Origin of the sequence: Pseudomonas sp. Irchel 3E19 (assembly GCF_900187585.1) — a bacterium.
Lineage (GTDB): Bacteria > Pseudomonadota > Gammaproteobacteria > Pseudomonadales > Pseudomonadaceae > Aquipseudomonas > Aquipseudomonas baetica.
Window position 1 is genome coordinate 1 of sequence record NZ_FYDT01000040.1, and the last position, 56,705, is coordinate 56,705.

At 63.7% G+C, this 56,705-nt stretch carries 33 protein-coding genes and 6 pseudogenes; 24 read left to right on the plus strand and 15 right to left on the minus strand.

What is annotated here, in order from left to right:
* Window positions 1-125: 125 nt before the first annotated feature.
* The 3 genes and pseudogenes from CKW18_RS21835 to CKW18_RS21845 form a co-directional block, all read right to left on the minus strand.
* A pseudogene (locus tag CKW18_RS21835) lies at window positions 126-251 on the minus strand (DUF2165 family protein); the annotation flags it as partial.
* 1 nt (window position 252) lies between these two features.
* Window positions 253-663, minus strand: a pseudogene (locus CKW18_RS21840) (DNA adenine methylase); the annotation flags it as partial.
* Between the two features lie 309 nt (window positions 664-972).
* Entirely contained in the window at window positions 973-1,962 is a 990-nt protein-coding gene (locus CKW18_RS21845) for an AraC family transcriptional regulator (RefSeq protein WP_238156176.1), read from the minus strand.
* Between the two features lie 232 nt (window positions 1,963-2,194).
* Here CKW18_RS21845 and CKW18_RS21850 point away from each other — a divergent pair, with 232 nt between their 5' ends.
* Window positions 2,195-4,249, plus strand: a complete 2,055-nt coding sequence (locus tag CKW18_RS21850; RefSeq protein WP_095190704.1) for a TonB-dependent receptor — start codon at window positions 2,195-2,197, stop codon at window positions 4,247-4,249.
* A 65-nt stretch (window positions 4,250-4,314) separates the two neighbouring features.
* On the opposite strand, the gene CKW18_RS21855 is transcribed toward CKW18_RS21850, so the two are convergent.
* From CKW18_RS21855 to CKW18_RS21865, 3 genes are read right to left on the minus strand one after another with little or no spacing between them, the layout of a single operon-like run.
* A complete protein-coding gene (locus CKW18_RS21855) occupies window positions 4,315-6,462 on the minus strand; it encodes a TonB-dependent receptor (RefSeq protein WP_095190705.1) in 2,148 nt (715 codons plus the stop codon).
* Window positions 6,463-6,495: 33 nt separating this feature from the next.
* A complete protein-coding gene (locus CKW18_RS21860) occupies window positions 6,496-9,549 on the minus strand; it encodes a hypothetical protein (RefSeq protein ID WP_095190706.1) in 3,054 nt (1,017 codons plus the stop codon).
* Window positions 9,546-10,430, minus strand: a complete 885-nt coding sequence (locus CKW18_RS21865) for an ABC transporter ATP-binding protein (protein WP_095190707.1) — start codon at window positions 10,428-10,430, stop codon at window positions 9,546-9,548. The genes CKW18_RS21860 and CKW18_RS21865 overlap by 4 nt, the downstream gene beginning before the upstream one ends.
* Window positions 10,431-10,724: 294 nt before the next feature.
* Here CKW18_RS21865 and CKW18_RS21870 point away from each other — a divergent pair, with 294 nt between their 5' ends.
* The 16 genes and pseudogenes from CKW18_RS21870 to CKW18_RS21945 all read left to right on the plus strand — a co-directional run.
* Entirely contained in the window at window positions 10,725-17,144 is a 6,420-nt protein-coding gene (locus CKW18_RS21870; RefSeq protein ID WP_095190708.1) for a non-ribosomal peptide synthetase, read from the plus strand.
* A gap of 38 nt (window positions 17,145-17,182) precedes the next feature.
* The gene (locus CKW18_RS21875; RefSeq protein ID WP_095190709.1) at window positions 17,183-22,639 is read left to right on the plus strand and encodes a non-ribosomal peptide synthetase; all 5,457 of its coding nucleotides are present in this window, start codon (window positions 17,183-17,185) and stop codon (window positions 22,637-22,639) included.
* On the plus strand, window positions 22,636-24,369 hold the full coding sequence (locus CKW18_RS21880) for an ABC transporter ATP-binding protein (RefSeq protein ID WP_095190710.1): 1,734 nt from the start codon (window positions 22,636-22,638) through the stop codon (window positions 24,367-24,369). The genes CKW18_RS21875 and CKW18_RS21880 overlap by 4 nt, the downstream gene beginning before the upstream one ends.
* The gene (locus tag CKW18_RS21885) at window positions 24,366-26,111 is read left to right on the plus strand and encodes an ABC transporter ATP-binding protein (RefSeq protein ID WP_095190711.1); all 1,746 of its coding nucleotides are present in this window, start codon (window positions 24,366-24,368) and stop codon (window positions 26,109-26,111) included. Before CKW18_RS21880 ends, CKW18_RS21885 begins: the two co-directional genes overlap by 4 nt.
* On the plus strand, window positions 26,105-27,208 hold the full coding sequence (locus CKW18_RS21890) for a saccharopine dehydrogenase NADP-binding domain-containing protein (RefSeq protein WP_095190712.1): 1,104 nt from the start codon (window positions 26,105-26,107) through the stop codon (window positions 27,206-27,208). The genes CKW18_RS21885 and CKW18_RS21890 overlap by 7 nt, the downstream gene beginning before the upstream one ends.
* Window positions 27,205-28,239, plus strand: a complete 1,035-nt coding sequence (locus CKW18_RS21895; protein ID WP_095190713.1) for a class I SAM-dependent methyltransferase — start codon at window positions 27,205-27,207, stop codon at window positions 28,237-28,239. Before CKW18_RS21890 ends, CKW18_RS21895 begins: the two co-directional genes overlap by 4 nt.
* Window positions 28,236-29,906 (plus strand): class I SAM-dependent methyltransferase, encoded by a 1,671-nt coding sequence (locus CKW18_RS21900; protein WP_095190714.1) that lies wholly within the window; start codon window positions 28,236-28,238, stop codon window positions 29,904-29,906. Before CKW18_RS21895 ends, CKW18_RS21900 begins: the two co-directional genes overlap by 4 nt.
* Window positions 29,903-31,081 carry a cytochrome P450 gene (locus tag CKW18_RS21905; RefSeq protein WP_095190715.1) on the plus strand — a complete coding sequence of 393 codons (1,179 nt, stop codon included), beginning with the start codon at window positions 29,903-29,905 and terminating at the stop codon, window positions 31,079-31,081. Before CKW18_RS21900 ends, CKW18_RS21905 begins: the two co-directional genes overlap by 4 nt.
* Entirely contained in the window at window positions 31,078-32,223 is a 1,146-nt protein-coding gene (locus CKW18_RS21910; RefSeq protein WP_095190716.1) for a Gfo/Idh/MocA family oxidoreductase, read from the plus strand. Before CKW18_RS21905 ends, CKW18_RS21910 begins: the two co-directional genes overlap by 4 nt.
* Window positions 32,220-32,939 (plus strand): VOC family protein, encoded by a 720-nt coding sequence (locus CKW18_RS21915; RefSeq protein WP_095190717.1) that lies wholly within the window; start codon window positions 32,220-32,222, stop codon window positions 32,937-32,939. Before CKW18_RS21910 ends, CKW18_RS21915 begins: the two co-directional genes overlap by 4 nt.
* Window positions 32,932-34,530 carry a (2,3-dihydroxybenzoyl)adenylate synthase gene (locus CKW18_RS21920; RefSeq protein WP_095190718.1) on the plus strand — a complete coding sequence of 533 codons (1,599 nt, stop codon included), beginning with the start codon at window positions 32,932-32,934 and terminating at the stop codon, window positions 34,528-34,530. Before CKW18_RS21915 ends, CKW18_RS21920 begins: the two co-directional genes overlap by 8 nt.
* The gene (locus CKW18_RS21925; protein WP_095190719.1) at window positions 34,527-35,285 is read left to right on the plus strand and encodes a thioesterase II family protein; all 759 of its coding nucleotides are present in this window, start codon (window positions 34,527-34,529) and stop codon (window positions 35,283-35,285) included. Before CKW18_RS21920 ends, CKW18_RS21925 begins: the two co-directional genes overlap by 4 nt.
* Window positions 35,282-35,590 (plus strand): isochorismate lyase, encoded by a 309-nt coding sequence (locus CKW18_RS21930; protein ID WP_095190720.1) that lies wholly within the window; start codon window positions 35,282-35,284, stop codon window positions 35,588-35,590. Before CKW18_RS21925 ends, CKW18_RS21930 begins: the two co-directional genes overlap by 4 nt.
* Complete coding sequence (locus CKW18_RS21935; protein WP_095190721.1) at window positions 35,587-36,960, plus strand: isochorismate synthase; 1,374 nt, start codon at window positions 35,587-35,589, stop codon at window positions 36,958-36,960. Before CKW18_RS21930 ends, CKW18_RS21935 begins: the two co-directional genes overlap by 4 nt.
* A 186-nt stretch (window positions 36,961-37,146) precedes the next feature.
* Window positions 37,147-37,479: an RAQPRD family integrative conjugative element protein gene (locus tag CKW18_RS21940; RefSeq protein WP_095190722.1), complete on the plus strand. Its 333-nt coding sequence runs from the start codon at window positions 37,147-37,149 to the stop codon at window positions 37,477-37,479.
* A pseudogene (locus tag CKW18_RS21945) lies at window positions 37,476-37,712 on the plus strand (TIGR03758 family integrating conjugative element protein); the annotation flags it as partial. The gene CKW18_RS21940 and the pseudogene CKW18_RS21945, both read left to right, overlap by 4 nt.
* On the opposite strand, the gene CKW18_RS21950 reads toward CKW18_RS21945, so the two are convergent.
* Complete coding sequence (locus tag CKW18_RS21950; protein ID WP_095190736.1) at window positions 37,702-38,664, minus strand: DMT family transporter; 963 nt, start codon at window positions 38,662-38,664, stop codon at window positions 37,702-37,704. The pseudogene CKW18_RS21945 and the gene CKW18_RS21950 overlap by 11 nt on opposite strands.
* 170 nt (window positions 38,665-38,834) lie before the next feature.
* On the opposite strand from CKW18_RS21950, the gene CKW18_RS21955 reads away from it, so the two are divergent.
* The 4 genes from CKW18_RS21955 (at window position 38,835) to CKW18_RS21970 (ending at window position 42,700) form a co-directional block, all read left to right on the plus strand.
* Window positions 38,835-39,761, plus strand: a complete 927-nt coding sequence (locus tag CKW18_RS21955; RefSeq protein WP_095190723.1) for a hypothetical protein — start codon at window positions 38,835-38,837, stop codon at window positions 39,759-39,761.
* Between the two features lie 194 nt (window positions 39,762-39,955).
* On the plus strand, window positions 39,956-40,324 hold the full coding sequence (locus CKW18_RS21960) for a DUF6124 family protein (RefSeq protein ID WP_095190724.1): 369 nt from the start codon (window positions 39,956-39,958) through the stop codon (window positions 40,322-40,324).
* 279 nt (window positions 40,325-40,603) lie between these two features.
* Entirely contained in the window at window positions 40,604-41,191 is a 588-nt protein-coding gene (locus CKW18_RS21965; RefSeq protein WP_095190725.1) for a GNAT family N-acetyltransferase, read from the plus strand.
* Between the two features lie 69 nt (window positions 41,192-41,260).
* Window positions 41,261-42,700 (plus strand): glycosyltransferase family 39 protein, encoded by a 1,440-nt coding sequence (locus CKW18_RS21970; protein WP_170947300.1) that lies wholly within the window; start codon window positions 41,261-41,263, stop codon window positions 42,698-42,700.
* Window positions 42,701-42,732: 32 nt separating this feature from the next.
* Here the strand turns inward: CKW18_RS21970 and CKW18_RS31135 are convergent.
* Window positions 42,733-42,831: pseudogene (locus tag CKW18_RS31135) on the minus strand (histidine phosphatase family protein); the annotation flags it as partial.
* A gap of 222 nt (window positions 42,832-43,053) precedes the next feature.
* Here CKW18_RS31135 and CKW18_RS31545 point away from each other — a divergent pair.
* Window positions 43,054-44,082, plus strand: a pseudogene (locus tag CKW18_RS31545) (methyl-accepting chemotaxis protein); the annotation flags it as partial.
* Between the two features lie 261 nt (window positions 44,083-44,343).
* A pseudogene (locus tag CKW18_RS31550) lies at window positions 44,344-44,940 on the plus strand (methyl-accepting chemotaxis protein); the annotation flags it as partial.
* 173 nt (window positions 44,941-45,113) lie between these two features.
* Here CKW18_RS31550 and CKW18_RS31140 read toward each other — a convergent pair.
* The 7 genes from CKW18_RS31140 to CKW18_RS22015 all read right to left on the minus strand — a co-directional run bounded on the left by CKW18_RS31140 (window position 45,114) and on the right by CKW18_RS22015 (window position 55,326).
* A complete protein-coding gene (locus tag CKW18_RS31140) occupies window positions 45,114-45,326 on the minus strand; it encodes a plasmid stabilization protein (RefSeq protein ID WP_095190728.1) in 213 nt (70 codons plus the stop codon).
* Between the two features lie 181 nt (window positions 45,327-45,507).
* Window positions 45,508-46,881: a DUF1329 domain-containing protein gene (locus CKW18_RS21990; protein WP_095190729.1), complete on the minus strand. Its 1,374-nt coding sequence runs from the start codon at window positions 46,879-46,881 to the stop codon at window positions 45,508-45,510.
* 149 nt (window positions 46,882-47,030) lie between these two features.
* Window positions 47,031-48,989, minus strand: coding sequence for a DUF1302 domain-containing protein (locus CKW18_RS21995; protein WP_095190730.1), 1,959 nt, complete (start codon window positions 48,987-48,989; stop codon window positions 47,031-47,033).
* 47 nt (window positions 48,990-49,036) lie between these two features.
* Window positions 49,037-50,326 (minus strand): phospholipase, encoded by a 1,290-nt coding sequence (locus CKW18_RS22000; protein ID WP_095190731.1) that lies wholly within the window; start codon window positions 50,324-50,326, stop codon window positions 49,037-49,039.
* A gap of 217 nt (window positions 50,327-50,543) precedes the next feature.
* Entirely contained in the window at window positions 50,544-52,112 is a 1,569-nt protein-coding gene (locus CKW18_RS22005) for an FGGY-family carbohydrate kinase (protein ID WP_095190732.1), read from the minus strand.
* Window positions 52,113-52,132: 20 nt separating this feature from the next.
* The gene (locus CKW18_RS22010) at window positions 52,133-53,725 is read right to left on the minus strand and encodes a glycerol-3-phosphate dehydrogenase/oxidase (RefSeq protein WP_095190733.1); all 1,593 of its coding nucleotides are present in this window, start codon (window positions 53,723-53,725) and stop codon (window positions 52,133-52,135) included.
* A 5-nt stretch (window positions 53,726-53,730) separates the two neighbouring features.
* Window positions 53,731-55,326: an FAD-binding oxidoreductase gene (locus tag CKW18_RS22015; protein WP_095190734.1), complete on the minus strand. Its 1,596-nt coding sequence runs from the start codon at window positions 55,324-55,326 to the stop codon at window positions 53,731-53,733.
* Between the two features lie 209 nt (window positions 55,327-55,535).
* Between CKW18_RS22015 and CKW18_RS22020 the strand changes: the two genes are divergently transcribed.
* Entirely contained in the window at window positions 55,536-56,552 is a 1,017-nt protein-coding gene (locus CKW18_RS22020) for an AraC family transcriptional regulator (RefSeq protein WP_095190735.1), read from the plus strand.
* The last annotated feature ends 153 nt before the right edge of the window (window positions 56,553-56,705 follow it).

The following is a 56,705-nucleotide window of genomic DNA, read 5'->3' on the forward strand; positions in this document are numbered from 1 at the left end:
GGAATTTAGTCGACCGTGATGGAATATATCGAGGGCAGGCAGCTACTTACCGCCAATGGAAAAACGTCTGATCCATGTATCAGGGCTCTCGCTTCGAGGATCGAGTCGAACAGAAATCAAGGCGCTGCCCCCCAAATTAACAAGACGCCAGTCAGCCCTTCGCCGGCAATGATCAACGCATATGCGGCATGCCACAACCATGGTGTCGTAATTGCCCGATACAGCGCTGCATTACCCGGAAAGGTTGTATTGGTCGTTGATGCTGACCATCACTTTGCCTTTGCAGCGGCGCATGAAGTCGGCCATCCGCTCGTAGTTCTCGAACGGAAAGTCCACTCCGTAGCCGGCGGTCTGCCAGTAAGGCGGATCCATGTAGTGGAAGGTATGGGCGCGGTCGTAGCGTTCAGCGCATTCAAGCCAGGGAAGGTTTTCGACGTAGGTGCCGGACAGGCGCTGCCAAGCGGCCGAGAGGTTTTCCTCGATCCGCAGCAGGTTGATGGCCGGGGTAGTCGTCGCCGTGCCGAACGTCTGACCGGAGACCTTGCCGGCGAAGGCATGGTGCTGCAGGTAGAAGAATCGGGCGGCGCGCTGGATGTCGGTGAGGGTTTCGGGGCGGGTCATTTTCTGCCATTCGAACACTTGCCGCGAACTGAGCCTCTTTTTTTGCCTAGCGCGATCATGCTGGGTTTAGCCATGACAATCACCGCAGCAACCTTCAAAAAGCACCTCTGAAAGATCAGATTTATCCTCCATGGTCTATGGAAAGCAGCACCGGCTGCGCATAATTGCCAGTTACACTCTTTCGTTGCAGACTCATATTGGACAGCTGCGAGCATGTGAAAGTACCAGCCTTCCCAACCTCCATGTTCAAGTGGCTTTGGCAATCATGGCCTATTTCACTGTGGCATCCGTCAGATTTTCTGCGCACCTGCCTGCGTCAAACGTATCTGGATCTCTTAGGCTCAACTTCGTTTACAACGCACTAACACCAAATGATTTGCCTCTCCCACCGTTCTTGAGAGCCGAGGGGTTGATTCCGAACTGCTTACGAAACGCCGTGGCGAAATGGCTAGCGTTGGCATAGCCCAGGTCCGAGGCGATGCGCATCACGGATTCATCGCCGCTCATCAAGCGGCTGCGCGCCTGGATCATCCGTGCTTGCTGGAATACGCCGTAGACGCTGTTGAAGAACAGTTGGCGGAACCCGCGTGTCAGCTTGGGCTGGCTCAACCCGGACTCACGCGCCAGCTCCGACAGGCTCGGCGCCTTGCCCAGGTCCTCGAGCAGACGATCACGAGCACGCACAAGCCGTTGGCGGTCGGTGTTACTGACGCGACAGGTACATTCGGCGTCCTGGCGTGCTTCCAAGAACAGACTCACCAGGGTGACGCTTTGCCCGTAAAGCCACAGACTGCTGCGCGGCTGGGACGGGGGCAATCCGGCACCCTGGTCCATGGCGGTGCCGAGCAGGTGCGCAGTCGCGCTCATTTCGCCACTGCGATGGCCATCGAGAAAGCAATGGTCACAGGCCAACGCTTTGTTCAGCAGCGGGTCGAGTTTCAGCTCCCACTGCTCAAGCACTTCAGGACGAATCATCACAGTGATGTTATCGATCTCGCCGTGCTGGTGATAAAGACCATGGCGGCAACGACCAAAGCTGATGCTGCCGGCGCCCTCGTCAATCGCATAGCGCCGTTGCCGACGCCCCTCTTGAAAGCTGCACGAGGCCTTGCCCTTGAGCAGGTTGGTGAAACTGAAATGGATGCAATCGCTGTCGTCCTGCAAGGGTAATTCGATCGGCTGTTCGAACGTGCTTTGCCACCGCACGATGTCCAGCCCGTCCTGCAGCGACACGCGGGTGACGCGACAGTGCGCACCTGGCCCGAGGTCGCTTCCATATCCTCCCGTAATGATTCGCGAGACCCGCATCGGCTCCCCTGCGCCTCCTTGAACGGCTGACATCGTAAATCTCCTGGCTGACCGGATAAGGCTCGAATCAGATCACATCGGGGTAGAGGCGTGCAATTGATAACTATTAGCATCTGGCGCACTGCACAGGCTCCGCCAAATCGCCGCTGCCACCCCGCAACGCGCGCCGATCAGAATCTTCAGTCAAGGTCCCATCATGTCTGCACGATGCAACACGACGGCTACCCGCCAATCTTGCTATAAACGTAACACTATAACAATAGCCATGAGTTTGACACTGGCCAATTCGGCGCTCGCCGCCGCCACCAGCGAGCCCGTGCAACTGCCGGCCTCGACGGTGACTGCGCGCATGGAGCAGGAAGACCCGAAGGAAGTGCCCATCAGCCTCAGCGTGATCAGCGGCGAGCAACTGCGCACCCAGCGCCTCGACACGCTGGAAAGCGCGCTGCGCAACACGTCCGGCGTGAGCGTCAACTCCTCCGGAGGCCCGAATGACTTCAACGTGCTGATCCGTGGCGTTGGCTCGCTGTACCAGATGTCGATGGATGACAGCTCCGTGGCGTTCAATATCGATGGCGTGCCAGTGTCGTCGCGCAGCCTCGGCTTCGGCACCCTCGACGTCGAGCGCATTGAAGTGCTCAAGGGGCCTCAGGGCACGTTGTCCGGTGCGATTGGCCAAGCGGGCGCGGTGAATATCACCACGCGCCAACCGACCCGCGACCTTGAGGGTTATGTGCGTGGCGAAGTCGGCCAAGAAGGCCAGTTCCTCACCGAAGGCGCCATCGGCGGGCCGATCAGCGAGAGCCTCAGCGGTCGCCTGGCTGTGCGTCGTGCCGGCTATGACAGCTGGATCGACAACGACCAGACTAACCACCCCATCACCAAGCCACGTAACGGAGCTTACCGAGGCAGCCTGCTCTGGGACCTTAACGATGACACCCATGTGTTGGTCAGCGCCGAACGCCAGAAAACCGAGCGCGCCACCAACTCGCTGGTGTTGCGCCCTTACGGCAGCGACCCCAGCCTGGACCTGACGCCAGGCCTGTTCGACGACAACTACAAGACCACCGAGCGCTATACGCTCAAGGTCGATCACGACTTCGCCAACAGTCGCCTGACCTCCACCACCGCCACGTCCACCGCCGACTTCGAAGGCCTGATCGCCTACGACAGCAAACTCATGGGCGCCCTGTACGGAACCCCTAGCGAATTCTGGGTGGTGGACAAATCCTTCGAGCGCAGCTTGAGCCAGGACCTGCACCTGAGCTCGCTGCCCGACTCCGAGGTGTTCTGGGTAGCGGGCCTCGCCGCCAGCCGCAACGAGCGCAGCTACGACACGCCACGCAACACCTACGGCACCTCCGGCGCCAAATACCGTGACTTTACCACCACCACCTACGCCGGCTACGGCGAAGTCACCGTCCCCCTCACCGAGCGCCTGAAACTCACCACCGGCTATCGCCACTCCTGGGACCGCAAGACCTACGACGGTCAGTACTTCTCTGGCAGCAGTGCGGTGCAAGACGCCCGCAAGCTGACCGACGACTATGGCACCGGCCGCGTTGCCCTGAGCTACGCGCTCACGCCGCAAACCAACGTCTACGTGCAACTCGCGCGGGGCTATAAATCCGGTGGTTTCAATGACTATGCCTCGCAGGTCACCGACAGCGAACCCTACAAGGCCGCTGTCAGTAAAGCCGCAGAACTGGGCTTCAAGAGTGAAACCGAAGACCGTCGCGGCAGCGTCAACGGTACACTGTTCTTCGCCCGGGTACACGACGATCACCTCCTCGGCTACGACGCAGCAACCTTCGCCACCAATGCCTTCAACGCCGACACCCGCACCCGTGGTGCCGAACTGGAAGGCAGTTGGCGCTTCGATTACGGCCTGACCCTGGCCGCCAGCGCCACCTACCTCGATGCCAAGATCACCAGCGGCGTGCAAGGCATCCAGGCCGGTGACGTCGCCGCCGGCAACCGCACCCCAGATGTCCCGCGCTGGAGCGGCAACTTCAACGCCAGCTGGAAACACCCACTGGGCACCATCGCCAGCCTCGGTGAAACCACCCTCAACACCAGCCTGAACTACCACTTGGTGGGCGAGCGCGCGGCCGACCCGCAAAACCACTTCAACCTGGACAACTACGAGAAACTCGACCTGCGCGCGGGCCTGGAAAGCAAGTTCGGCGAAGTCTATGCCTTCGCCGACAACCTGCTGAACCAGACCTACGACACCTACGGTTTCTACAGTGACCCGGTGGCCTACGGTGCACCGGCACGCCGCCGTACCTTGGGCGTGGGCTACACCTATCAGTTCTGACCGCCCCCGTCGCCGGCAAGCCGGCTTGTAGGAGCCAGCTTGCAGGAGATGGCCACAACTGGAGTTCAGAACTGGTAGCTATACCCCACGCCCGCCGAACGCCCCCGCCCCGGCATGCCAGTCAGTACCTGGTCGGTGGAGTACGAGCCGTACAGGTCGTAGCGCGCATCCAGCAGGTTGTCGCCCCACAGGTAGACCTCCGAGCCGCCACTCTCCAGCCCCAGGTGCAGGTCCAGCTTGGCGTAGCCCTTGAGGTCGTAGTGGTTCTGCGGGTCGGCCGGGCGGTTTTTCTGTACGCGGTAATTGAGCAAGGTGTTCAGGCGTGGCGCCGGCAACCCGAGCAAGGCCCCCAGGTTCTTTTGCCAGGCGACGCTGAAGTTGCCGCTCCACAGCGGCACATCCGGCACGCGACTGCCCGCTGCCACGTCACCGCCGGACACACCCGGCGCATCCGACGTCACTACCGCATTGGTGTAGCTCACGGCACTGCCCAAGGTCAGTTCATCGGTGACGTGCCAAGTGGTCGACAGCTCGGCGCCCTTGCTGCGGGTGTCGGCATTCACCGCGCTGACCGCCAGGGTGTTGAAGTCGTAGCCCAGCAGGTGGTCGTCCTGCACGCGGGTGATAAACAGCGCCCCCTCCAGGCTCAGGTCGCCCCCGGCGCTTTCATGTTTGAAGCCCAACTCGGCGGAATTCACCTTGGCGGCCTTGTAGGGCTCGCTGTCCTTGATCGACGTGGCGTAGTCGTTGAACCCCGCTGACTTATAGCCCCGTGACAGCACCGCATACACATTGGTCTGCGGCGTCAGCGCATAGCTCAGCGCGACGCGCCCGGTGCTGTAGTTGTCCTGCAAACGCCGGCTGTCACTGACCTGCGCACCGCCACTGGAATAATCGGCACCATAGGTCTTGCGGTCCCAAGTGTGGCGCAGGCCGGTGGTGAGTTTCCAGTCTTCGGCAATCGGGTACGTCACTTCACCATAGACCGCGTAGCTGTTGGTGCTGAAGTCGCGCATCTGCTGTGCGCCATTGGTGAAGTTGTTGGAATCGAAACTGCGCTCGGAACGCGACAGGTTGAGTCCTGTCACCCAAAACATATCGGCATCCGCCAGTGATCCCAGGCGCAGATCCTGGCTCCACACGCGCTCATGGGCCGAGTCTTCGATCAGGTATTCGAACGGGGAACCGTACAACGCCCGCGTGATGTTGCGATCGTAGCCCTTGACCGCATTGAAGTCGGTGCTGGTGTAGGCGCTGATCGAGGTGATGCGTGATTGCGCCAGGTCGTGATTGAGTTCGAAGGAGTAACGCTCGTTGGTCTTCTGGTTGCCATCAAAGGTACCTGGCGTGTAGTCCAGGCTCGGGCGATTGCCAAACGGACGTAACAGTTCCAGGCCCGCATAGTGCTCGGCGCGCTGGCGCTCGGCAGTCAATAGGCCGGTGGTACCCTGGTCGTTGTCCCATAGCAGGCTGCCGCGCAGGGCCAGGTCCCGGGGTTTGGTCAGCGGGTCGCCGTCCTGTTGGTCATCGACCCAGTTATCAAAGCCGCTGCGACGCACCGCGATACGCCCGGCCAGCGAGTCGGTCAACGGCCCACCCACGGCGCCCTCGGTCATGAACTGGCCCTGGTTGCCGACTTCGCCACGCACATACCCCTCCAGCTCGCGCGTCGGTTTGCGGGTGGTGACGTTGATTGCGCCCGCCTCGCTGTTGCGCCCCAGCAATGTACCCTGAGGGCCCTTGAGCACCTCCACTTGCTGCACGTCGAGCGTGGCCAACGCCGCATTGCGCACGGACATCGGCACGCCGTCCACATTCAACACCACCGAGCCGTCATCCATGCTCATCTGGTTCAGCGACCCGACCCCACGAATACGCACATTGGCGTCATTGGCGCCGCCCCACGAGTTCACATCCACCCCCGGCGTGGTGCGCAGCGCGTCTTCCAGGGTGCGCAGGCGCCGGGTCTCCAGGGTTTTCCCATCAATCACCGAGAGACCAAAGGGAATGTCCTTGGCACTCTCCTGGCTCAACCGCGCGCTGACCGTCAGCGGTGCCAGTTCGATGGCCTCCGCAGGGGCCTGCGGCTGATAGTCAGCGGCATAGGCCGTGCACATCTGGCTGGACAAGCCCAGCGCCATGGTCTGGGTCAAGACGTTGGCCCGCCAGCCGAGGGGACGGCGCAGCGGTTGGATTAACAGTGCAGATGACATGACAACGCTCCAAAAGGCAGGGATGGTTCAAATTCATTGCGCAGGGCCCCAGCGCTCAAGCGCAGCGGCAATCGCGTCAGGATCAGGCGCGCCCAACAAGGGCTGGATCGCAGCCGGCCATCCCTGGCCGTTTCGGATGGCGGCGGTCATTGCCGTCAGTTGTTCGGGGCTTTGTTCGGCGGTCCATGCCAGGCTCGCCAGCGCTGCATAGGTGGCGGCCCAGCCATGCTCGCGGGCATCAGCCAGGGTGCCGACGGGTTCGCCGTCATTGCCCAGCGCGCGGGTCAGGTCATCGGCCATGAGTTTCACCAGTACCGCGCGCGCCTCAGGACCGTCTACATCCGCCACACACAGCAAGCCGATCGCGCCCGCCACGCCCTGGCTCAACCACAGGTAACCCGGCACCTGCCGCAGGTCGCTGGCGTCAATCAACACCCGGCGGGCAAGCAACTCGGCAATATGCGCACGGCGTGCCGAACGCCCGACGCCGGTCGCGGCCACGTCCCAATCCGGCGATTGGGCGAGCAACAGCTGACCGTGGCTCAAGCGGCTCTCGCCCATGCCGGTCGGCCAATGGCTCACGCCCTCCACCACCGGGCCACTGCCCAGGCGTCGCGCCACACAGGCGCTCATCAGGACCAGGTCTTCGCGCACTTCAACAGCCGTTTGCTGGCGGCTGGCATCCGCCTTTGCCTGCAAGCTGTAGGCAAAATCCAAAGGCGCCGTGCTGTGACCGTTGAAGTCCTGTCCATCAATCTCAACGTGCCATTGCCAGTCGCCCGCCGGCGCGATGGCCTCCACGGCGACGGCGGAACCTGCCGCCAAGGTGGGCACGTCGGCTGCCAAACCGACCTCGCTGCGTTGCACCGGCGCACGCAGCAGCCGCTCGCTGTCCAGCCCCAGGCGCGGCATAACACGGCGCGCTTCCAGCCACACGCCGTGCGGCCCCAACCAGAACGCTTCGCCTTCCGACGACCAGCCGTTGGCGCTGACAGTCCAGTTCAATTCCACATTACAGGCGTTCGTCGCACAAGGTGCCAGGGGCACGCGCAGGTGCTCGGTCGCCTGTTCGAACGTGACCGGTTGCCCCATCACGCTCACCGCCGTCACCTGCATGCCTGGCGGCAACTCGGCATCCAGTTGACTGGCGACCACGGCGTCCAGCGTCCACTGGCCCTCAACCTGACGCGCAGCGGAATCCACGCGCATCTGCACGCGCCCACCCGCCACCTGCCAGGCAGCCGCGTTGGCCACCCAGCGCTGTTCCCAGGCGGCGCGCTCGGCACGCCCTTCGGCCACCGATTGGTAGTCGCCCTGCTCCACCCAATAATGCTGCAAAGCCACGCCACAGCCCAGCAAACCCAAGGCGCCAAGGGCTAACACGGCAAGCGGCAACGGCTGGCCCACGTCAGCGAAACGGCGGCGCTCGGGACCGCGTGGCAGCGCCAGTGCCGCCACGCCGACCATCACCGCGCAACCTGCGAGTTTCCAGCCTGCCAGAGTGCCCAGATACGGTAACCAAGGCGCCCAGCCGGCGAGTTGCGACAACGCCACATGCGCCGGTATCCCCATCGCATAGGCGGGGTAGCTGACCAGCCCCAATTCGTGGTTGAGCACCAGGAAAAACGTCAGCAGCATCGACGTGGCGTAGGCGAGTCCCGAGCGGCGAATCAACGCGTGCACCAGCACCGTCAGCGCGGCCAGTTCCAGCAGCGGCGGCGCGAACACCAGCGCTTGGTAGACCAGTACAAAGCCCGGCGCCAGGCTGTCGGACGCAGCGATGGCGCTGATCAGCAGGCTGGCAATGCCTGGCACCAGCGCCAAGGTCAGGGTCGCCAACAACACACAGGCCGTACGGCCGAACAATCGCAGCCAGGTCGGTGCGGGGGTCGCCTGCAACATCGCGCCGAGGCCTTCGACGTCATCACGCCGACACACCAAGCCCACCAGCGCCGCGATAATAAAGGCGATCACCAGAAACAACGCGCTCGACAAGAGCGGCAGGGTCAGATCCGCCCGTGGCACCATCGGTCCGCGCGCATGCCACACGCCGTGGACAAAACCACTGAGCACGCCCATCACCAGCAGCAAGCCGAGCGCCACCCACCAGATCCGCCGTGCAAACAACTGGCGTACCTGCCAGCGCGCTTCATGCCACAAGGCGTGCGTCCAACGACTGGCCGTCAACGGACCCGGCAATTGCACGTCACGGCTGCGCAGCATAGGCGGTTCCGCCAGCACCGCACCGCTGCGCCGGCCCATCAGGCCCTGGCGCGTGGTGCGCGCCAACACCACGGCCAGTACCAGCAGCGGCAACACACACCACAACGCGCGGTTGAGCCAGAACCCTGGCGTCAGCGCCAGCAGCGACTGCGACTTCTGCGCAGTGCTCCAGGTTTCGACCTGGGCCTGGGCAAAGGTAAATAGCGACGGGTCCAGGCTGGCCGCCAACAGCGGGTTGATATGCCCGCCCTTGAGTACGACCACCGCAAACATCCACAGCAGCATCAATACCGTCGCCAGGGCAAAGGGCGCAGCCAGGCCACGGCTGCGCAACGCCAGCAGGTAATACAACGCACCGATTCCAGTACTCACCGGCAACAGCAAGGCGACCCAGGCAAAGGCCAACGCCGACCAGACCGGCGCACCGATACTGGCCGCTGGTACCCAGCCGAGCCAGCCCAATACCGGGCTGACCAGGAAGCCGATAATCAACGCACTGGCGAGTAACCCGCCCACCAGCGCCGCGCCGATAAAACGCCCCCACAGCAGCGCCGGCAGCGACAGCGGCAAGGCCAGCAGCACCTCTTCCAACTGCGCCTTGCGGTCGCGCAGGGCCGGCTGCGCAAACACCCAGGCCCAGGCAAAAAACAGGAAGAACATGCAACCGCACGACATCAGGTAAATCAGGCTGGGTGCATTGCGGGCGATGTCGCTGGCACCCATTTTCTGCACGTAGTCGGCATTCGTCAGGGACATCAGCAGGTAGCCGGTGAGGCCAAGAAACACCAACAAGGGAATGCCACTGCGCAGCCCCGCGCGGACTTCCACCCAGGCTTCACGCAACAGCAAGGCGAAGGTATTCATGCCTCCACCGCCTCGCCGGCCTGGGCCAGCGCCAGGTAATAGATATCCTCCAGGCGCGGCGCGTGGGGGCTGAAACGCGGGTCTGCTGGACGCTCGCCGTGCACGATCACGCGACTGCCTTGCGGGCTGGCGGCCACATGCAACGCTTCGGGCAACGATTCACCACGGCTGAACGGCGCTTCCCACAAGCGGCCCTGTTCGGCAGCGAGCAAGTCGGCCGGGCGACCTTCGACAATAATCTGCCCGCCGGCCAACACCGCCAGGCGGCTGCACAGGTTCTCGACGTCTTCGACGATATGGGTCGAGAGCAGCACGATGGATTCGGCGGCGACATCCGCCAGCACCCGATGAAAACGGTTGCGTTCGGCCGGGTCGAGGCCCGCCGTGGGCTCATCGACGATCACTAAGCGCGGCGACCCCACCAGTGCCATGGCGATACCGAACCGGCGCAACATGCCGCCCGAATAGGTCGCCAACGCACGGTGGGCCGCCTGCTGCAAGTTGACCTTATCCATCAGGGCCTCGATTTCCTCGCGGCGCTGGCGGTTGTCGGTACGGCCCTTGAGCCAGGCGAACCGGTCGAGCAAATCCCGCGCACTCACGCCGGGGTACGCGCCCAGTTGCTGCGGCAGGTAACCCAGGCGGCGACGCAGATGATCGGGGCCGCGCAGAACGTCCACGCCGTCCAGGTGGATGCTGCCGGCGTCCGGCAGTTGCAGGGTCGCCAGGGTGCGCATCAGGCTGCTCTTGCCGGCGCCGTTGGGACCGAGCAAGCCATACATACCGGGGCCAACACTCAGGTCCACGCCGCGCAGCGCTTCGACGCCATTGTTGTAGCGCTTGCGCAGGCCGCGCACTTGTAAACCCGAATCGACAGACATCCGCAACTCCATGAAGAGGCCCTGCAAGAGGGCGGCGAGCGACGGTAGTCAAGGCCGTGGGCCGGGCTCTACCCGATTCAAGTCATTTTCCAACCGCATCGCGCGGCGTATCGGCGTCATGTCCCGCAACTGCGCCCGTGCAATCGGCACTGGGCAAACGGATACGGGGCAAAAACGATTCGATCCGGGTAGTCGCCAAAATGAGAATGACTAGCATCTCCCCCATGCATTTGCCTGCCCCCAGCGCCTGGGCCAACCCCGGCCCGGGCCCTAGCGATGAGAAGACGTTGAGCCATGGCCACTCCCAGCACCTCAACCGCAACACTGCTGCGCCAATCCCTGTCCGACGCACTTGGACTGCCCGCCGACCAGGTGCCACTGGAGGCCAACCTGATCGAATGGGGCCTGGACTCCGTCACCCTGATCCGTCTTGCCGGCCAATGGCGGCGCCAGGGCCTGGCCGCGCGTTTCGCCGACTTGGTGGCGGACCCGCGCCTATGTAGCTGGCTGGCCCTGCTTGACACCGCCCCCACGGCCCCCGCGCCGGTCAGCACCGCCACCGATGACGGGCTGCCGTTCGAACTGGCGCCGATGCAGCACGCTTACTGGATCGGTCGCGCCCCTGGCCAAGCGCTGGGTGGCGTGGCAGCACACTTCTATAACGAGTTCGATGGCCACGACGTTGACCCGATACGGTTGGAAGCCGCCGTGCGTGCCCTGCTCGCGCGGCACCCGATGTTACGGGCGCAGTTTCTCGATGACGGCCGCCAGCAGGTCCTCGCGCACAGCCCGTGGCCGGGGCTCACGGTGCATGACCTGCGCCAGGCCGGCGCCGAACAGGTGCAACAACGGCTGGCAGCCTTGCGAGCCGAGCTGTCCCATCGCAAGTTGGCCGTGGAACAAGGCCAGGTGCTGGATATCCAGCTGTCGTTGTTGCCCGACGGCACCCGCCTGCACCTGAACCTCGACATGCTCGCCGCCGATGCCTTGAGCCTGCGCACCCTGCTCGGCGACCTGGTGCTGTTGTACCGCCAACATCCCCTGCCCGCGCTGGACTACACCTTTGCCCGCTACCTGGCTGACCTGCGCCAGGAACAGGCCAGCGCCGAGCAGCGGGATCGTCACCAACAGGCGCGCGACTACTGGTTGCAGCGCCTCGATCAATTGCCAGGTGCGCCGAGCCTGCCGATCAAGGCCCAGGGCGATGACCGCCAGGTCTGCCGCCGTCACCATTGGCTGCCGCCGTCAGAACGCCAGGCATTCGAACGCCAGGCGCGGGAGCACGGGCTCACGCCGGCCATGGCGTTGGCGGCGGTGTTCAGTGAAGCTCTTGGTGCTTGGTGCGATACACCCGAGTTGCTGCTCAACCTACCGCTATTCAACCGCACGCCGCTGCATGCCGACGTCGATCGCCTGGTCGGGGATTTCACTTCGTCGATCCTGCTGGCCTGGGACGGCCGGGTCGCCGGCACGTTTGCCGCACGCGCCACCACCCTGCAACGCCGCTTCCACAGCGATGTCGCACACAGTGCGTTTTCCGGCCTGGAGGTGTTGCGTGAACTGTCCCGCCAACGCGGTGAACAAGTGCTGGCTCCCGTTGTATACACCAGCGCACTGGGCCTGGGTGAGCTGATCGCCGAGGGCGTGCAGGCGAGTTTCGGCCAACCGGCGTGGATCATTTCCCAGGGCCCGCAGGTGTGGCTCGATGCGCAAGTCACCGAGCTGGACGGCGGCATCCTGGTCAACCTCGATGCACGTGAAGGGCTGTTCGCCGACGGTGTGCTGGATGGTATGTTCAAGGCCTATACCGACCTGTTGCAACGCCTGTGTTTTGACCCGGACGCCTGGCATCAGGCGCCGTCTGCGCTGATCCCCGCCGAGCAACTGGCCCTGCGCCAAACCGTGCAAGGCCAGCCTGCTGCCCTGCCCGTCAAGCGCCTGCATGAGGCATTTTTTGCCCAGGCACGCCTGACGCCCAGCTTGCCCGCGCTGCTGCAGGGCAACCATTCTGTCATCGGTTATGGCGAGCTGGCCGAGCGGGCCCTGCAAGTTGCAGCGTACCTGGAAGACCAAGGTATCCAGCGCGGCGATGTCGTGGCGCTGCAACTGCCCAAGGGCCCCGAGCAAGTTATCGCGGTACTGGGGATCCTCGCCTGCAGCGCCACGTACCTGCCCATCGGCATAGACCAGCCCGACGCACGCTGCCAGAAAATCTGCGAAAGCTCAGGTGCGCGGTTGCTGCTCAAGGCCCTGCCACCTGCGGGCCCCGCGCTGGACGCGCCCCGGCCCGGTGCGGTCAGCGACCTGGCCTACATCCTCTACACCTCCGGTTCCACTGGCGAACCCAAGGGCGTGGAAATCAGCCACCTGGCCGCCGCCAACACCGTGGACGACCTGCAACGACGCCTCCAACTGACCGCCGATGACCGCATCCTCGCGCTCTCTGCGCTGGAGTTCGACCTGTCGGTGTTCGACCTGTTTGCTGCGCTGTCCACCGGCGCGGCGGTGATTGGCATCGAGCCCGAAGCGCAGCGCGATGCCCCGCGCTGGCGTGAACTGGCCTTGCAGCACCGCGCCAGCGTGCTCAACTGCGTGCCGGCGTTGCTGGACATGTTGCTCGGTTGCGCCCCGGCCGACGCTCGCCTGCCGCTGCGTGCGGTGTTGCTCGGCGGTGACAAAGTCGCCCCGGACCTGGCGCCACGGTTGTGGGCCCAGGCGCCGGGCTGTCGCTTCATGGCCTTGGGCGGCGCTACCGAAGCGGCGATCCACTCGACGCTGTTCGAAGCCCTCCCCGGCCAGCCATTGGCTTGGCACTGCCTGCCCTACGGCAAACCGCTGGACAACGTCAGCCTGCGCATCGTCGACCACCAGGGCCATGACTGCCCGGACTGGGTGGCCGGGGAGCTGTGGATCGGCGGCGCCGGGGTGGCCCAGGGTTATCGCGGCGACCGCGTGCGCAGCGCCGAACGTTTTGTCGACTATCAAGGCCTGCGCTGGTACCGCACCGGCGACCGGGCGCGCTACCACCCCGACGGCACTGTGGAGTTCCTCGGGCGTAGTGACTTCCAACTCAAGCTGCATGGCTACCGCATCGAGGCCGGCGAAGTCGAGCAGGCACTGCTGGCCTGCCCAGGCGTGGAGCACGCTGTCGTATTGCTGGCCGGCCAGCAATTGGCGGCGGTGGTCCGTCTGGCGCACGGCGCCGTGCAGCCTGTGCAGATCGACCTGCCGGGCCTGGCCGAGCGCCTGCCGGCGTATATGATTCCCTCGCTCATCCTCGGCTGCGCGCAGCTGCCCTTGACCGGCAACGGCAAGGTCGACCGCAAGGCCTTGCACGCGTGGCTCGTCCAGCATAGTCCGGTGCAGCAGGCAAACCTGACGGCGCCCTGCGGCGTCATCGAACAGCAGGTGGCCCGCGCCTGGCAGCAGTTGCTTGGCTGTGGTGAGGTGTGCCGCGAACACAGCTTCTTTGCCCTGGGCGGCGACTCCCTGAGCGCCACCCGCCTGGTGCGCCTGCTCGCCGAACAAGGGCTGGGCGGTGCACGCATCGCCCAGGTGTTTGCCAAGCCGGTGCTGGCGCAGTTTTGTGTCGACCTGCATCAACAGGCACAGGCCGAACCCGCACACACCGTTGTTGCAGACCTGGCGCAACGCCACGCGCCCTTCCCGATGACTGAGGTGCAGCAGGCCTATTGGCTAGGCCGCGACCCCAGCCTCGTGCTGGGGGGTGTGAGTTGCCACTTCTACCGTGAATACGACGTCGAGGACCTTGACCTGCCGCGCCTGCAACACGCGTTGCAGCGCTTGATCGAACGCCACGAAATGCTGCGCGCTGTGTTCGACCACAATGGCCAGGCGCGCATCCTGCAACAAGTGCCAGCCTTCGTGATCGGCCAGGGCCACGCCAGCCTGGACGACCTGCGCGAACACTGTGCCCATCGCGTGTTCGCCCCTCACCAATGGCCGCTGTTCGATATGCAAACGGTGACCCACGGCCGGCACACACGCCTGGCGATCAGCCTGGACAATTTGATCCTCGATGCCCTGAGCATCCTGCGTTTCTACGCCGAACTCGATGCGTTGTACCGCGAGCCCGGCATTGCGCTGGCCCCGTTGGACCTGTCGTTTCGCGATTACCAATTGCAGTGCGCCCCGGCACCTGAAGAGCTGCACGCCGCGCAGCGCTTCTGGCAGGAACGCCTGCCCGAATTACCGCCCCATCCGCAGTTGCCGCTGGCCGCCGACCCCGCCAGCCTGGGCCGACCACGCTTTGAACGCCTGCAAGGGCAGATCGATGCCAGCGCCTGGCAAGCGATCCTGTCCAAGGCCCAGCAACAGGGGCTCACCGCCTCGGCGGTACTGCTCTGCGCTTTTGCCGAAACCCTCGGCCGCTGGAGTGCACGCCCAGACCTGAGCCTCAACCTCACACTGTTCGATCGCCGCCCCATGCACCCTCAGATCGACCAGGTAATGGGCGACTTCACATCGCTGACCCTGCTCGGGTATGTGCCCGTGGCGGGTGAGCGTTGGGTTGACCGTGCACGGCGTACGCAACACTCCCTGGGCGAGGCGTTGGAGCATCGCTGCGTGGGTTCGGTCAGCCTGCTGCGTCAGCTGGCCCGGGGCAATGGCGAACAACAGGTGAGCATGCCGGTGGTGTTCACCAGCGCCCTGGGTGTGCCGGATGGCACGGCGGCGCCGGTGGACGGCCCGTTTGCCCACCAGGTTTTCGGCCTGACACAAACCCCGCAAGTGTGGCTCGACCACCAGGTCGTCGAAGCCAACGGTGGCATTGCCCTTAACTGGGACCGTGTGGTCGGCCTGTTTCCCGAAGGTCTGGTTGAAGCGATGTTCGACGCTTACCTGCAGAGCCTCAATTGGTTGGCCGAGCACGCCTGGGACAGCGCGCCACCCGACCTGCTGCCCCAGGCCCAAGCACAACGGCGCGCTCAACTCAACGCCCCGGTCGACTGCGTGCCGGGCGACCCGACGCTGCACCAGGGTTTCTTTGAGCAGGCGCGTCATGCTCCGCAGCGCCCCGCCTTGTTATGGGGTGAACACGGCACGCTGAAGTACGGCGAACTGGCCGACCACGCGCTGCGTATCGCCCACAGCCTGATGGACGCAGGTGTCGCACCCGGCGACCTGGTGGCCGTGTCCCTGGCCAAGGGGCCGCAGCAGGTCGCCTGTGTGCTGGGCATTCTGGCGGCCGGCGCCGCCTACTTGCCGGTGGGTGTCGATCAGCCGTTGCAGCGCTGCCAGCGCATCCTGCAACAGGCCGGTGTGACCGTGATGCTCGCCGAGCACGACCCGCAACTGCCCGGCGTCAAACACCTCAAGCCCTCCACCGCGTTGAAGGCCGAACCGCTGGCGGCGCCACCGCCGCTCTCAGCGGGTGAACTGGCCTATGTGATCTACACCTCCGGCTCCACCGGCCAGCCCAAGGGCGTGGAAATCACCCACCGCGCGGCGATGAATACCGTGGCCGAGATCAACCGCTGTTATGGCGTCCAAGCCAGCGACCGGGGCCTGGCCCTATCGGCGCTGGACTTCGACTTGTCGGTGTACGACCTGTTCGGCCTGCTCTCGGTGGGCGCCGCGGTGGTGCTGATCGACGAAGACCAGCGCCGCGATGCCCGCGCCTGGCTCAAGGCATTGCAACAGCACCGCGTGACCCTGTGGAACAGCGTGCCGGCGCTGCTCGACATGCTGCTGGAAGCCAACGCTCAAGACCGCCAGCCCCTGGACCTAAGGGTCGCTCTGCTGTCCGGCGACTGGATCGGCCTTGATCTGCCGCAACGCCTGCAAGAGCAGGCCCACGGTTGCCGCTTTATCGCCCTCGGCGGCGCGACCGAAGCGGCGATCTGGTCGAATCACTTTGAAGTACGCCAGGCAATGCCGGGCTGGCGTTCGATCCCCTACGGCGTGCCGCTGGCCAACCAGGCCTACCGGGTGGTCGATGCTTTAGGCCGTGACTGCCCCGACTGGGTCACGGGGGAACTGTGGATCGGCGGTGCCGGCGTCGCGCGTGGTTATCGCCACGCGCCGCAGTTGAATGCCGAGCGCTTTGTCGACGGTTGGTACCGCACCGGAGACCTTGGTCGCTACCACCCCGATGGCCTGTTGGAGTTTCTCGGGCGCGCCGACAGCCAGGTGAAGGTCCGTGGCCATCGCATCGAACTGGGCGAAATCGAAGCCGCCCTGGCGCGTCACCCCTGTGTGAACAGCGCCGTGGCGCTGGTCGCCGACCACCGACTGATGGCCGCCGTTACGGCCAGCACCTGCGTCGAGGTGCTCGCACAGCATCTGGAGCAGTGCCTGCCGGCCTACATGCGCCCGGAACAGATCCTGGTGCTGGAACGCCTGCCCTTGAGCAGCAATGGCAAGGTCGACCGCCGTGCGCTGCTCGCTCCCTTGAGCGCCGCTGCCCAGCCACGGGACGCGATGGATGAGCAACCACTGAGCGCCGGCGAACAGGTGATCGCCGAGCTCTGGCAGCACTTGCTCAAGGTGCCGAGCGTCTCGCGCCACGACAACTTTTTCCGCCTGGGCGGCGACAGCCTGCTGGCCACGCGTTTTCTCGAAATGCTGCGCAGCCGTCTGGGCGTGGAACTGCCCATGGGCCAGTTGTTCGGTGCCGCCAGTCTGCTGGAAGTGGCGCAGACCCTCGAACGCCTACCCACCCCGCACACCGTTGAAGAAGGCGTTATCTGATGCCCGCGCAACCCCCCTTTTTTCCAGGAGCTGTCCCCATGCCCGCCGCCAAACTGCTAAGCGAACTCAAGTCCCTGGGCGTCGAACTCTGGCCCCAGGATGGCCAACTGAAATTCCGCGCGCCCCAGGGCCTGCTCGACACCGAACGCCTGGCGCAACTGCGCGAACACAAGCAACAGATCCTGCATCTGCTGGAGACACAGGAACGCCCGCTCGTGCAGGCCGATCCGGCGCAGCACCACACGCCCTTCCCCCTCACCGATGTGCAGAATGCCTACCTGCTGGGCCGCCAATCGTCCTTCGGCTACGGCAATGTCGCCTGCCATGGCTACCTGGAACTGGGCTGGCCAACCCTGGACCCGCAGCGGGTGGAACAGGCCTGGAACCGCCTGATCGCCCGCCACGACATGCTGCGCGCGGTGATCGCCAGCGAAGGTTCGCAGCGTGTGCTGCCCGACGTCGCCCACTATCCTCTGGCCATCGCCGATCTGCGTGGCACCACCCGCGAGCAGCACCAGCACGCGGTGCAACAGATTCGCCAAGCCATGGAGCAGAAGCTCTACCCCACCGAGGTCTGGCCGCTGTTCGAACTGCGTATGAGCCGCAGCGACAACGGCGACACGCTGCACTTTTCCATGGACTCCCTGATTGCCGACTGGGCCAGCGCGCAGCTGCTGTTCAATGAGCTGGAGCTGTTGCTGCAGGGTCCCCAGGCAGCCTTGCCTGCCCTGGACATCACCTTCCGCGACTATCTAATGGCCGAGCGCAGTTTGCTCGAAGGCAGCCGCCACCAACGTGACCGTGACTACTGGCTGGCCCGCATCGACGCATTGCCCGCCGCCCCACAACTGCCGACGCCCCTGAGCGGCGAAGACACCCGCGTGCCCCGTTTTCAACGGCACTCGGCGCAGCTTGAGTCGCAGCCATGGGCAGCCCTGAAAAGCGCTGCCAGCGAACGCGGCCTTACTCCATCCATCGTGGTGCTGGCGGCCTACGTCGCCACGTTACAACGCTGGAGCCAGCAGCCCGCCTTCAGCCTCAACCTGACATTGCTCAACCGCCTGCCACTGCACCCGCAGGTGGATCGCCTGGTGGGCGACTTCACCTCGGTCAGCCTGTTACAGGTCAACGATCCCGAAGGGCTGGACTTCACCGCCCAGGCACGCCAGTTGGGCAGCCAATTGTTTGCCGACCTGGAGCACCGGTTGTTCTCCGGCATCCAGGTCATGCGCGAAATCGGTCGCCGTCGTGGGCGTGAAGCAGCGGCCATGCCGGTGGTCTTCACCAGCGCCATCGGCCTGGGGATCGAGGCACCACCGGCCAGTCAACGCCGGGTTGACCACGGCATCACCCAGACGCCGCAGGTCACCCTCGATTGCCAGGTGATGGATGACGCCAACGGCCTGCACATCCATTGGGACGTGCGCCAAGGCGTATTCCCCGACGGCCTGGTGAACGATATGCAACAGGCTTTTGTCGCCGAGTTGCAGTTGCTCGCCCTCGATCCGGCCGCCTGGGAACATCCGGTGCACGTGCCGCTGCCGGCCTGGCAACAGCGTGAACGCCTGGCGGCGAATGCCACCGCCGCCCCGTTGCCCACCGGTCGCCTGCACGACGGCCTGCTGGCCATGGCTTGGGAACAACCTCACGCACTGGCGGTGATCGATGCCAGCGGCAGCCTGACCTACGCCGCCCTTGCCGAACGTGCACTGGCCGTGGCCGCCACCCTGCGTGAGGTCGGATGCGACGCGCAGGAACCCGTGGCGATCCTGATGCCCAAGGGTCTCGATCAAGTGGTGGCGGCCTACGGCGTGTTGCTCGCCGGCGCGGCCTATCTGCCCCTGGACAGCAACGCTCCGGCCGCACGCCGCGACCGCGTCCTGCTAAGCGCCAAGGTGCGGCATGTGCTGGGGCATTCCCTGGCGCAGCCGAACACGCCGTTGCCCGAGACATTGCAATGGCACGCCGTAGACCGGTTGCCCTCGGCGGGCGCGGATTTCGAGCTGGTCGAAGGCAGCCCCGATGACCTCGCCTACGTGATCTACACCTCCGGTTCCACCGGCGAACCCAAGGGTGTGATGATCAGCCATCGCGCCGCGCTCAATACCGTGCAAGACATCAACCGACGCTTCGACGTCAACGCCGATGACCGCGTACTGGGCCTGGCGCAGTTGAGCTTCGACCTGTCGGTGTATGACCTGTTCGGGCCCCTCGCGGTGGGCGCAACCCTGGTGCTGCCCGACCCGGCACGTGGCGCCGACCCGTCGCATTGGGCCGAACTGGTACAGCGTCATCAGGTCACGCTGTGGAACTCAGTGCCGGCACAACTGCACATGCTCGCCGACTACCTGCACGCCGAACCCCGGCCACTGGACAGCCTGCGCCTGGCCTTGCTGTCCGGTGACTGGATCCCGCTGAACCTGCCACCGCAACTCCAGGCGTTGTTGCCCGACCTGAAACTGGTGGGCCTGGGCGGCGCCACCGAAGCCTCTATCTGGTCGAACCTGCACCCCATCGGCGCCATCGACCCGGCGTGGCGCAGCATTCCCTACGGCCTGCCGCTGGCCAACCAGGGCTTTCGGGTACTCGACAGCCACTGGCGTGATGCGCCGACCTGGGTGCCGGGCGACCTGTACATCACCGGTGTCGGCCTGGCCCAGGGCTACCTGGGCGATCCGGCATTGAGCGACGCACGCTTCTTTGCTCACCCGCTCGACGGCCAGCGCCTGTACCGCACCGGTGACCGTGGCCGCTATTTGCCGGGGGGAGAGCTGGAATTCCTGGGTCGTGAAGACGGCCAGGTGAAAATTCGCGGCCATCGGGTGGAACTCGGTGAGATCGAGGCCGCACTGCTCGCCACCCCTGGCGTGGGCACTGCGGTGAGCCTGGTCAGTGGCGACCTGTTGGCGTTCGTCACCGCCGCACGCGCCGAACCCGAGCCGCTGCCAGGCGCGCCGTTGCTCACGGCGGTCAAACGTTATGCCGACAGCCAGGTGGGCAGTTTCGATGCGCAACAGGTGCGCGAGTACCAGGCTGACCTGAGTGCCGCCGCATTGAGTTCGATGCTGGAGGTGTTGCTCAAGGCCGGACTGTTCAGCGGCGAACGGGCCGAACCGGACGCCGCCACAATCCTGCACGCCTTGCAGGCCGAGCCGCGTCACCATTGGCTGGTACGCCGCTGGTTGGGCGCGCTGTGCGAGGCTGGTCTGCTGCACTACACCCACTCGCACTACCGCCTCGCGCAACCCGCGCCCAACCCGGCGCTGGCGTGGGGCCGGGTGGAACAAGCGGTCGCCTCGGGGCTGTGCAGCCAGGCGCTGCTCGACTACCAGCTCAACCATGTGTGGCAACTGCCGCAACTGCTCAAGGGCGAGGTCAACCCGTTCGATTTGCTGTTCCCCCAAGGCCAACTGGACTTGGCCTTGCAGCTGTACGGCGGGGATGCCGTGTCGCGCTACAACAACCACAGCATCGCGGCGCTGATCAACCGCCTGGCCACCCACCATCAAGGCGACGGTCCGCTGCGCATCCTCGAAATCGGCGCCGGTACTGGCGCCACCAGCGCGCCGGTCATCGGCTTGCTCGATGGGCTGGAAGTCGACTACCTGTTTACCGACATGACCGCGCTTTTCCTGCCGGCGGCCAAGCAACGCTTTGCTGAACAGGCCTGGGTACGCTATGGCGTATTGGACATCGACCAGGACATCCGCCCTCAGGGTTTGGCCAGCAACAGCGTGGATATCGTGCTGTGTGCGGGCATGCTCAACAGCGTCAAGGACATCGACAATGCCCTCGGCCAGATCACCGGGTTGCTCAGCCCTGGCGGCTGGCTGGTGTTCAGCGAACCGACCGGCGAATGGCCGCCGATCCTGCTGACACAGGGCTTCATGATGACACCGGCCAATGGCGACCACGACCAGGGCCGAAGCGGCCTGCGCGACGCCGATATCTGGCAGGCGCGGGTCAAGGCCTTCGGTGGCGAATGCCTGCCTGCCCTGCCCCAGGCCGATCATCCGCTGGCCGCCCTCGGCATGCAGGTATTCGCCGCGCGCTTCAAGGCCGGCGTGCAGCGCCTGAGTGTCGACAGCCTGCGCCGCGCCCTGGCCGAACGCCTGCCGGACTACATGTTGCCAGCGCACCTGCAGGTACTCGACCGCTTGCCGCTGACCGCCAACGGCAAGGTCGACCGCAAGACCTTGGCCGGCTGGCGCCCTGCCGCCGATGCCCAGGCCTCCAGCAGCCAGGAAGCGCCGAGCGATCCGCTCAGCGCCGAGTTGTGCCGCGTATGGGCCGACGCCCTGGGGCTGGCGCAGATCGGCGTCGAGGACAGCTTCTATGAAAAAGGCGCCGACTCGCTGATCCTCGCCCGCGTCGCTGGCCAACTGCGTGAGCAACTGCCCCAGGCCCAAAGCCTGAGCTACGACACCTTGCTGCGCCAGATGCTCAACGAGCCGAATGTCGCCGCCCTCGCGCGCCTGCTCAATCAGGGCGAAGCCACGCCGCGCGCGATTGCCGCCAGCGATGAAGCGCAACGCTCGTCCAGCAGCAACGCGCTGGTGGTGCCATTTGGCGGGGGTGACGTCGGCCCGGTCCGGGTGATGTTCCACGCCGCCCTCGGCACCCTGGATTATTTCCAGCACCTGGGCCGCGCCCTTGCCGACCAACAGGCCGGTCCGGTGATTGGCTTTGCCGTGGCTGACACCGAACAGTACCTGGCGCTGGAGCCCAAACGCCTGATCGAGAGCGTGGCCGAGGACTACGCCGAACGCTTGATCGCCGACGGCCATCAACGTTTCCAGCTGATCGGCTACTGCCTCGGCGGGCTGCTGGCCACTGAGGTTGCCCGACGCTTGCTCGAACGCGGCATGGAAGTGGTCAACCTGAGCCTGATCGACAGCATCCCGATGTTCATCGACACCGACGAAGAGCTGGCCTACGAGGCGATCTTCGTGCCCAACCTGAACCTGGACCCGGTGAAAACCGTGTTCGGTGCGCACATCGAAGACTACGACGTGTACCGCGCCATCGACTTGTTGATGGCCCGCGACAACCGCTGCGTGCCTGCCGGGGCCATGGCGGCGTTGAGCGGCGATCCGGGGCTGGACGCGCTGGCGCTGGCGGTCCAACAGCAATCGGCGCGCAGCCAGCAGGAGCGCCTGGCCGAATACGCACGCCTGGCCTCGGGCCAGGCCGGGGTGCCGATCGGCCCCGAACTGGTACCGACGCTGTTTCGAGTGTGCCGCCATAGCATGCGGGCGGCGCGGTTCGACCCGCCGCCGTTCCTCGGCAACATGACCTACCTGCGCTGCCTGGAGCAGCAGTCGTTCGGCATCACCGGCGGCGTCGGGCACTTGGCCGCACCGTTCTGGGAAGACGCCTGCCTGGGCCGCTTCGAGCTGATCGACGTGCCCGGCAATCACTTCAGCGTGATCGAACCGCCCCACGTCCACACCGTTACTGCGCACCTGCTTGAGGCCCTTCGGAAAAACTCATGACCACTGCCTTGGATACTCTGAAACGCCCGGTCAATCGCCTCATCCGTATTGGTGTGGTGTTCGCCGCCCTCGGCGCATTGGTCAATCTGGTGCCCTTTATCGGCCTCACCGAACTGGGCCGCTTGCTGTTGGCCGGCAGCGCCGACAGCAAGATCCTATGGCTGTGGGCCGCGCTGGTGGTGATCGCCCTGAGTGTGGGGTGGATGGCCAGTGGCGTGGCGCTGTGGTTGACCCATGTGGCTGACCACCGGCTGCAATCAAGTTTGCGCGAAGCCATGGTGCGCAAGCTCGGGCGCGTGCCGTTGGGCTGGTACACCGACACCACCTCCGGCGCCGTGCGCAAGGTGGTGCAGGACGACCTCGAAGACCTGCACCACCTGGTCGCCCACCACGCGATGGAACTCACGGCGGCCATCGTCACGCCGTTGGCGGGCCTGCTGTGGCTGGCGACGCTGAACTGGCGGCTGGCGCTGCTGGCGGTGCTGACACTGCCCATCTACGCGGTGGCCTACACGCTGATGATGCGCGGTTTTGGCGCCAAGATGCAGTTGCTGGACAAGAGCATGACCCGGGTCAGCGCGGCAATTGTCGAGTTCGTGCACGGCATTGCCGTGGTCAAGGCGTTCGGCCAGGTCGGCCAGGCGCACCGTAGCTATCAGCAGGCGGTCAACCAGTTCAGCGAGCAGTACGCCGGCTGGGTCAAGCCGCTGCTGCGCCTGGAAGCCTTTTCCTCGATGGCCTTGAGTGTGCCAGTGATCCTGCTGGTGAGCCTGGGGGTAGGAAGCCTGTTGCTGGCGCACGGTTGGATAACACCGCTGGAGCTGTTCGCCGAAACCCTGGTGGCGGTGGTCATTCCGCAGGCGCTGCTGGTGATCAACCAGAGCCTCACGGCCCAGCGTACGGCCCTGGCGGCAGCGGATCGCATCGAAGCGCTGCTGGACGTTGAGCAATTGCCTTCGCCAAAGGCCTGCGTCCAACCCCAGGGTAGCGACATCCGCTTTGAACAGGTGCAGTTCGGCTACGACGCCGAGCACCTGATCCTCAAGGGCGTCGACCTGCACTGCCCGGCCGGCAGCGTGACCGCATTGGTCGGCGCATCCGGTGCCGGCAAGTCGACCCTGGCCAAGCTGGTGCCGCGCTTTCATGACGTCAACGCCGGCCGTATCTGCGTGGGCGGCGCCGATGTGCGCGAGATCGACCCGCGCCAGTTGTATCAACACGTGGGCTTCGTGTTGCAGGACGCCCAACTGGTGCACGGCACGGTCGCCGACAACCTGCGCCTGGGCCGCCCGGATGCCAGCGATGCAAAGGTCGAGGCGGCAGCGCGCTCCGCGCAGATCCATACGCGTATCCAAGCCCTGCCCCGGGGTTATCAATCGGTGATCGGCGAAGATGCGATCTTCTCCGGTGGCGAGGCGCAGCGCGTGTCCATCGCCCGCACGCTGCTGGCCGACACGCCAGTGCTGATCCTCGATGAAGCCACCTCCCACGCCGATCCCGAGTCCGAAGCACTGATCCAGGATGCACTGTCTGCCTTGGCACGTGGCCGCACGGTGCTGGTGATTGCCCATCGTCTGTCGAGCATCAGTGGCGTCGACCAGATCGTCGTTCTCGACCAGGGCCGCGTGCTGGAAAGCGGCCGCCATGAACACCTGCTGAATGCCAACGGCGCCTATGCCCGACTGTGGCGAGCCGGCGCCGAAACCCCTGCCGTGGAGATGTCCCTGTGATTCGCAGCCTTGTGACCTTACTGGGCCCGGCCCATGCCCCGCGCCTCTACCGTTACCTGGCGTGGCTGGTGACCAGCGCCGTGCTGCAAGGCCTGGCCGTGGCGCTGTTGGTGCCGATCCTGCACGCGTTGTTCGCCGGCGACCTGCCCACGGCCACCGCCTGGCTGGCGGGCCTGGCGGCCATGGTGGTGCTGACCTGCATCGCCCACTACCAGCAGGCCATGAAGGGCTTTGCCCTGGCCTTGCTGGTGCTGACGACCTTGCATGATCGCCTCGGCCAGCATCTGGTCAGCCTGCCGTTGGGCTGGTTCAACTCGGAAAAGGTCGGGCGTCTCTCGCGCAGCGCTACCAGCGGTACGTTGATGGTCACCGGTTTGTTTGCCCATTACCTGGGGCCGGTGGTGTCCGGGGTGGTGGTGCCGGCCACCGTGGCGCTGACGCTGTTCGTGTTCGACTGGCGCCTGGGCCTGACGGCTGTGTTGTGTGCGCCGCTGATCTACTTCACCCATCACTGGTCGGCCGCCGCCATCGGCAGCAACGATGCGCGAGTGGAAGCCGCCGCGACACTGGCCGGCAACCGGGTGGTGGAGTTCGCCCGCAATCAGCAAGTGCTGCGCGCGTTTGGCCGCACCCAGGACGGCTACGCGCCGTTACAGGCGGCCAATCAGGCGCAAAAGCTGGCGGGTGGCTCGATGCTGTCGCAGACCTTTCCCAAGCTGCTCGCTGGTGGTTTGACCGTGCAGCTGGCCTTTGCGCTACTGGTCGGCGTGGGCATTGCACTGGCGGCTCATGGCGAAATCGATGCGATCCAGTTGGTGGCCCTGCTCGCCCTGGCAGCACGATTCGTGGGGCCATTGGCCGAAGCCGCAGCACGCAGCGGCCTGTTGCGCATGGCCGGCAACGACCTGGATCAATTGGTGAGTATCCTGCGTGAGCCGCCGTTGCCCGAACCCGCCGTCAGCCTGCCCCTGTCAGCACCCGGCAGCCTGGCCTTCGAACACGTGAGCTTCGCCTACCCGAGTGGCCCGACGGTGTTGCGCGACCTGACCTTCAGCGCCCCGGCGCATTCGATGACCGCGATTGTCGGCGCGTCGGGCTCGGGCAAGACCACCGTCACCCGCCTGTTGATGCGTTTTTTCGACACCACGGCGGGTAGCGTCAAGGTCGGCGGCGTGGACGTGCGCGAGCTGTCCAACGCGGCGCTGATGGCGCAGTTGTCGCTGGTGATGCAGGACGTGTACCTGTTCGACGACAGCCTGGAAGCGAATATCCGCGTCGGTAGCCCGGACGCCAGTGCCCGCGAAGTCGCCGAAGCGGCACGGCTGGCCGGTGTCGATGAAATCGTCGCCCGCCTGCCGCAGGGCTGGAACACACCGGTGGGCGAAGGTGGCGCATCGTTGTCCGGCGGTGAGCGCCAGCGCGTGTCCCTGGCGCGCGCCTTGCTCAAGCGTGCGCCTATCGTGCTGCTGGACGAAGCCACCGCCGCGCTCGACCCGCACAACGAAGCCTTCGTACAGGCCGCGATTCAACGCCTGATGCAACACTCGACCGTGCTGGTGATCGCCCATCGTTTGCCGACCATCATGGCCGCTGACCAGATTCTGGTCCTGGACGAAGGTCGCCTGGTGGAATCAGGCACCCACGCACACCTGCTCAGCCTCAACGGGCGTTACGCCGGGTTCTGGCATGACCGTCAGCGCGCGGGTGGCTGGCGCCTGAATGTGCAGGCCCAGCCATGCTGATCGGGGTGCTGGGCGGCAGTGGCGACGTCGGCCTGACCAGCGCACAGGCCTTGTTAAGCCTGGGCCTGCAGGACCTGCGCCTGGGCGGGCGTGACGCGCACAACGGCGCGCGCTGCCTGGCGCTGCTCCAGCAAGAATGGCCCGAAGCACGCCTGCAATGGACGGCCGTGGACTTCAACGACACGCCGGCCCTGACCAGGTTCGCCCGTGGCTGCGACGTGCTACTCAACTGCGCCGGCCCCTCCTGGCGCGTGGCGGACCGTGTCGCGCAGGCCGCCTTGAACGCTGATGCGCATTACGTCGATGCCGCGGGCGATATCCAACTCGACCCGGTTTTATGGCGCGGGCGCAGCGCGGTGCTTGGTGCGGGCCTGCAGCCGGGCCTTACCGGCCTGCTGCCACGCTGGCTCGCGATGCAGGGGTTCACACACGTGCAGGGGCTGAGCAGCTATTTTGGCCTGCGTGACCGCTTCACGGCGGTCGCCGCCGATGACTTCCTGCAAGGGGCGGTAGACGGCTCCAGCGAGCCCTTGGCGGCCTGGCACAACGGCCGTTGCAGCCGCGCACTGCGACGCAGGCGCGACGTGCTGCTGCCGTGTTTCCCCGGGCCGGTGCATGTGCTGCCCTACTTGAACCGGGAAGGCGAACGCTTGGCCAGGGACCTGCGCCTGGAAACAGGCCAGTGGTTCAACGTGATGACCGACGGCCATGTACTCAAGGCCCTCGACCAGGCGCACAGCCTGCCGCGTGCCGAAGCGGTGCAGCGCTTATGCACCGCCAGCCAGTTGGACCTCAGTGGCCAGCCACCCTTTGTCACGTTGTTGCTGCAACTCGATGGCCTCTGCGACGGCCAAGCCTGCACCCGCAGCCTGGTCGTCAGCGGCACAGGCAACGCGCCTCTGACCGGCGCCATGGCGGCAGTCACGGTGATGAGTGTGCTCAAAGGCGAAATCCGCCCAGGCTGCCATGACGCCGCTTACGCGTTGCCGCCCGCCGCCAGCCTTGAGCGCCTGCAACGCACTCAGGCGATCCGCGCACTGACCCTGCTGGACCACCCACTCGCACACCTGCAACACGCCGAAGAAGGTTGCCTATGAATACCGCCCTTAACGCACTGGAACAACTGAGCCTGGGTGTCATGGCCGACGTGCTCCTGCGTACCCAGGCCTTACCGATGCAGGTCTGGCGAACCGCCGCACAGCTTAACCAAGCGCTGGGCACCGCACCGCGCCACGCCTGGATCGTGCGGCGCTGGTTCGCGGCGTTGTCGCGTACCGAAGCCGTGCAGGTAGACGGCGAGCGGTTGGCCTGGAATGGCACGCCGCCTCAAGCCGCCCTCGGCGATTTGCCAGGGTTGTATGCCGAGCTGGGTTTCCCGTCGAGCATGGCGCAACTCCATGCCCAGGTCATCGAGTGCCTGCCCGAGTTGCTGCGCGACCGCATCGCCCTGGCGCCGTTGTTGGTGCTCGCCGGGGATCCGGTGGCGGTACTCGGTGCGTACCAGCACAACCACTTCACTGCCGCGATCAACCAGACGCTCGCGGCCCGTGCGCGGGAAACCCGCGCCGCCGACGACGTGTTGCAGGTGCTGGAGCTCGGCGGCGGTGCGGGCTGTACCACGCGTGCCGTGCTGGCAGCATTGGAGGACCGTGAAAAAGCTTATCGCTTCACTGATATCAGCTCACTGTTCACCGGCGTGGCACGGCGCGAATTGCGCCTGGAGCCCGGTATGCAATTCGACCTGCTCGACCTGGACCGCGACTTCAGCGAGCAAGGCATCGCGCCCCGCAGCCAGGACCTGGTGATCGCCGGCAACGTGCTGCACAACGCCTGCGACCTGCCGCGCAGCCTGGCGCGAATCCGCGCCTGCCTGCGCGACGGCGGCACCTTGCTGTTCAGCGAATCCATCGCCGACAACCCGGCGATGCTGACCTTCATGCACCTGTTGCTCTCACCCCCAGCCGGCGCGCCGCTGCGGGTCATCGATGAGGTGTTCATGCCACCCGACGCCTGGCGCCAGGCCTTGTACGTCGCAGGCTTTGAGTTGCTCGACGTATGGCCCGCCGCGACCGACCCGCTGGCCGCCGCCGGACAACGCCTGTTCCATGCCACCGGAGTTTCCCGATGAACGTCGACACCCTGTTGATCGACCTGCCCACTGCGCCCTGGCAACTGCCTGCGTTTACCGACCTGGGCGTTCATCAGTTGGCGCCCGCGCGGCTGCTGGCCTTGCTTGAGCGCCAACGCCCCGCGGTGGTGATGATGAGCGCCGAACAGCTGGAGCGCCTGCTGGATTTCCCCGCACTGGCGTTGAGTGATCTGAGCCACCTGCAACAGGTGCTGTTCGTCAGCCACCGCACGGGTGACTGGCAGCTTGCGGAGCGTGCGGCGGCGCAACTCGATTGCCGCGTGCAAGGTTTCACGGAGCAATGGCACGACTTGGCCAGCGTAAAGCTGGCGCATCAACGCTGGCGTGAGCGCGCTTTGGGCCATCCTCAAGTCAATGCCGTTGTCCTGCACGGCCAGACGCTGTTCGTGGTGCCGCATCCTTGCCCGAGCAGGCCGGTGGACGATCACCTGGCCGCAACCGAGGCCGCCCTCGACCAAGCCTTTGAACCCGCGCAACTGGTGGAGGCGGTGCGACTCAATGACCGATTGGGTCACGCCGCGTTGCTCTCCATGCTCAATGGGCTTGAGCAGTGTGGGTTGCTGCCGGCACCGCTCAATGACGTGGCCCACAGCCTGGCACGGGCGGGTATTGCCCCTGGCCACCGGCCGTTGATTGCGCGCTGGCTGGATGTCCTGCAAGCCCAAGGCCTGTTGCGACGCGTCGCCGATCGGTTGCAACCCACCCTCGACGCGAATGCCTGGAGCGATATCGCCCTGGAAGGTATTTGGGCGCAGTTGAGCGTGGACTGGGCGCGCAATACCGGCGGCAACGGCACCCTCGACTATGCGCGGGAAAATGCGCGGCAGTTGCCGTTGTTGATGCGCGGTGAGTGTGCGGCGGTGCACCTGTTGTTTCCCGAAGGCCGCACCGAGCGAGCGGCGGCGCTGTACCGCGAGAGCCTCGCAGCGCAATACCAGCACCGCGCCGTCGCGCACTGGATCGGCGCCTGGGCCGCACGCCAGCCGGCCGGTGTGCTTCTGCGCGTGCTGGAAGTCGGCGCCGGCACCGGGTCCACCACCCAAGCGGTGTTGCCCGCCTTGGCGAATGCCAGCGTGGATTATCTGTGCACCGACGTGTCGCGCTACTTCAGCGAGCAAGCCGCCGAGCGGCTCAAGGACTGGCCATGGGTACGTCACGGCGTGTTCGATATCGACCGCCCGGCCCTGGCCCAGGGTTATCCCAGCCAGAGCTGGGACCTGATCGTTGCCGGGGGCGTGCTGAATGCCGCCCGCGACACCGAGCGGTCCCTGGCCACCCTGCTCGCCTTGCTCAAGCCGGGCGGCTGGCTGGTGTTCAGCGAACCGACCCAGGAGGAATTCTGGGTGATGGCCTCCCAGGCTTTCATGCTCAACCAGGCCAGCGACGAACGCCAGCTCAGCAGCGCCACCTTCCTCGACCTGTCGCAGTGGCAAAGCGCATTGGCGCGGGCCGGATTCCACGGCAACCGCAGCCTGCCCGCCGCCACACACCCGCTGGCGCGCCTGGGCCATCGCATATTCGTGGCCCAGGTCCCGGCCCAACGCCTGAGCCGCGCCGCACTGGCGGCCCATCTGGAAGACCCCGAACTGCAGCTTGAGCTGCTCGACCATTTGCCCGACCTCAGCACCGCCAAGGACTTGCCATGACCCCGCTGGCCTACCCGTTCAACCGCTTCACCGACCTCAAGCTGGCGCAACCCTATTGCCATGCCCAACAGGCACCGGGGCTGTTGCGCATCCAGATGCCCATCGGCGCCCCCGCCTGGCTCGCCACCCGCTATGACGATGTGCGCCTGGTGCTCGGTGACCGGCGCTTCAGCCGCAGCGAAGCGTTTCGCCGCGACGATAGCCCGCGTGCCTTCCCACGCATCGCCGGTGGCATCGTGATGATGGATCCGCCGCAACTCACGCGAATCCGCTCGCGCGCCGCCCAGGCTTTCACCCGCCGCCGCGTCGAAGCCCTGCGTCCCCACGCCCGCGACTACGCCCATCAGTTGATCGACCGCATGCTCGCCGCCGGCCCGCCGGCCGATCTGGTCAACGACTACGCCTTGCCGTTGCCTCTGGCGCTGATCTGCGAGCTGCTGGGTGTGCCGGTGCAGGACCGTGACCGTTTCAAGGTGTGGAACGACTCCCTGCAGTCGACCCGCCCTGAAGACGCGGATCAGACCCAACTTCACCTGGGCGAGCTGGCCGCGTACATCAAAGACCTGGTGGCCGGACGTCGACGCGCGCCACGGGATGACTTCATGACTGCCCTGACCCAGGCCGACGAAAAAGGCGAGTCCCTCAACGAGGAGCAATTGCTGCTGTTGTGCATTGCGATCCTGGTCGCCGGTTACGAAGGCAGTGCCTCGCAGATCCCCAACTTTATCCAGGTGCTGTTGGACAACCCCGCGCAGTGGCAACAGCTCAAGGCCGATCCCGAGCAGATACCGCAGGCGGTCGAAGAGCTGCTGCGCTACATCCCGCTGGCCTCGGCGGCGATGTTTGTGCACTACGCGCTGGAAGACATTCAGGTCGGTGAAACCCTGGTGCGCCAGGGCGACGCGGTGCTCGCCTCGATCGGCGCCGCCAACCATGACCCGGCCCGCTTTGAAAACCCACAGGCGCTGGACCTGCAACGGGATGCCAGCGGCCATTTCGGCTTTGGCCACGGCCTGCATCACTGCATCGGCTCAGCCCTGGCGCGGGTCGAATTGCAGGAGGCGCTGCACGCCCTGGTGGTGCGCCTGCCCAGCCTGCAGCGCTGTGGCGACGTGCAATGGAAAACCTCGACGTTCTTTCGCGGCGCCCACTGCCTGCCGGTGACCTGGTCATGAACCGCCCCATTGCACGCAAACGCGTGATCGTCGCCGGCACTGCGTTTGGCCGTATCTACCTGCAAGCCCTGGCACGCGCCCAGGCCGACTATGAACTGGTGGGCATCCTGTCACGCGGCAATGCCTACTCGCGCGCCTGCGCCGCGCACTATGGCGTACCGTTGTACGAGGCGGTGGAGCAAGTGCCGGATGACGTCGACATTGCCTGCGTGGTAGTGCGCTCCGGCGCCACAGGCGGCGCCGGCAGCGAGCTGGCCCAGCAGCTGCTGCGACGCGGCATCCACGTGCTGCAGGAACACCCGGTGCACCACCGCGAAATCGCGGCGTGCATGCAGGCCGCTCGTCAAGGCCAGGCAGCCTACGCGGTGAACACGCTGTACCCGAACATCCTTGCGATCCGGCGTTTTCTCGCCGTGGCCGAGTATCTGCGCGAACAGCAAGGGCTGGCGTACATAGACGCGGCCTGCAACAGCCAGGTGGCCTACCCGCTGCTGGACATTCTCGGGCGCCTGGCCGGTGGCTTGCGGCCCTGGGTGTTCGCAGCGCCGGCCGCCGGGGTCGGAACGCAGCCTTTCACGCGGCTCAACGCGAGCTTCAACGGGGTGCCAATCAGCCTGCGCATCCAGAACCAGGTGCACCCCCAGGACCCGGACAACCACTCCTTCCTGTTGCATCGCCTCGAAGTGGGCTGCGAAGCCGGCGTGCTGAGCCTGGGCGACACCCATGGCCCGGTGCTGTGGAACCCGCGCCTGCATGCCCCACGGGACAACACCGACCGCCTGATCATGGCCGGCACCGGCAGCGAACGCCTTGCCGGGCCGACGATGGTGGTGCTCGACCCGCAGCTCCCCGCGAGCTACCACCAGGTGTTCAACCAGCTCTGGCCCGACGCGGTCAGCCTTGCGCTGGGTGAACTGTGCCGCGATATCGACGACCCCGCACGCCGCCTGCGCAGCGGTGTGTGGGCGACCGAGGTGTCCATGGCCTGGCGCGAAATGAACGGCCTGATCGGCATGCCTGAACTGATCGAGCCACCGGTGCCGCGTGCGCTGCCACTGGCCGAACTCCACGCGTGTGCCGACGCCGTGCGACCCCCTTGCGGTGACGACACCGCCCAACTGCTGGGAGCCCTGCCGTTTTGAACACTGCTCAACCCTCTTCCGCCTGCAGCCATGTGCTGCTGTGGGTGCGTGACTTGCACCAGGCCGTGGCGAATTTTCGCGCCGCCGGCTTCGAGGTCACTTACGCCACCGCCGAAGCCAGCGCGCAACACGCGCACATCTGGTTCAGCCAAGGGCCGATCATCGAACTGTTGACCACGCCGCGTCATGCCTGGCTGTTCAAGTGGCCCATCGACTGCCTGGCCGGCCGGGGGGCCGGGCGACGCATGTTGCGTTGGGCCGCGCAGGGCGAAGGTTTCTGCGACCTGGCCCTGCTGTGCGAAGACCCGGCCCTGGCGCCACGCCTCAAGGGCCTGGCGGCTTGCGGCGTCAGCATGGGACGTACGGTGAACTGGCGGCGCACCTGCGCCGATGGCAGCCAGACGCGCTTTCGTTTCGTGTACCCGCGCCATGATCGCTTGCCCTTCCTGGTCACGCCCTACTCACCGTCCCAGCACCCGGCGTACAGGGTCCACCCCAATGGCGCTACCGGGTTGGCCGCGATTCACTTGGGCGTACACCCCGACGATCACGCCACCCTTCACCTGCTGGCTGGCGATGATCCGCTGCTGCGCCTGCAACCGGCCAGGCACACCGGCGTACAGGCGGTGCAAGTCACCGGCCTTGCGCACCCGCTGAATCTGCACGGTGCCCAGTTGCTGGGCTGCCCGACTGCCCAAGGAGATTGCCATGCTTGATGGATGCACTGACTGGCCCGACGACTTTATCCGCCGCTACCGCGAGCAAGGCTACTGGCGCGGCGCGCCCTTGGGCGAACTGCTGCGCGAGCAGGCCCGGCGCACGCCAAACAAGGAGGCGCTGGTAGACGGCTCGCGGCGCTGGAGCTACGCCGAGCTCGACCAGCAGGCCGACCGCCTGGCCGCCGGCCTGGCCGAGCGCGGGCTGGTGGCGGGCCAGCGGGTGCTGGTGCAGTTGCCGAATATCGCCGAGTTCTTCAGCCTGACCTTCGCCCTGCTGCGCCTGGGCGTGATCCCGGTGTTTGCGCTACCGGCCCACCGCGAACATGAACTGGCGCACCTGGCGCACCTCAGCCAGGCAGTGGCCTACGTGATGGTTGATCAGCACCTGGGCTTCGACTATCGCCCGTTGGCGCGCACGCTGCGCGAGCAAGTGCCGAGCCTGCAACAGGTATGGGTGGTCGGTGCCGCCGAGGAATTCGTGCCGCTGGCGCAGTGCGTGGCCGGCCCGCGTGAATGGCCTGCGCCGGATTCGCGGGAGGTGGCGGTGCTGCTGTTGTCCGGCGGCACCACTGGCCTGCCCAAACTGATCCCGCGCACCCATGACGACTACGCGTGCAATGCGCGCCTGGCCGCCCAGGCGTGTGGGTTCGATGCCGATACCCGATACCTCGCCGCACTGCCGGTGGCGCACAACTTCCCCCTCGCCTCTCCCGGTGCTTTGGGCGTGTTCAGTGTCGGCGCCACCCTGGTGCTGGCCCCGGAACCGAGCCCGGACACCGCCTTTGAGCTGATCGAACGCGAACGCATCACCCACACCGCCCTGATCCCACCGCTGGTGTTGCTGTGGCTGGAAGTCGCGCAATGGTCCGATAGCGACCTAAGCAGCCTGCAATGCCTGCAGGTCGGCGGCGCCCGGCTCAAGGCCGAGATCGCCGCACGCATCCGTCCGGTCTTGGGCTGCGGCCTGCAACAGGTGTACGGCATGGCCGAGGGTTTGCTGTGCTTCACGCCATTGGATGATCCGCAGGCGCGGGTGTTCGACACCCAGGGGCTGCCGCTGACCGCCGACGACGAGATCCGCATCGTCGACGCCGATGACCAACCGGTCGCCCCTGGTGCCGTCGGTGAATTGCTGGTGCGTGGCCCCTACACCATTCGCGGCTATTACAACGCCGCCGAGCAGAACCAGCGCGCGTTTACCGCCGACGGTTTTTACCGCAGCGGCGACCTGGTGCGGCGCCTGCCTGAAGGGCATTTGATTGTCGAGGGTCGCAGCAAGGATGTGATCAATCGCGGGGGCGAGAAAATCCCCGTGGAAGAGATCGAGAACCTGCTGCTCGGCCATCCGTTGATTCGCGATGTGGCGCTGGTGGCGCTGGCCGACGAGTTGCTCGGGGAGCGCAGTTGCGCCTGTGTGCTGGCCCACGGCGAGCGACTCGACCTGGCCTCGATCAACGCCTGGCTGCGCGAACGTGGGCTGGCCGCCTACAAGTTGCCGGATCGTTTGCAGGTGCTGCGCGAATTCCCATTGACGCGCCTGGGCAAGGTCAACCGCAAGGCCTTGGCGGAACAGGTGTTGGCGCTATGAGCGGCGCGGCATCACCGTGGCTGCGTGTGCTGCGAGAAAGCCACCAGGCACGGGCACGCCTGGTATGCCTGGCCCATGCCGGGGGCAGCGCGAGTTTTTTCCGTCCGTGGCTGGCGCACCTGCCGGGGGATATCGACCTGCTGGCCGTGCAATCTCCGGGACGTGAAGAGCGTTTCAACGAAACGCATATCCCCTGCCTGGACAGGCTCGCCGAACACATTGCCGCAGCACTGCAAAAGTTGCCCGCCCGGCCCTTGCTGCTGTTCGGTCACAGCATGGGCGCCGCCCTCGCCTACGCCGTGGGAGTGCGCCTGCAAGCGGCGGGCTCTGGCGCCGCCCATGTGTTCGTCTCGGGTCACGCGCCTCCACACCGGCAACCAGACAGTGACCTGCACCGCCAGGACGACGCCGCGCTGATCGCCGATATCCTGCGCCAGGACGCCGACGCCGCCGGCCTGTGGGCCAATCCCCAACTGCGTGCGTTGTTCCTGCCAACCCTGCGCAGCGACTACCAGGCCATCGAAACCTGGCGCCCACAGCAGCTTACCCGCTTGTCGGCGCCACTCGACGTGCTGCTGGCCCGCGATGACGCCGAAGTCAGCCTTGAGCAGGCCCGTGCCTGGGCCGACCTCAGCGACCACACCCCGGATATCCGCCTGTTCGACGGCGACCACTTTTACCTCAAGCATCAGCCGCGACCGGTGATCCATCACCTGTTGCAACGCACTGCCTACCTACAGGGAGACTCGGTATGAAAACCCCGGAACACTGCACTGGCCTTTCGGACATTCGTGAAGCCATCAACAGCCTCGACCAGCAGATAATCGAGGCCCTCGGCCTGCGCATGCAGTACGTCAAGGCCGCCTCCGCGTTCAAGCCCGACCAGGCCAGCATCGCCGCCCCGGAACGCGTCGCGGCGATGTTGCCGCAGCGCCGGCAATGGGCGCAGGAGGCTGGGTTGGACGGTGAGTTTATTGAGGGATTGTTCAACCAAATCATCCACTGGTACATCGCAGAGCAGACCGCCTTCTGGCTGCAGAAAAAGAGCAAGGTGATATGAACGTAGACGCGTTGCTCAAGCTGTTCCAGACCGCGCACCAACGTGCGGTGGCGTATCAACGGCCAGTCATCGCCGTTTCTTCACACCCCGCGCCAGCGCTGGAGGCCCTTGCCCTTTACGAAGCCCACCGGCAGGGTTTCTTCTGGCGCGCGCACTCGCCAGACCTGACACTGTTTGGCCTGGGCTGCGCCTGGCAGATCGAGGCCAGCGGCCCTCGGCGCATGCTCGACGTCGACCGCCAATGGTTCGCCCTGTGCGCCGACGCGGTGATCGACGGACCCAAGGCACCACTGCTGCTGGGCGGCATGCGCTTCGATGAACAGCGGCCATGCGCGCCACATTGGGCCGCCTTCGCTGACGCCAGTTTTCAACTGGCCCATTGGTTGCTCAGCGAGGATGCCAACGGCCGCTGGCTGCGTTGCCAGCGTGTGGTCGAACCCGACAGCGATCCGGCCACACTGGCACGCGAAAGCCTGGCCGCCTATGAGCAACTGCTCAACCCTCCCGCCTCGGCGACCGCTGCGCCCGACGTCATCGAACGCAACGCGCTGCCTTCGCACCAATGGCAGGCAAAGGTCGATACGGCGTTGCAGGCCATTAGGCGCTGCGATTTGAACAAAGTGGTGTTGGCGCGGCATATCGAGTACCAGCTGGACGCGGCCCTCGACAGTGGTGCAGTGATGCAGCGGCTGCACGCACGACGCAACGCGTCCCATCTGTTCGCGCTGCACCGTGGCGAGCATTGCTTCATGGGGGCCACCCCCGAACGACTGCTCAGTTGCCAGGAGGGTCGCCTGACCACCCACGCCCTGGCCGGCAGTGCGCGACGTGGCATCACCGCCGACGAGGATCACGCCATCGGTGAACGGTTACTGGCCGATCCCAAGGAACAATATGAACACCAACTGGTGGTGCAGACCATCACCCAGGCCTTGAACGGCAAGGTCAGCGACCTCCAGGCCGCGTCATGCCCCGGCCTGCTGAAACTAGCCACCGTGCAGCACCTGAGCACGCCGATCGCAGCGCAACTCAACCCCGACAAGCGTTTGCTGGATGGTATCCAGGCGCTGCACCCCACGCCGGCGGTCGGTGGTTTGCCAAGAGCGACAGCCATGAGCTTCATCCGTCGCCACGAAGGCTTTGACCGCGGCTGGTATGCGGCACCCGTGGGTTGGCTGGACTCAAAGGGCAATGGAGATTTCCTGGTAGCCCTGCGTTCAGCGCTGATCACCCCTCAACACTGTCATTTGTTCGCAGGGTGCGGGATTGTTCACGGCTCTTGGCCTGCCGATGAGTATGAGGAAACTCAAATCAAGCTTGCCAGCATGGAACATGCTTTACTGCTCTTCCCACGCCGATCAAAAACGTAGGAACGAAGTTTAGCTACAACTGAACGATGCCCCATTCGATAACTACGCAAATCTTTGTGGAGCACCTGTCTAACTTGAGTGAATTTTCTCCTACGTCCTAAAAGCGACTGAACATACTTCAGTTTTTTTACTGAATGAGTAATCTGCTCACTTGATGCTGTCTCCAGACTCACACGGGACAGCATCATGCCAATTAAAAATATCCGCAGTTTGTTGCTACTTCCAATAGCATTGGCCTACAGCAGCTATGCCGCATCTGCCCATGAGCAGGATCAGCTCAGTCTAGTCCAGCGGCAACTCGACATTGTCGAACGCGTTGCAATGCAAGCTGAGGCAGCCAGCACTACTGAACCCGACGATCGCTATCGCTTCGACTATCCCCGCCTGTCTCAGGACATCCAACGCATCCGTCACGGTGTGCAGGGTTACCTGTCCCCTTCCCGCGCTCAACCCTGCGATCCCACTGAATTGGTCGGCGATTACTGCCTCGACGCCCTGCCCGTGGAGCCGTCGCCATGAGCATGACTGACGCTCAGACCGCTGCCTTCCAAAACGCCTCCGGCTTCGCACCGCAGAGCAGCTCGACGCTCTGGCTATCCCTAGTTCTGGTTCTGGCTTTGCTTTGGTGCGCTTGGGTGACGTGGACGACTTACCGGGGTTGGGCCACCGGCAGTGTGCGCTTCGGCGCGCTTGGCGGAAGTACCGCACGCGTGCTGCTTACCTTGTTGGTCCTGATGTTCTTCACCCTGTCCTACCGTCCCACGCAAAGTCATGCTCGTGCTGATGATGTTCGTCATGTGCATGACGATGGTCGTGCTCAAGCGGTTCATGTTGATGCTCGTGGGCATGGTTCTCCATCAGGTGAATCCACACACCGAAGGCCATCAGCGCAGCAGCGAGCAGGAACATCAGCGATACCGATTCCCCCAGCACCATGATCGAGATCACCGCGCCCAGAAAAGGCGCTGTGGAAAAGTAAGCCCCGGTGCGAGCGCTACCGAGCCCGCGAAGGGCGAGAACGAACAGCACCAGGCTGACGCCGTAGCCGAGTAATCCCACCAGCATGATTGAGACCAACGGGCCCGGCGCTGGCAGTTGCGTACCGATACCCCATGCGAGGGCGCAATTGACCACACCGGCCGCCAACCCCTTGCTGCCGGCGATAAACAGCGCGTCCGAGGCCGAGACTTTACGGGTCAGGTTGTTGTCGATCGCCCAACACAGGCAGGCGAAAGCCACCGCCAACGGCCCTGTCCAGTCATGAGCCGTCGCGGTGTCTTGCGGCCACGCCAGCACCACACCGCCCAATACAATCGCGATCATGCCGATCACAATTCGGCGATCGGCGTTTTCCTTGAACACCACCCACGCCAGCACCGCCGTCAGCACCGATTCCAGATTAAGCATCAACGAGGCCGTTGCCCCCGTCGTTCGCGTCAGACCGAACATCAAGGCGGTCGGCGCCAGTACACCGCCAAAGACGATGGCACCGATCAGCCACGGCCACTCTTTTGCCGCAAACCCTGACCGTCGCCAACCCTGATCGCGAACAACACGAACAACGGCCAGCCCCAGACCGCTTCCCAGGTAGAGCAGCCCGGCCAACAGAACAGGATTGGTCTGCACGCCCAGAAGTTTGGCGAGTGGCGTGCTGGCACCGAACAATGCCGCAGCCGCCAACGCATAAAGAACATTCAATTTCATTGTGGAGTCGCCCTGCCAGATCCAATGCTCGTGCATGAACAGCATAGCTTTGCCCGCGTGAGCGTTATGTGAACGACTGAGTGTGCGACTCTGCCAACATCATTGATTGGACGCCTGCGCCGCCTCGGATCTATGCTTCGGGCAATCAGACAACTATCCGCAGGACGCTCATGAACATCTGGCTCGGCGCCGCACTGGCAACCCTCGTTTCACTCTCTGCTCACGCAGCCACTACCGACGTCCCGCCGAGAATCCAGCAGGTCGTCTACAAAAGCGGCTATGGCAGCGTGCAGTTCAAACAGTCGATCAAGGGCTATAAGACCGCGGAGTACAAGCTCGACGCCAAGGCCGGGCAGATGCTGACGGTGGACTTCAAACCCTCCAACACCTCGGCCTATTTCAACATCACCGCCAAAGGTGCTGATTACGCGCTGTTCAACGGCTCGATCATGGGTAATCGCTTCCTCGGCTCGATACCCGCCGATGGCGAGTACACGGTGCAGGTCTATCTCATGCGCAATGCAGCACGGCGCAGTGAAGTGGCCAACTACGACATCACCTTGATCCTTTCCAGCGCCGACACTGTGGACAACAGCCAGCCCTTCGAGCAGAACCTTACGCTGCAGGGCATCGACTTTCATGTGCAAGCCGATCAGGTTGATGGCAAACCCGCTCTGCGCATTGAGCCCAAAGGGCTGGAAATCGATAACTCGGCGATCATCCGTCCGCTCACCGGCAACATCGTCCGCGCCGAAGTCGCCGACCTCAATAACGATGGCTCACCGGAAATCTACGTCTCTACCCGCTCCCCCGGTCGCGGCCTGCCGGGCGAGTTGATCGCCTACTCGGCCAACCACAAAAAATCCCTGAGCGAAATCTACCTGCCAGCCGTCAGCGACAACCCGAAGACGGCCGAGGGTTATCAGGGTGAGGATGCGTTTTCAGTGGTGGAAAACAAGCTGGTGCAGCGGTTTCCGGTGTATGACAGCGCGGATGCCAACGCAGGCCGGACGGGAAAGATGCGGCAGATTGAATACAAGCTGATGGCGGGGGAAGCGGGATGGGTCTTGCGCGAGGATAAAGTCTCGGAGCAGTGAAAACCGCTCGGACGTGTTTAGCGGGCGGCTTTCGCTTCCTACATTTCACGTCCTAGGAAATTTCCCTCAACACGTGTCGGCTTTCATGAACTGGTGAACCGTTTTTCAGGGCGCTAACCTCCACGCTTCGCTGCTATCCAGCGGACGGTTAGACAGGCCGCATCCGCAGAGATGTTCACTCACGGAGCTACGTCATGAAAAAAATCACCCGACTTACACTTGTCGGACCGGTACCTGCCGATGGGCAAACGCCCGGCTTGAAACCGCAACCCGACAGCACCGGTTCGAGCCGACGCCCCCGCCGTACGATACCCCTCAAGCAGATGCTCAGCGTGCGCGACGATGTCGACACGCTGACGCTACTGGCGCATGCCAGTGATCTGCTTGATTCTCTCGCCGTCATCAGCGCCAACTTTGCCGACGAGTTCGACGGTTCCAAACGTCATGTCGCTGTGGCTATCAAGCAACTGAGCGCATTGGCCGAAATCGTGATCTGCCGGGCTCGGGATCAAGTGATGCAGCAAGGGTCGCCGACTTCATCCGGCCCTGAAGTTCGCCACTGACCAACGAGGCCTGCATCGGCCGACCTCGTTACCGGAGAATTCTTGATGTGCGGATCCAGCGGCCTCGAGGTCGCGCGGTGAGATGAATTTTTCTTCACTGCTGCCGTTCGGCCAAACCGGTAAAGTCCGCTCGCTCATTCAAGAAACTACGGTTCGCCCGCGGCTCTCCCGCGGGCTTTTTTTTGCCTGGCGTTCAACGTCACTCGTCTCTCTATCACTTGCCGAACGCCGGGTATTACGCGACTCTGCCAGCAGTCTTCTCGCCCACCGGAGCACCCGATGCCGCTGCTGACCCTGCCCTGCCAACGTCTGACGCTCGCCATCCTTGCCCCGGAGCAGGCAGAACTGGAAAGTGATTTCTACCGACGCAATCAGCGTCACCTGGCGCAGTGGTCGCCGATTCGTACCACCGACTACTTTTCCACCGAGCAGATACGTCGACGCCTCGACATCCAGGCCAGTGCCTTCGACGCCGGGTTGGCGATGCATTTTGCCCTGCTGACAGCGGACGGCCAGCAGATGATCGGTGCGTGCAACTTCAGCGGCATCATTCGCGGGGCGTTTCAGGCGTGTTACCTGGGCTATCACATCGACGAAGCGCATCAGGGCCAGGGCTTGATGCAGGAAGGGCTGGTGGCCGGCATCGGCTATATGTTCGAGACCCAGAACCTGCACCGGATCATGGCCAATTACGTGCCCGGCAACGAGCGCAGTGCTCGCCTGCTTGAGCGACTGGGCTTCGAACAGGAAGGCTACGCCAAGGCGTATCTGAACATTGCCGGGCGCTGGCAGGATCATGTGCTGACGGCACTGGTCAATCCGGGCTTCGAAACACCGGATCAGCGTTGGTCGCGCCGACTGGGGTGATGTTCACAATTTGTTCAGCAATGGCGATTTATGCTCAGGCCTCCCGCCCTTGCCGGTTGCCTGAAACCCATGTCGCGTGCCGCCACTTCGCTGTTTGTGCTTGCTGCCCTGCTGTTTTTCTTCGCGCTAGGCAACCATCAATTGCAAGGCTCCACCGAAGCCCGCGTCGCCGGGATCGCCATGGAGATGCACCTGGACAATGACTGGGTGACGCCCCGTCTGTTCGGCGAGCCGTTTCTGGAAAAAACACCCCTGAGCCTGTGGCTGGATGCCGGCGCCATGCGCGTGTTCGGCGTTTCGCCGTGGGCGGTGCGACTGGCGTCGGCGCTGGCCGGGTTGCTCAGCGTGATGTTGCTCTACGGCATGTTGCGGCGCTTCGAACGGCCCAAGGCAATTGCGTGGACGGCAGGAATTCTGCTGGCAACCATGGCCAGTTATTGGAGTAACGTGCGCGGCGTGGGCGAGGATGCGCTGCTGGCCCTCGGTGTGACGGCGGCGTTGCTGGCATTTTTCCAGGCGCAACGTGCAGCGACCTTCGGCAGTTCGCTGCTGTTTGTCATCGGCATTGCCATCGCCACGCTGAGTAAAGGCGTGCTGGGCCTGGCGATGCCGGGGGTGGTGATTTTCGCTTATCTGCTGGCCGATAACCTGATGGACAAACGTCTTAAAGTCGGTGACTGGCTGAGGCCGGGATTGCTCACCGTGGTCGGGCTGATTCCACTGCTGATCTGGCTCGTCGTGCTTTATCAGCATGGCGGGGCGCAAGCGCTCAAAGAAGTGCTGCTGACCAACAGTGTCGGGCGTTTCAGCGGATCATTCGTCGAGGCCGGGCACTACGAGCCCTTCTATTACTACCTGGCCAAACTGCCCGAAGCATTCCTGCCGTGGAACATTCTGGTGTACCTGGGGCTGTGGCATTTGCGTAAACAGTTGAAGGCCAATCGTTACCTGCTGTTTTTCAGCCTGTGGATCATCGCGCAATTCATCATGCTGACCCTGGCGTCGAGCAAGCGCACGGTGTACCTGATGTCGATGACGCCGGCGGCTGCAGTCATAGCGGCGGAGTATGCGGGGGTGCTTTTCGAGCGATTGAGAAGGCATGAAACCGCCAATCGATTTGTCGGACGAATCGCCCGTCATCGTCAGACGCTGGCAATGAGCATCCTCACACTGGTGATCGTCAGTTATCTCGGCGCCGCGCAATGGGCGCTGCCTCATGCAGATAAAAAACTCTCGTTCCTGCCGCTGACCGAACACATTCAAACGCTGCAGGCCGAGGGGCAGCAAGTGGCACTGTTTCAAGCCAATGAGCGGGTCGGCGGTGCCAGCGTGTTCTACACCCGGCAGGTGCTCAAAGGCCTGGATACCGAGGCGCAGCTAGGGGAATACCTGGCCGCCGCCTCATCGCATGTTGCGGTGATGGCCGCAGACAAAGAACCCGCCGCTCCGTTGAAAGTGCTCAAGACCTTGATGGTCGGGCGGCAGGCTTATTACTTCGTCAGCTACTAAAACACTGTGGCGAGGGAGCTTGCTGACGCTTGCGCGGCTTTGGAGTAATCGCAGCGCTCGACGTGGCGCACCAGCACGATCATGTCGCCCTTGGCCCACCCAGCCGCCATCGCCTGCGCGCCAGCCATGTGGGCAGGCCGTGACCCCCCATGTGAAAAAAGTCTTGGGAGCCCTTGTTACAAATTCCGTGGGACAAAACCCTTTCAGCTCTCGCATTTGCGGCCGATACAGTGCTGCTAAGACCCTTGCTGGCTCAAAAAAACAACAATCTTCCAGCCAAACCGACGATCAAGATGCACAACGTTTCTGGAGGAATTGTGATGAATAGCTGGTTCGGCAACATCAGCGTGAACATGAAATTGGGGCTGGGCTTCGGCCTTGTCCTGGCTCTGACTTGCGTCCTGGCCCTGACCGGCTGGACGAGCCTGGGCGGCCTGATTGACCGCAGCAACTGGATGAGCGACATCACCCAGCTCAACGCCGGCCTGACCAAACTGCGCGTGGTGCGCCTGCAATACATGCTGACTAACGGCGATGAAACCGCCGCGCAGAATGTGCAGACCACCCTTGAAAGCTTCGCCGCACAGCAGCAAGCGCTAATCAGCAAATTCAAGAGCCCGGAAAACGTCAAACTGCTCAAGGAGCAGGCGGCAACTATCGCCGAATACCAGACGTCGCTGAACAAAATGCGCAACGCGTATCGCACCGGCAACAGCGCGCGCGACGTCATGAACACAAACGCCGAAAGCGCTTACAACCTGATCGAGTCGATCAGTAAGCGTGTTCAGCAGATGCCGCTGAGCGATCAGCGTTTCGAACAGTTCCAGACCATCACTGCCGCCAAGGAAGCGTTCATCCTCGCGCGCTATGAAGTGCGTGGCTACACCGCCAGCACCAATGCCGAAACCGAGCAGAACGCCGTCGGCCAGATCGACCTGGCCATTGCCAGTCTCAAGCAACTGAACGTGCATTTTGCCGATACCCAGCAAGACGCCTTGCGTCAGCTGGAAACGGCACTGACCAACTACCGCAGCGCATTGATGGCCTATAAAAACGCCAACAGCGAAGCCGTGCAGGCACGTAAGGAAATGACCGATCAGGGCGCAGCGATCGTCACCACCAGCGAGCAGCTGTACCAGATCCAGCTTGATCGTCGTGACATCGAAAGCGCCCAGGCGCGTACCTTCCAGTTGATCAGCACCCTGCTGGCCCTGTTGGTTGGCGTGATTGCCGCCGTGATCATCACCCGTCAGATAACCCGTCCACTGCAAGAAACCCTGGCCGTGGTCGAGCGCATCGCCAGCGGCGACCTGTCGCAAAACGTCGTCGTCACCCGTCGCGACGAACTCGGCGTGCTGCAACAAGGCATCGCCCGCATGGGCGTGACCCTGCGTGACCTGATCAGCGGCATCCGCGACGGTGTGACCCAGATCGCCAGCGCCGCCGAAGAACTGTCGGCCGTGACCGAACAGACCAGCGCCGGGGTGAACAGCCAGAAGATCGAGACCGATCAGGTCGCCACCGCCATGCACGAGATGACCGCCACCGTGCAGGAAGTCGCGCGCAACGCCGAAGAAGCCTCGCAAGCTGCGGCCGCCGCTGACGGCGAAGCCCGTGAAGGCGACAAGGTTGTGAATGAGGCCATCGCTCAGATCGAACGTCTGGCCAGCGAAGTGGTGCGCTCCACTGAAGCCATGAGCGTGCTGCAACAGGAAAGCGACAAGATTGGCAGCGTCATGGACGTGATCAAGGCAGTTGCTGAACAGACCAACCTGCTGGCACTCAACGCCGCAATCGAAGCGGCCCGTGCCGGTGAAGCCGGGCGTGGTTTTGCCGTGGTGGCCGACGAAGTCCGTGGTCTGGCCCAGCGCACGCAGAAATCCACCGAAGAAATCGAAGGTCTGGTCGCCGGTCTGCAAAACGGCACCCAGCAAGTCTCGGCCGTGATGAACAACAGCCGCGCCCTGACCGACAGCAGCGTCGCCCTGACCCGCAAGGCCGGCGTATCCCTGGAAAACATCACCCGCACGGTGTCGAACATCCAGTCGATGAACCAGCAGATCGCCGCCGCTGCCGAACAGCAAAGCGCCGTGGCTGAAGAGATCAGCCGCAGCATCATCAACGTGCGCGACGTGTCTGAGCAGACCGCAGCGGCCAGTGATGAGACCGCCGCCTCCAGTGTTGAACTGGCGCGGTTGGGTGGTCAGTTGCAGCAGATGGTGAGCCACTTCCGCGTTTGAAGTTGATTTCGCGCTGAAGCAATAAACCAATCGCGGGCAAGCCCGCTCCCACGGGGTTCTGAGTCGTTCACAGATGTTGTGTTCGACTCATAACGTGTGGGAGCGGGCTTGCCCGCGATTTCAGTTTGACTATCACTCCTGATGGTCATACCGAGAAACAGCCTGCCCCCGCCTCAGCGCGAGGGCAAATCCAATTCAACCCCGCCAACACTTCTAAAACGCTCGTGAATTCGCGTGCCCAAGCCGCCAGCGGATCGATTCTGCTCAAGTGCTTTCTGCAACATCACACACGCCTGCTCCTCAATCGAACAACCATTTGTATCAGCTGCTGACCGCAGCTTTTCAAAGAGTTCATGGTCAAGATTACTGATGGTCGAACTCGCCACAATGCACTCCAACGGAATGGAAATCGAGGCAGCGAGGCTACCACTTAGCTGCGAAGTGTCGGTTTCGAATAATCGATGCTTTATGTAGGAGCTGCCGAAGGCTGCGATCTTTTGATGTGGCTTTTAAAAGATCAAAAGATCGCAGCCTGCGGCAGCTCCTACAGGGGGCGTGATTGTTTCTTTATCGGGTGCCGCGCTGGCGCAATGCCGACGGCATGAAGTACGCGTCCTCAGGCACAGGCTGGGCGAAGTCGACGGTTTCCGATTCTTCGTTGTCGAGGTTCTGCACGTAGTAACGGCGCGCCTGCAAGTCGTGGAAAACGTCGAGCGCACTCCAGGTGGTGGGCAGGTCGTAGAAGTTTTTCAGGTAGGCCATCGACACGCGCCACAACTCCCCTCGCCCGTCGTATTGATCGACCAGCGCAGCCCCCCAGCTGTCCTCATCCAGAAACAGCACGCGCTTGGAATAGATGTGCCGCGAACCGGGTTTGAGGTTGCCTTCCACCACCCACACGCGGTGCAGCTCATAGCGGGTGAATTGCGGGTTGAGGTGACCGGGGGTAAGCAGTTGCGCGTACTTCACGTCGGGGCTGGCGACTTTGTAGTTGTTGTAGGGGATGTAAATTTCCTGCTTGCCCTTGAGCTTCCAGTCGTAGCGATCCGGCGAGCCGTTGAACAGATCCGTGTCGTCGGCAGTGCGCAGGCCATCGGACGAGGCGATTGGCGTGTCGTACGCAAGGTTCGGCGCGCGGCGCACACGGCGTTGGCCGGCGTCGTAAATCCAGGCCTGGCGCGCATCCTTGAGCTGATCGAGGGTTTCGTGCACCAGTGCGGCGCCGCCGGCCAGCCGTGCCGGGCTTTTCACGAAGGCGAGGTAGTAGAACAGGATGTTTTTCAGGTCGGCGAACTGGCCGTTCGGGCGGTAGTAGTTGAACAGCGCTTCCTGCTGCGATGTTACCAGCGCGAAACTGCCGTTGCGCTGGACCGGCGCTTCGGAGGCGCGGCGCACGACATAGATACCGCGATAGCGAGTGATGTGGTTCCACAGCACTTCGACGCCATCCTTGGGCACCGGAAACGGCACGCCGCCATAGGCATCGGAGAACCCGCTGCCACCTTCGAGCAGCTTGGCCGAAGTCGCGTTTTTCAGGGTGTTGTCGTACAGCCATTGCGGCGCCGAACCTGATCGACGCGAAGGATAGACCGGCATCTGGAAGGTGTCGGGGTAGCTGTTGAAGAGCGCAATCTGGCCCGGGCTGAGATGGGATTTGTACTGGTCGAGGTTGGTTTTGGTGATGGTGAACAGCGGTTTGTCCGCCGCAAACGGGTCCGGGTGATGCTGGCCCGGTTTGTAGCCGGCCGGGGCCTGGGTGATGCCGCCGGTCCAGGCGGGGATGGTGCCTGCGGCGTTGCCGGTACGCTCGGCGCCGAGTGGGGTCAGGGTGGTTTTCAGTTGTTCGGCTTGCTGGGGGGTGATGGCGGCCAGTGCAGTGCCGGCGGCCAAACTTAGCCACAACGCGAGTGATGTTTTTGTCAGCCTTGAAATGTGAAACATGATCTTCTCCAGAATGCAGAAACCTGTGGGAGCTGGCTTGCCAGCGATTACGGTGGATCAGCCACCATTAATGTCGAATGTGCTGCCGTCATCGCGGGCAAGCCCGCTCCCACAGGGGGCCGGGGTGCCGCAAGATTTGTTCTGGGCAATCAAAGGAAATACTTGAGGTTGAACCCGACGTTGTCGCGATCGCGAATGCCGTTGTTCTGCCCGCCGCCGTAGAACTCGGTGTATTGCAACTCGGCCTCGAGCTTGTTCTGGTAGTTGGCCTTGATCCCCAGCGTGTAGGCCTTGCGACCTTCGATGGTGTTGCCGGCCTGATAGCTGTTGCCCTTGAAGTCGTCCTTGTAGACGACGTACGGCGAGACGTTGACCCCGGCGTAGACGTCGTTCCACGTGCCGTTGAGCATCGCTGTGTAGCTGTAGGAATCGCGGTTGACCTGATCGTCACGCTCACCGCCGGACACATAGGAATAGTTACCGGTGCCGGCGTAGTAACGTTTGCTGCCGTCGAAAGCGGTGTATTGCAGGTTGCTGCCGCGCAGGTGTTCGGAGGCCAGTTCGAAGATGCCGAACAGCGAGTCGAACGACCCGGTCGGACCAAAGTTGTAGATGGTGCCCAACGAGGTATTGAACGCTTCAACGCGCTCGGCGTTGTTGATCTGGCTGTCGAGGGTGACCATTTGCCCGCCGACATTGATCGACTGGCCCGTTACCGCCGCAGCCGCACCGTTGGCCAGATCGCCGATCAGGTCGTTGGTGGCCGCAACGCCGATCGGCAAGTTCGGCCGATAAGCAATTTCACCAAACACCGAGGCCTCGCCCAACGTGGTGTTGAAGCTGAAACCGTACATGCGAATGTCTTCGGCATAGCGCCGATGCGCCTGGATATTGCCCATCACATCCGCCGTGGCCAGACCGTTGGCCAACGCCCCGGCCTGACTGCCGGCAACGCCCGTCAGCAGATTGGTCAGCGCATCCATGTCGATGCCGTTGTACCCACCCAGATCCGCCGCGATGGTCGGTTCCTTGGCGTGGTAATTGACCATGTACAACCCAAACTCGGTGCTGTTGAGCTGCTCGGCGATGTAGCGAAAGGCAAAGCCGAACTGGCCATCGTTGCGCGCGTTGTAATCCTTGCCGATGCTCGCCACTTTCAGCGTGTTGCCATACGCCGGCGTCACGCCGTTGGCGTACAGGCCAGTGGTTTGCAGGGCGGAGTTCAGCAATGGGTTATTGCCCAGTGCGCTGTACAAACCGATGACGTTGCCAAAACCCGGCACTGGGGTATCGAGCGCCGTGCCACTGAAGTTGTTGTAACCGGTGTTGCCGCCGTCGGCGAACAGGTCGGTTTGCGAGTAGAACGTGCCGACCGGATCGATGCGGGTTTCCTTCCAGTTGGTCTGGTAGAAACTCTCCAGGGTCAGGCTGTCAGTCAGGCCGATGTTGAAGCTCAGCGCCTCCACCGGTACCAGCACTTCCTTGACCTCGGCGCCGGGCAAACGGTACTTCGCCGCGTCCACCGGATTGGTGGTGTTGATGCCGCCGCGATAGAAAATCCCCTCGCCCCAGTTGAACACCTGACGACCGACGCGCGCCGTCACCGGCATCTGCGCGACGTCCCAACTGCCGTGGACGTAAGCGTCGAGCATCTCGATCCGGCTGCCGGCGATGTCTCGGGTCTGACTGGTGAAGCGGTCGTCCTGCGGGTAGCTCTGACTCGGTTGCGACGGATTGTTGTTGCGGTAGTAATCGTTGCGCTTGTCCATCAGTTGGGTGTCGTAGAACGCGGTGCCGCGCACGAACAAGCCGTAGTTCTGATAGTTGGCCTCAAGCTCGGAGGTGATCTTGTACACCTCGGAAACCAGCCCGGTGTCGAAGTTGCGATTACCGTCGTTGGTATTAACGTCATCGTTGGTTTTGTCGCGACCCTGCACCCGCCATAAGCGACCATAAGACAAGGTCGTGTCGAACGAGCCGGTGACCTGTTTATCCAGCACACTGAACTCGGCGGCCTGCACCCCGTCGACCGCGCAGAATTGCAGCAGCCCTGCCAGGCCGACACCGGGTAGCGCCGCGCCGGACAGGCGCAATCGAGTACTGATCATCTATTCCTCCTTCCCTTTTTTTATTGTTTTTTGTCCTGCCGCGATGGCTAGGGCACGAGTCCCGCACTGACATAAATCCGGCTGTGTGCGCCGAAATGGCCGAGCAGTCTGAACAGTTGTTGATTGAGTGCCGGATGGTCGAAATCTTCGCGGCGTAACTGATTGCCGCTGCTGAAATCACTGGTGACCGGCGCCGTTTCCAGCCACTGGCCGATGGCTTCATCGAACGCGGCGGAGTCATCAACAGACTCGGCGCTGACCACCTCACGCAGGTAGTCCACGGAGTACGGCGGATACTGTTTGTCTTGGGAAAAATCGGTGTAAGCGTCGAGCATCGGATGCGCTTGCCCGGCGCGCAGCAAGCGTCGCAGCCAGGTCGATTGGTATTTCTCGATTTCCATATGTCGGGTGGCAACACGCTCGATTGACGCTTGTTTGTCGCCCGAAAAACCGGCCAGCGCCTTACCTTCCAGCAGCAGAAGACTGGCAAGATCGACGCCGGGTAATGGCTTGGCGTGATAAGGCTGGGTCAGGTCCTGGACGTGGTGCAGGCCCCAGCCGAGAAAGCGATAACCCCAGTAGGGATGGCCGCTGGCAAACGCCAGTCGCGCCAGGCCCATGTATTGATACGCGCGCCAGTGCGGCCAACTGCGCTCAAGAAAACCGGCAGCGGCATACACCACCGGGCTCTCGTGGAAGAACCCCATGTGGAAAGGCGCCTGGGAACTGTACTGAAACCGCGCATCGCCAAAAGGCTGCGGGCCGAAGCCGTACACAGCGCCGACTTCGCCCGGGTTGTCGCTGAACAGATTGATGTCGTGACCGTAATCCGGCTCGTCGGCAGCGCTGGCCAGCACCGCAAGAGGCACGACTTTTTCGCCTTCAGCGACAACGATGAAGCGCTGGCGATTCCACGGCGAGAGCGTCTGCTCGACCATGACTTGCTCGGCGCTGAGGTGTTCGCGCTCCGGCAGATCCTTGCCTGGCATTGGCTGGATCACCATCGCCAGATGAATCTGTGGATTGATGCGCAGCGCGGTGAAGAAATCGTGGCGCAGATTGTCCCCCGGCACGGCGGGCAATTGCAGATTGTCGGGGCGCGGAGGGTATTGGGCGAAGTGCTCGCGGGCGAAGCTTTCCTGTTGCTCGAGCAGCGCAACCACGGCCGGATATTGCTGCACAAGAAACTGCTCCAGCGGCTCGACTTCAATGCCTGAAGCGTCACGCAGCGCTGGCAAATCCTGCAACGCCAGGTAGCTGCCCACCGTATGGTTCGACCAGCCCCAAGCAGTCGGGGCCGTTGCAAAAAGCAGCAACAGGAGGAATGTCAGCTTCATTGCTTGTGATTCTTATTGGAGATGCCGAGGGGGATGAGCCTAACAACCGCCCCCGCCGCTGACACTGTCCAATCTCACCAGAAAAGGTCTCCGATGGCGCCATTTACCCGTTATCAAAAACACCACCGTCCCCCTGTGGGAGCGAGCCTGCTCGCGAATGCGGTGGGTCACCGCTTTCGCGAGCAGGCTCGCTCCCACCGGGATTTACAGTGTTCTGTCAGGCGGGGTAACCGGTGATTTTGCGGATGCTCTGATACAGAGGCTTGAGTTGGCGGTACATGCGCAGGTAGACCTCTTTGTACAGTTGCTCGTAGATTTTTTGCGCCTCGGGTTGCGGCATGAACACCGCGCCCACCCGAGTCATCGCCGCGATTGCGGTAGGGAAATCCGCATGCAATCCCAACCCCACCGCGCAGCAAATCGCCGCGCCCAGGCCGGACGCTTCGTACACGTGCGGACGCTCGGCGGGCAGGCCAAAAATGTTCGCCGTGAGCTGCATCGCCGCATCACTTTGCGAACCGCCGCCAGCAACACGCAGCCGTTTGACCGACACCTTCGAACGCCGCTCGATGTTCTCCAGGCCCTGACGCAACGCATACGCCAGTCCCTCAAGAATCGCCCGGTAAATATGTGCGCGGGTGTGCACATCGCCGAAGCCGATCATCGCGCCTTTCGCCTCGACACCTGGCTCACGAATCCCCGGCGACCAATACGGTTGCAGCATCAAGCCCATCGACCCCGGCGGCACCGCATCAACCAGTGCATCGAACAACTGCTCAGGCTCGATACCCTGCTCTTTCGCCTGCTGCATCTCGCGCAAACCGAACTCGTTCTTGAACCAGCTGACCATCCAGTAACCGCGATAAATCATCACCTCGCAGTTGTACTGATCCGGCACCGCCGATGGATATGGCGGGATCAACGGGACGATTTCCAGATAGCGCGAGCGGGTGCTGGTAATCGTCGCCGTGGTGCCGTAGGACAGGCACACCGTGCTCGCATCGACCACGCCAGAGCCGACCACTTCGCAAGCCTTGTCGGCGCCGGCAGCGATCAGCGGCAGCCCTTCGGGAATCCCGGTGTGGCGGCTGGCTTGCGCGGTGATGTAGCCGAGGGTTTCACCGGGTTTGTGCAGGGTCGGCAGTTGCTCGGGGCGCACGACCAGGGCCTGCCATTTCCAGTCACTCGGCGCAGCCCATTTCAGGCGTTTGAAGTCGAACGGCAGGTAGCCGACGCAGCAACCCACAGAGTCGACAAAACGCCCACACAAGCGATGGGTGAGAAACCCCGAGAGCAGCAAAAACTTGTCGGTCGCCGCCCACACGTCAGGTTGATGCTTGGCGATCCAGTTGGCCTCGGCCTGGGCGCGAAAATGGTCCACGGTGGCCTGCGCACCGACCAGTTTGAACAGCCACCCCCACGGCCCTTTTATTCCACCTTCGACCTCACTCTGGCGTTGATCAAGCCACAGAATCGCCGGGCGCAACGGTTTGCCTTCGGCATCGACATTGATCACGGTGCCGCGCTGTGTGGTCAGGGAAACGCCGGCAATCTCTGAGCGATCAATGCCGGTTTGCTGCCAGACCTGCTGACACGCCTCGCCGAGTTTCGCCCAGTAATATTCCGGGTCTTGCTCGGCCCAGCCCGGTTGCGTCGAGTAATAGGCCTGCAACTCGACTTTGCCTTTACCGAGCAAATTACCCTGCAGATCGAAGAGCAGCGCGCGCACGCTCTGGGTGCCGTTGTCGATGGCCAGCAGGTAACGCTTGTTCGGGTGGTTATCCATGGAGCTCTCTTCTGGGGGCATCAAGGCGTGACATCCGGCAAACCGTGATGGCGTTGCCACAACGCCCGATAACGCTGTTCTTCCTGCTGCCAGTGTTCGTCGCTCCAGCCCAGTCGAGGCTGGCAGAGTTGGCGGATGGCGGCGAAATATTCTTCGCCACCGCGCGGCAACAGCAGGCCCAGACGCGTGCGGCGCAGCAGCAGATCGTCGAGGTGCAAGACCATTTCTGCTTCGCAGGCGAAGGCCAGTTCGGCCCACAAGGTGTCGGTGTTGCCGACCGTGTCGTGGCCCAGTTCCGTGAGCCGTTGCGCCAGTCTTGGCAAGTCTCGTCCATGCCGCCCGGCCAGACGCCGCCACTGCTGCGCGCCAAGTCCGGGGATCGCCAGCGGCGGCACGGCGGCGAACACCGGCGCGGCGTCATCATCAAACGGCCGATCAAGTATTGCCGCGCAAGCCTTGAGTACTTCGATGGCTTGCGGGCGAAACGTCGTCAGTTTGCCGCCGGCCAGGGTCACGCAACCCGGTTCCTGCCACAGCACGTGCTCACGGGTTTCGTTAGAGGGTTTGTCTTGATTCGCCCCCGCGCCACCGACCACCGGACGCACGCCCGACCAGGTCGACAGCACATCGGCGGCAACCACTTCGGCGCCGGGGAACTGTTGCGTGCAAGCCGCCAACAAATAGTCGAGTTCTTCAGCGCTGATGCTCGCGCTTTGATCCAGATTTTCGTGATGATCCAGATCCGTGGTGCCGACCACTGTCGCGCCTTCCCACGGAAAAACAAACACCGGTCGCCGATCACGCTCATGCAAAAAGGTGAATGCCTGCGCCACCGGCAGACGCCAGCCCGGCAACAACAAATGACTGCCGCGCAACGGGCGCAATTGCCGTGGTGCCTCGGCGGGTCGTAGGCGTTCAGCCCAAGCGCCGGTGGCCACGGCCAGCACGCCACAGCGCAACTGCAGGGACGCGCCAGCCTCGCAGTCCTCAACCTGAACCCCGCACACGCGCCCGTCTTCACGCAGCAAATGCTCAACGCGCACGCCGTTTAGCATCACCGCGCCGTCGGCCCGCGCCTCGCTCAATACACGCATCACCAGCCGCGCATCATCGGTCAGCGCATCGACAAAACAGGTGCCGCCGAGCAACTCGGGGTCCTTCACGCCCGGCGCCAGATATCGCAGTTGCTGCGCGTCATGAAAACGGTGGCTGCGCCGCCCGGCCAAGGCGTCGTACACCGACAACAAACCACCCAAAACCCGAGGCCCGGGAAAGCCGCCGCGATAGTGCGGCATCAGGAAACTCATCGGCTCGACCAGCCCCGGCGCTTCGTCGAGCAGACGCTGGCGCTCGCGCACCGAGTCGCGGGTAAGGCGCCACTGGCCTTTGGCGATGTAACGTAAACCACCGTGGACCATTTTCGACGATCGACTGGAGGTGCCCCAGGCAAAATCGCGCTGTTCCAGCAGCAGACAGCGCCAGCCTCGACGCGCCGCTTCGCGCAGGATGCCGGCGCCGCTGATACCGCCGCCGATGACGATCAGATCCCAGGTTTCCTCGGCCAGCGTCGGCAGAATCTGCTGGCGCCATGCGGCGTTCCAGTCCGGACTCATGGCCGTCACTCCGGCAACAGCGTGCCGGGGTTGAGGCGCCCAGCCGGATCGAAGTGTTTGCTCAACGCCTGCAAGGTGTCCATCGCCAGTGCGCCCTTCTCACGCAACAGATACGGCGCGTGATCCTTGCCGACACCGTGTTGGTGACTGATGGTGCCGTGGTTGTCGACGATGGTCTGGCTGGCCGCATGCTTGAGCGCCTGCCAGCGCGCCAGCGTCGCGGGGTAATCCGCCGCCGGGCGAAACACGTAGGTGGTGTAGATGCTCGACCCTTCACCGTAAACGTGGGACAGGTGAGTGAACACATGCACCCGCTCGCCTTCAGCGGCCAAGGCCTCGCGCAGGCTGTTTTCAACGAGGTTGAGCAGGTGGTCGACATTGCTCCAGTCGGTGGCGGTTTCGAGGGTGTCGACCACGTAACCGGCGTTCCACAGGTTCTCGCGCAGGTAGGGGAAACGGAAGCGGTTCTGCGCCCATTTCTTGCCGAGCAAGGTGCCAGTGAACACGCCGCCGAAGGCCTTCAAATGTTGCCGTGCCTGTGTCAGCGACAATGCGTTTTGTCGGCGATTGCCGGTCACGCCAAAGGTCAGCAAGCACTTGCCCGCACCGGCGCCGCGCAGCTTCAGGTACTTTTCCAGCCAGGCGATTTGTTGCGGATGACCGGCCAGTGCCAGTTGCGTTTCGGTTTCCACGGCGTTGGACAGGCGCAGCATCGACAGCGGCACGCGCGCCTGAGCCAATTGACGGATGGCTTGCAGTGCCTTGGTCCAAGAGGGCAGAAATACACCGTAGAAACGCTCATCGGCAGGCAGCGCGCTGACCCGCACCTTGACCTCGGAAATGATCCCGAAACGGCCCTCGCAACCCAGCACCACTTCGCGCAGATCAGGCCCGGCGGCAGAGGCCGGGAAGGTTGGAATATGCATCGGCCCGGCGAAGGTTTCCAGCGTTCCGCCAGCGAATAACTGCTCGATCCGGCCATAGCGCAGCGACTGCTGACCGCTGGAACGGCTGGCGACCCAACCGCCCAGCGTCGACAGCTCCCACGACTGCGGAAAATGCCCCAGCGTGTAGCCTTTCGCACGCAACTGACTTTCGACCTGCGGCCCACTCGCGCCGGGGCCGAACGTCGCCAGCAGGCTCTGTTCATCGAGTTCGATCAAGCGGTTCATCCGCGCCAGCGACACCGTCACCACTGGCCGCGCCGAATCCGGTGGATTGATGTGGCCGGCCACCGATGTGCCGCCGCCATAGGGGATCAGGCACAAGTCTTGTTCATGGGCGAGCGCCAGCAACTGGCGGATGTGCTCAGCGGTCTCGGGAAAGGCCACCGCATCGGGATAATGGCCCAGCGCACCTTCGCGCAACGCCAGCCAGTCCGGCAGGCTTTGTCCCCGCGCATGCAGTAAACGGTCATGGGCATCGACGCTGTACAACGCGTGCGCAGGCAATCGCGAGGCCGGCACTCGGGCCAATGCCGCTTCAAGCGTGGCATCGGGCAGCGCGCGCCCCTCACCCAGGCGCTCATGAAGAAACTCCGCGCCCTGGGCCGGCAGTTCGACCACCGTGGTTGCATCTCCCCAGCCGTTCCAGCGTCGCATGCGTGTGTCCTTTTTCGGTTCTTATCAGCGATATTTCAGGCGTCCATACTAGTCGGCGGCCGAAAAGTGTCACGGTCGCATCCGGCCAGTTCGTGTAGCCAATTGAGTCAAACGTCGCGCAAGCGTCAGCCATTTACTTTAGCCGTGGTTTCAAATTACCTTTCAGGCATTCATCCGCTCATGCACGCTTTGATCAAGGGAATACGATCATGCAATCGCTCGGCTACACCTCGGTTCCGCCCCTGCTCAAATACCTGCGCCACGCCGAACAACTGGGCATGGCCATCGAGCCGGCGTTGGCAGCAGCGGGTTTGCAGGCGCAGCAGTTGAGCGACAACACCCTGCGTTTGCCCGGTGAGGCGCATGAACGGTTGCTGGAGTATTTCTGCGAGCACTCGGGCGATCCGTTGTTCGGGCTCAACGCGGCGAATTTCGTCCTGCCCAATTCGTGGAGCGTGCTCGGTTACATCACCATGAACTGCGCGACCCTCGGCGATGCGATGAGCCGGATCATGCCGTTCGAGAAACTGGTCGGCGACATGGGCGTCAGCCGCGCCGAGGTTCAGGACGGTCACGTGCATCTGATCTGGACTTGCCGTTATCAGCGCCCGCGCATTCGTCGGCATCTGGTGGAGAACGTGTTGGGGTCATGGCTGCAATATGCGCGCTGGATTGCCGACACGCAGATGTCGCCGGCCGCGGTCTGGCTGGAGCACTCATGCCCGGCGGAGGCCACGCCAGCGCAGTACGAAGCGTTTTTTGATTGCCCGGTGTTGTTCGATCAGCCGTATTCGGCGCTGGTCGTGCCGCTGGCTTATTTGCAGTTGCCGTTGCGCCAGGCCGATGCGCAGTTGCTGCGCACGCTGGAAGAACATGCGCTGGGCTTGATGGCGACACTGGAGGATGCGTCGCTGGAACAGCAGGTGAAGAACATTCTGCGGCAGTTGCTCAAGGAAGGCCTGCCACGCAAGGAACAGGTCGCCGAACAGCTCGCTGTTTCCGTGCGGACGTTGCAGCGGCAGTTGCATCAGGCGGGGACGTCGTATCAGCAGATTCTCGATGATTTGCGTCAGGAGCTGGCTGAGCATTACCTGTTGAACAGTACGTTGCCGATTCAGGACATAGCCCTGTATCTGGGGTTTACCGAACCGCGTTCGTTTCATCGTGCGTTCAAGAGTCGGCGCGGGATGCCGCCAGGGGAGTTTCGGCAGACGCATCGGGGGTGATTGTGCGGGCCCCTTCGCGAGCAGGCTCGCTTGTATGGTAGGACTTGAAGGGAGGAGGAGGGACAAGGCTCGATTCTGACTGTTGACGCAGCACAGACCGTGGGAGATTTCGCCCCTCCTCCTTTCACCCAAGCGCCGATAAAGAATGCATCT

What these genes read in the sequence shown, in the direction of transcription:
- CKW18_RS21845 (WP_238156176.1), bottom strand. Translation starts at nt 1,962, where the DNA reads ATGTCAGCCGTTCAAGGAGGCGCAGGGGAGCCGATGCGGGTCTCGCGA.
- CKW18_RS21850 (WP_095190704.1), top strand. Translation starts at nt 2,195, where the DNA reads ATGAGTTTGACACTGGCCAATTCGGCGCTCGCCGCCGCCACCAGCGAG.
- CKW18_RS21855 (WP_095190705.1), bottom strand. Translation starts at nt 6,462, where the DNA reads ATGTCATCTGCACTGTTAATCCAACCGCTGCGCCGTCCCCTCGGCTGG.
- CKW18_RS21860 (WP_095190706.1), bottom strand. Translation starts at nt 9,549, where the DNA reads ATGAATACCTTCGCCTTGCTGTTGCGTGAAGCCTGGGTGGAAGTCCGC.
- CKW18_RS21865 (WP_095190707.1), bottom strand. Translation starts at nt 10,430, where the DNA reads ATGTCTGTCGATTCGGGTTTACAAGTGCGCGGCCTGCGCAAGCGCTAC.
- CKW18_RS21870 (WP_095190708.1), top strand. Translation starts at nt 10,725, where the DNA reads ATGGCCACTCCCAGCACCTCAACCGCAACACTGCTGCGCCAATCCCTG.
- CKW18_RS21875 (WP_095190709.1), top strand. Translation starts at nt 17,183, where the DNA reads ATGCCCGCCGCCAAACTGCTAAGCGAACTCAAGTCCCTGGGCGTCGAA.
- CKW18_RS21880 (WP_095190710.1), top strand. Translation starts at nt 22,636, where the DNA reads ATGACCACTGCCTTGGATACTCTGAAACGCCCGGTCAATCGCCTCATC.
- CKW18_RS21890 (WP_095190712.1), top strand. Translation starts at nt 26,105, where the DNA reads ATGCTGATCGGGGTGCTGGGCGGCAGTGGCGACGTCGGCCTGACCAGC.
- CKW18_RS21895 (WP_095190713.1), top strand. Translation starts at nt 27,205, where the DNA reads ATGAATACCGCCCTTAACGCACTGGAACAACTGAGCCTGGGTGTCATG.
- CKW18_RS21900 (WP_095190714.1), top strand. Translation starts at nt 28,236, where the DNA reads ATGAACGTCGACACCCTGTTGATCGACCTGCCCACTGCGCCCTGGCAA.
- CKW18_RS21905 (WP_095190715.1), top strand. Translation starts at nt 29,903, where the DNA reads ATGACCCCGCTGGCCTACCCGTTCAACCGCTTCACCGACCTCAAGCTG.
- CKW18_RS21910 (WP_095190716.1), top strand. Translation starts at nt 31,078, where the DNA reads ATGAACCGCCCCATTGCACGCAAACGCGTGATCGTCGCCGGCACTGCG.
- CKW18_RS21920 (WP_095190718.1), top strand. Translation starts at nt 32,932, where the DNA reads ATGCTTGATGGATGCACTGACTGGCCCGACGACTTTATCCGCCGCTAC.
- CKW18_RS21925 (WP_095190719.1), top strand. Translation starts at nt 34,527, where the DNA reads ATGAGCGGCGCGGCATCACCGTGGCTGCGTGTGCTGCGAGAAAGCCAC.
- CKW18_RS21930 (WP_095190720.1), top strand. Translation starts at nt 35,282, where the DNA reads ATGAAAACCCCGGAACACTGCACTGGCCTTTCGGACATTCGTGAAGCC.
- CKW18_RS21935 (WP_095190721.1), top strand. Translation starts at nt 35,587, where the DNA reads ATGAACGTAGACGCGTTGCTCAAGCTGTTCCAGACCGCGCACCAACGT.
- CKW18_RS21940 (WP_095190722.1), top strand. Translation starts at nt 37,147, where the DNA reads ATGCCAATTAAAAATATCCGCAGTTTGTTGCTACTTCCAATAGCATTG.
- CKW18_RS21950 (WP_095190736.1), bottom strand. Translation starts at nt 38,664, where the DNA reads ATGAAATTGAATGTTCTTTATGCGTTGGCGGCTGCGGCATTGTTCGGT.
- CKW18_RS21955 (WP_095190723.1), top strand. Translation starts at nt 38,835, where the DNA reads ATGAACATCTGGCTCGGCGCCGCACTGGCAACCCTCGTTTCACTCTCT.
- CKW18_RS21960 (WP_095190724.1), top strand. Translation starts at nt 39,956, where the DNA reads ATGAAAAAAATCACCCGACTTACACTTGTCGGACCGGTACCTGCCGAT.
- CKW18_RS21965 (WP_095190725.1), top strand. Translation starts at nt 40,604, where the DNA reads ATGCCGCTGCTGACCCTGCCCTGCCAACGTCTGACGCTCGCCATCCTT.
- CKW18_RS21970 (WP_170947300.1), top strand. Translation starts at nt 41,261, where the DNA reads ATGTCGCGTGCCGCCACTTCGCTGTTTGTGCTTGCTGCCCTGCTGTTT.
- CKW18_RS21990 (WP_095190729.1), bottom strand. Translation starts at nt 46,881, where the DNA reads ATGTTTCACATTTCAAGGCTGACAAAAACATCACTCGCGTTGTGGCTA.
- CKW18_RS21995 (WP_095190730.1), bottom strand. Translation starts at nt 48,989, where the DNA reads ATGATCAGTACTCGATTGCGCCTGTCCGGCGCGGCGCTACCCGGTGTC.
- CKW18_RS22000 (WP_095190731.1), bottom strand. Translation starts at nt 50,326, where the DNA reads ATGAAGCTGACATTCCTCCTGTTGCTGCTTTTTGCAACGGCCCCGACT.
- CKW18_RS22005 (WP_095190732.1), bottom strand. Translation starts at nt 52,112, where the DNA reads ATGGATAACCACCCGAACAAGCGTTACCTGCTGGCCATCGACAACGGC.
- CKW18_RS22010 (WP_095190733.1), bottom strand. Translation starts at nt 53,725, where the DNA reads ATGAGTCCGGACTGGAACGCCGCATGGCGCCAGCAGATTCTGCCGACG.
- CKW18_RS22015 (WP_095190734.1), bottom strand. Translation starts at nt 55,326, where the DNA reads ATGCGACGCTGGAACGGCTGGGGAGATGCAACCACGGTGGTCGAACTG.
- CKW18_RS22020 (WP_095190735.1), top strand. Translation starts at nt 55,536, where the DNA reads ATGCAATCGCTCGGCTACACCTCGGTTCCGCCCCTGCTCAAATACCTG.